The following is a 57,671-nucleotide window of genomic DNA, read 5'->3' as shown; positions in this document are numbered from 1 at the left end:
TTGCCGATTTGTGCTTCAAAGGCGTTGCATGTCGCATTCAGGGCGCAAGCTTTTTCGATTTGCAGCAAGACCAGGAACAGTTGGCAGTAACAGCGTGGAAGCCGCGCAAGCCGATCACGCCGGGCGGTTTGGTTAAATACATTCACGGGCAGGAGTACCATGCCTTTAACCCGGACGTAGTCACCAAGCTGCAGGAGGCGGTGACCAGTGGCAGCTACGGGCATTACAAAGAATATGCGGCGTTGGTTAATGAGCGCCCGGTCGCGTCGATCAGGGATTTGTTCGGTTTTCGCGAAGGGATCGACGCCATCGAACTTTCCGACGTTGAGCCCGTAGAGAGCATATTTACCCGGTTCGACTCGGCAGCCATGTCACTTGGCGCCTTGTCGCCAGAGGCTCATGAGGCCTTGGCCGTGGCTATGAATACACTTGGTGGCCGCTCCAATTCCGGTGAGGGTGGTGAAGATCCTGCTCGTCACGGCACCATGAAGCGTTCCAAAATCAAACAGGTGGCGTCTGGTCGCTTTGGTGTGACCGCAGAATATCTGCGCAGTGCCGATGTTATGCAGATCAAGGTTGCTCAGGGAGCCAAGCCAGGTGAGGGTGGGCAGCTACCCGGTGGCAAGGTTAATCAGTTGATTGCACGGCTGCGCTATTCTGTGCCCGGCGTTACCTTGATATCGCCACCGCCCCATCACGACATTTACTCTATCGAAGATCTGGCGCAGCTGATTTTCGATCTCAAACAGGTCAACCCACAAGCTCTGGTCTCTGTAAAACTCGTCTCTGAGCCCGGTGTTGGCACCATCGCGGCCGGCGTGGCGAAGGCGTATGCCGACCTGATTACCGTTTCCGGATACGACGGTGGCACGGCGGCAAGTCCTTTGGCATCCATACGTTATGCAGGCTCGCCCTGGGAACTCGGGTTGACCGAAACCCAGCAAGCGCTGCGCGCCAATGATTTGCGTGGAAAGATTCGGCTACAAACAGATGGCGGCATCAAAACAGGCCTGGATGTGGTGAAGGCTGCCATTCTTGGCGCCGAGAGTTTTGGTTTTGGCACCACCCCCATGGTGGCGCTGGGCTGTAAGTATCTGCGTATCTGCCACCTGAACAACTGTGCAACCGGCGTTGCTACCCAGAATGAAAATCTACGGGAAGAGCACTTCAAAGGCACAGTGGAAATGGCCATGAATTTCTTCCGCTTTGTCGCGGAAGAAACCCGTGAGTGGATGGCCAAATTGGGTGTGCGCACGTTGGAAGAGCTTGTTGGCCGAACGGATCTTCTTGTTCGCTTGCCAGGCGATACCGAGCGACAGAAGCAGCTTGACCTCACACGGTTGCTGTCCAATGACCATATTTCGGCTGACAAGCCTCAGACCTGTCAGGTCGAGCGCAACTTGCCGTTCGACCAAGGCTTGCTGGCCGAAAAGATGCTAAAAGCCATTGCGCCAGCCATTGAAGACAAAACCGGTGGTGCCTGGAATTACCGCGTAACCAACTGCGACCGTTCGATCGGTGCGCGACTTTCCGGTGAAATTGCCGCAAAGCACGGTAATCAGGGAATGGCCGATGCTCCGATTACCCTGGGTCTTGTGGGTACTGCGGGCCAGAGTTTTGGTGTCTGGAACGTTGGCGGGCTTAATTTGATTCTTGAGGGCGATGCCAACGACTATGTCGGCAAAGGCATGACTGGCGGCAAGCTGGTGGTCAAGCCACCCCGCGGCAGTGTTTTCGAATCCCAGAATACCGCGATCATCGGTAACACCTGTCTCTACGGAGCCACCGGCGGCAAGCTGTTTGCGGCTGGAACGGCTGGTGAGCGGTTTGCTGTGCGCAACTCCGGCGCCCACGCAGTTGTTGAAGGCGCGGGTGATCATTGCTGTGAGTATATGACCGGCGGGCTGGTCACTGTGCTGGGTTCTACAGGCCCCAACTTTGGTGCCGGTATGACGGGCGGGTTCGCGTATGTGTTGGATATGGACAATACGTTTGTAGACAAATACAACCACGAATTGGTGGAAATCCAGCGCATCTCCCGTGAAGAAATGGAAGCCTACCGCAACCATCTGCGCAGCGTGATTCGTGAGCACATATCGGAAACCGGCAGTGTTTGGGCCGAGCATATTCTTGAAGATTTCGACGACTACATCGGCCGCTTCTGGCTGGTGAAACCCAAGGCTGCAAGTTTGCGCAGCCTGCTTGCAAGCACCCGTGCGCGGCCTGAATAAGCGCTTCGTTTTGAGAATGGATACTTGCGAGGGTTCGGGGTTGCCAATTGGGGTAGCCCTTGTCGAAATCGAGTTGATGAGAACGCCAATATGAAAGAAAGACTAAACAACGATTTTCAGTTTGTGGAAGTAGGTCGCGCAGATCCGAAAAAGGTCCCTGCGAAGAAACGCAAAAAAGAATTTGGTGAAATCTACCACCCGTTCACTGCAGATAGTGCGGCGTCTCAGTCTCACCGGTGTCTGGAATGTGGCAATCCCTATTGTGAATGGAAATGCCCGGTTCACAACTACATTCCCAATTGGCTGAAGCTGGTTGCGGAAGGCAATATCATGAAGGCGGTTGAGTTGTGTCATCAAACCAACTCGCTGCCCGAAGTCTGTGGTCGTGTTTGCCCACAAGACCGCCTGTGCGAAGGCGCTTGCACGTTGAATGACGGGTTCGGTGCCGTGACCATTGGATCGGTTGAAAAATACATCACCGATACGGCGTTTGCTTTGGGCTGGAAGCCGGATATGTCTGCTGTCAAATGGACTGATAAAAAGGTGGCCGTAATTGGCGCTGGCCCGGCAGGCCTTGGCTGTGCCGATGTGCTGGTTCGCCATGGTGTGAAACCGGTCGTGTTCGATATCTATCCGGAAATCGGCGGCCTGCTCACATTTGGGATCCCCGAATTCAAGCTGGAAAAGTCCGTTATGGCTCGCCGGCGCCAGGTGTTTGAGGAGATGGGTGTTGAGTTCCGTTTGTCCACTGAAGTGGGTAAGGATATTCAGATGCAAGACATCCTTGATGAATACGATGCCGTGTTCATGGGGATGGGTACCTACAACTACATGAAGGGCGGATTCCCGGGCGAAGACCTACCGGGCGTTTATGATGCCTTGCCCTTCCTCGTGTCCAACGTGAATCGTCGCCTCGGGTTTGAAAAAGACGCTTCAGAGTTCATTGATATGAAAGGCAAGCGTGTGGTGGTTCTGGGTGGCGGTGATACCGCAATGGATTGTAACCGGACGTCCATTCGTCAACAGGCAGAAGGCGTGAGCTGTGCCTATCGTCGCGATCAGGCCAACATGCCAGGCTCGCGTCGTGAAGTGTCCAACGCCAAGGAAGAGGGTGTGAAATTCCTGTTTAATCGCCAGCCCATTGCGATTGTTGGTGAGGGACAGGTTGAGGGCGTAAAGGTAGTGTCGACGCAGCTCGGCGAGCCGGACGAAAATGGCCGTCGTCGGCCGGAAGTGGTTCCCGGCAGCGAAGAAGTGATACCGGCAGATGCGGTATTGGTCGCCTTCGGCTTCCGGCCGAGCCCGGCGGATTGGTTTGGAGAGCACGCAATCAATATCGACGATTCTGGCCGAGTAACCGCCCCCGAAAAGGCAGAGTTCGGCTTCCAGACCAGCAATCCCAAAGTATTCGCCGGTGGCGATATGGTTCGGGGTTCAGATCTGGTGGTGACAGCAATTTGGGAGGGCCGCCAGGCAGCCGAAGGCATAATGGATTATCTCGATATTTGATTAGGGTTGTACCAAGACTCGACAGGCCGGCTGACTAAGGGTAAGCCGGCCTTTTTTATTATGGCAAACGGGGTATCATTGCTTTCGTTCTACAAAGACCATCTGAAAGAGACAACGTTGGGATCCCTATGACCGAGTTGAAGAATGACCGCTTTCTGCGCGCGCTGATGCGCCAGCCTGTTGATCGTACCCCGGTATGGATGATGCGCCAGGCCGGCCGTTATTTGCCCGAGTATCGCGCTACCCGGGAGAAGGCTGGCGATTTTCTCAGCTTGTGCAAGAACACGCCTCTGGCCTGCGAAGTAACGCTTCAGCCACTTGAGCGTTTTCCGCTGGATGCCGCGATTCTGTTTTCAGATATCCTCACTATTCCGGATGCTCTCGGCCTGGGGCTGTATTTTGAAACGGGTGAAGGCCCCAAGTTCAAACACCCCATTCGCTCGAAAGCAGACCTGGATGCCCTGCCGGCAATTAAGGCAGAAACCGACCTCGATTATGTGATGAACGCAGTGTCCACTATCCGTGGCGCGCTCAATGGCCGAGTGCCGTTGATTGGCTTCTCCGGAAGTCCTTGGACACTGGCAACCTACATGGTTGAAGGCGGCTCCTCGAAGGATTTCCGCGAAGCTAAAAAGCTGATGTACAGCGAGCCTGAGGTTATGCACCGCCTGCTGGACATGCTTGCCGATATCGTAATTGATTACCTTAATGGCCAGATTAAGGCAGGCGCCCAGGCTGTTCAGATATTTGACACTTGGGGCGGGCTCTTGAGCACTTGGGCCTACAAAGAGTTCTCGCTGAATTACATGCAGAAGATCGTGGATAACCTGATCCGTGAACACGATGGTCGCCGCGTTCCAGTGATTCTGTTCACCAAAAATGGTGGTCAGTGGCTGGAGTCTATTGCAGATACCGGAGCCGATGCTGTTGGGCTGGATTGGACCACAGATATCGGTGATGCCCGTGCTCGTATCGGCGACCGCGTAGCTCTGCAGGGCAACATGGACCCGACTATGCTGTATGCATCACCGGCACGAATCCGCGAAGAGGTGGGTGACATCCTGCGCCGTTATGGCTCTGGCCCAGGCCACATCTTCAACCTCGGTCACGGTATCACTCCCGAAGTGAAACCCGAGAACGCCAAAGCCTTCATTGAAGCCGTTGTTGAATTGAGCCCGGAATACCACAGCTAAAATGAGCTGAGCCAATGGGTGACTACCGGATAATGGTTCGAAGCGTAAGCGAGATTCTTGTCTCGGTACGTCCCCTGTTGGGTGGTACGGCCGCTCTGATTGCCGGCAATAGCCTGCTCGGCGTTGTTCTGCCACTTCGAATGGAAGCGGCGGGCTATCCGATAGCGCTGATCGGGGCGATCATGGCGGCCTACTACTTTGGCCTCGGGCTTGGGGGGTTGCGCGGAAAGCGGGTAATCCTTCGTATCGGGCACATCCGCGCATTCGCCGTTTTTGCAGCGTTAACCGCTGCAGTCACCCTGGCTTACACAGCCTTCACCCATCCCACAGCATGGGTTGTCCTCCGCATCATTAACGGCTTCTGTATTGCCGGCTTAACGGCCACAATCGAAAGCTGGCTGAATACCAAAAGCAGCAACGAAACCCGAGGGCGAGTTCTCGGCTTTTACATGCTCGCCTATTACCTGGCCATCGCTGCCGGCCAAACAATGGTTAACCTTGCTGATCCAGAGGCTCCCGACCTCTTCATGCTGGCGGCAGCTCTGATCGTGTTGTCTCTAATACCCGTTGCCATGACCAGCCTGGGAGAGCCAAATCTCAGCGAAAGCCGCGCACTCAATCTGAAAACTCTTTATGCAGCATCACCGGTTGGCATGGTCGGGGCAGTGGTGTCGGGGGTAATGATTGGCTCTTTCTATGCTTTGGGCGTGGTCTTCGCCCGTAGAATCGGCCTGAGCGTGGCTGAATCCGCCATGTTCATGAGCGTGGTAGTTCTGGGCGGCTTGGTTTTCCAGCTACCCATTGGCGCGTTGGCAGACAGGCTTGACCGGCGACTGGTTATGTCGGTTGCGCTTATATTGGTTGGCGGCTCCTGGGCCGTATTGCTGAGCCTGCTCGCTTCAGGCGTACCCTTTGCCACGCTACTGATACTGGCTCTGTTCTTTGGCGGCGTAATGAGCAGCATCTACCCGCTCTGCGTGGCAGAAAGCTTCGATCGGCTCGAGCGCAGATACTACGTTGCCGCCTCCGGTCGCCTGCTGATGATCCACTCCATAGGCGCCACCCTCGGGCCACTACTCGCAGCAGGACTCATGGCAGTTTCTGGCCCCTTCAGCTTCTTCGTGTTTGAGTCGGCAGTGGCATTGATCTACGCCATGTATGTGCTCATGCGCGTATACAAGAGACCGGCCGCACCCGAAGAACAAAAGGAAAAATTCGTCCCCCTGCCAGATGCCGCTCCCATGGCAACAGACCTCGACCCACGATGCCAAGAGGAAAACGGGGAGGATTGTTAATCCATCCTCCCGCTTGGATTCGGACTGCTGCGGCCTAAAGCCAGTATGGATGCGTGCCTCCGTTCCGGCTATAGTCGTATCAGATGTCCCGACAATAAAAATGGAGCAGCCCCTTGCCCACCACAACATCCGAAAAAAGGAAGTTCCACCGCATAAGCTTTGATGCCCCGTGTGAGCTCCATGCCCTTGATAGCCTGTGGACAACCGAGGTGCTGGATATCTCCCTGAAAGGCGTGCTGGTCAAGCGCCCGCAAAGCTGGGATGTGCCCTTGAACCAACCTTGCGAGGTGGTTATTCATCTTGACGGAGAGAAGGTGGGAATTGTTATGGCGGTGGAGCTAAAACACATCGAATCCCATAGGCTTGGCTTCAAATGCCAGTACATAGACCTGGAGAGCGCAACGCACCTGAGGCGACTTGTTGAGTTAAACCTAGGGGGTCAGGTTCTTCTCGAGAGGGAGTTGGCGCACCTGATTGATTAGTCACCCATGGCTTTTCGGACGACAAATTGCAGAGTTAGCAGGCGGGATTGGGGAAGGGTTTCCAAAAATGTCGAAGGCCAAGGACGGCCGAAGACAAGCGCACATGGATGTGCTCGTAGCGGTTTTTGGAAACCCTTCCCCAATCCCGCCAAACCATGAAAGTCAGCGGTTTGAGGGCGCAAGTATCAAAGCTCCTCCAAGGCGGTAATCGCCTCACTAAGCTTGGTCACCGGAATCACCTTCATCCCTGGAATAGCCTTACGCGGCGCATTGGCTTTGGGCACTAGAGCACGAGTAAACCCATGCTTTGCGGCCTCATTAATCCGCTCCTGACCACTGGGCACCGGCCGAATCTCCCCAGACAACCCAACTTCCCCAAAAATCACCAAATCCTGCGGCAAAGCCCGATCCCGAAACGAAGAAACAACAGCAGCCAGCAACGCCAAATCCGCACTGGTCTCATTAACCTTCACGCCGCCTACCACGTTCACAAACACATCTTGATCCGACACATGCAAACCGCCATGCCGGTGCAAAACAGCAAGAAGCATCGCAAGGCGATTTTGATCCAGACCAACCGCCACTCGCCTCGGGTATCCACCCTGAGCCATATCCACCAGTGCCTGAATCTCCACCAGCATCGGCCGGGTGCCTTCCCAAACCACCATAACCACGCTTCCGGGTGCGGCCCCTTCGCCACGGTTCAGGAAAATCGCACTGGGGTTTTTAACTTCCTTCAAACCCTGTTCCAGCATTGCAAAGACACCCAACTCGTTCACCGCGCCAAAGCGATTCTTGATGCCTCGCAGAGTGCGGTAACGGCTGTCGCTTGAGCCTTCCAGCAGAATGGAGCAGTCGATCATATGCTCCAACACCTTGGGCCCGGCAAGGCTGCCATCTTTGGTGACATGGCCAACCAGAAACAAAATTGTGCCTGTTTGTTTGGCAAAGCGGGTCAGGTACGCTGCACTCTCACGCACTTGCGAAACCGAACCGGGTGCGGATTCTGTGTCCGCCACATGCATAACCTGAATACTGTCTATCACCAGAATTCGTGGTTTTTCCGCCTCTGCTACCTGAATGATTCGCTCAACGCTGGTCTCAGAGAGCATTTTCAGATCGCTGGTGGGCAAACCGAGGCGCCTTGCCCGCATGGCAACCTGCTGCAGAGACTCCTCACCGGTGACATAAATCGCTGGAACGCTGGCCGCCAAATGGCAAACGGCTTGAAGCAGTAGCGTGCTTTTGCCTGCTCCGGGATGACCGCCCATTAATACGGCAGAGCCTTCCACAAGCCCGCCACCAAGAACCCGGTCGAACTCCTGCATTCCGGTGCTGATGCGCTCCTGCTCGGATAGGCTTACGTCGTTCAGGCTTTGGACTGCCGACAAACTGCCGGCGAAACCTTCAAAGCGAACGCCGCGGGCACCTTTGGTATTGCTACTGATGCCACGAACTTCGCTGACGGTGTTCCAGGTGTGGCAGGCCGTGCACTGGCCTTGCCACTTGGAATAGTCTGCACCGCACTCGGTGCAGACATAGGCGGTTTTGGCTTTTGCCATCAGGCCAGCTTCTTGTACTTCATGCGCTGGGGCACCATCGCGGAATCCCCTTTGCGTTTCTTGTGGTCTTCATCGTATTCCGCGAAGTTACCCTCGAAGTACACCACCTCGCCATCATCCTCAAACGCCAGAATGTGTGTCGCGACGCGGTCGAGGAACCAGCGGTCGTGCGAGATAACCATGGCTGCACCAGGGAAGTTCAGCAGAGCTTCTTCCAGAGCGCGCAGAGTTTCCACGTCCAGGTCGTTGGTTGGTTCGTCCAGCAGCAACACGTTGCCGCCTTCTTTTAGCAGTTTGGCCAGGTGCAGGCGGTTACGCTCACCACCAGACAAGTCACCAACGCGCTTTTGCTGATCGGAGCCTTTGAAGTTGAACCGGCCGGCGTACGCTCTCGATGGGGTCTCGTAGTTCCCGACCTTAATGATGTCCTGGCCTTCGCTAAGGAGCTCCCACACGGTTTTCGAACCATCGAGGTCACGGCTTTGGTCTACATATGCCAGCTTAACCGTTTCGCCCACAGCAATGCTGCCCGAAGTAGGTTCATCCTGGCCTGCGATCATGCGGAACAGGGTGGACTTACCCGCACCGTTACCGCCGATAATGCCGACGATTGCGCCGGGTGGCACCGTGAAGGACACATCTTCGTAGAGCAGTCGGTCACCAAAGGCTTTGCTGATACCTTCCACCTCGATGACCTTGTCGCCCAAGCGGGGTCCGGGTGGAATATAAATTTCGTTGGTCTCGTTGCGCTTCTGGAACTCCTGGGAGCTCATCTCTTCAAAGCGGGCAAGGCGGGCCTTGCTCTTGGACTGGCGGCCTTTGGCGTTACTGCGTACCCACTCCAGTTCCTGCTTCATGGCCTTCTGGTGTGAGGCTTCCTGTTTGGCTTCGGTGCTCAAGCGCTGCTGCTTGTTCTCCAGCCACTGGCTGTAGTTGCCTTCAAACGGGATACCTTGGCCACGGTCGAGTTCCAGAATCCACCCAGCTACGTTATCAAGGAAGTAGCGGTCGTGAGTGATGGCAACCACAGTGCCTTCATAATCGTGCAGGAAGCGTTCCAGCCAGGCCACGGACTCTGCGTCCAGGTGGTTGGTGGGCTCGTCGAGCAGCAGCATGTCCGGGCCGGAGAGGAGCAGGCGGCATAGAGCTACACGGCGGCGCTCACCACCCGAGAGGTTCTTTACCGGCTGGTCCCAGGCGGGTAGACGCAGGGCGTCTGCTGCAACTTCCATTTTGCGTTCGATGTCATGGCCATCGGTGGCCTGAATCAGTGCTTCCAGTTGGCCCTGCTTTTTGGCCAGTGCATCGAAATCCGCATCCGGTTCAGCGTAGGCTGCATAAACCTGGTCGAGCTCAGCCAGTGCGTCATGCACTTCAGAAACTGCCTCGTCGACAATCTCCTTGACGGTTTTGGTATCGTCCAGTTCCGGCTCCTGGGGCAGGTATCCCACTTTGATGCCGGGCTGGGGGCGGGCTTCACCGATGTAATCCTGGTCCACACCCGCCATAATGCGTAGAAGGGTGGATTTACCAGAACCGTTCAGGCCGAGTACGCCAATCTTGGCACCCGGGAAGAAGCTCAGGGAAATATCCTTGAGGATTTCGCGCTTGGGTGGAACCACCTTATCTACGCGATTCATGCTGTATACGTACTGAGCCATAAAGGCATTACCCTCTTTTTAGACAGGATGTGGCAGGTTTCGGAGGCGCTTTTCGCTGTTTTTCGCTACGGCCTCGTGGAACCTTGCAAACAGGAATAAATAGTTGGGTTTGTAAGGTATCGAAACAAGGGGGCTATAGCAATTTCAGGAAAACCGCCGATATCCGCATGACGGTATCTGCGCACAGCATAAAGGATGATTTCCAACCCGGTAATGGGCTAGAATAGCGGCCCGAATTTTAAGGGATTCCGGAGGCATTCCCAAGACCCTCCGGGCCAGTCAAGCACACAGGGGCAGCGCACCGATGTTTAATCGTGATATGAAGATCGCCGGTTTCGACGACGAACTCTGGAACGCCATGCAGGCGGAAAGCAAGCGTCAGGAGGCTCATATTGAGCTGATTGCATCAGAGAACTACACCAGCCCCAGGGTAATGGAAGCCCAGGGCAGTGACCTGACCAACAAGTATGCCGAGGGTTATCCCGGCAAGCGCTACTATGGTGGCTGCGAGTTTGTTGATATTGCTGAACAGTTGGCGATCGATCGCGCCAAAGAACTGTTCGGCGCCGCTTATGCCAACGTGCAGCCGCACTCCGGCTCTCAGGCTAACTCGGCCGTTTTCATGGCGCTGGTTAATCCGGGGGATACGGTTCTGGGTATGAGTCTCGCTCATGGTGGCCATCTTACCCACGGCGCCAGCGTTAACTTTTCCGGCAAGATCTACAATGCCGTGCAGTATGGTATCAATACAGACACTGGCTTGATCGATTACGATGAGCTGGAGGCTATGGCCGTTGAGCACAAGCCGAAGATGATCATTGCTGGTTTCTCAGCTTATTCACAGGAACTGGACTTTGCCCGTTTCCGCGCCATTGCCGACAAGGTTGGTGCTTACCTGTTTGTGGATATGGCGCACGTAGCCGGCTTGGTGGCAGCGGGCGTGTATCCAGACCCCATGCCTCACGCACACGTGGTAACCACCACAACTCACAAAACCCTGCGCGGGCCCCGTGGTGGCCTGATTCTGGCCTGCGACGACGAAGCTCTGCATAAGAAACTGAACTCAGCCGTGTTCCCGGGCGGCCAGGGCGGTCCTCTTATGCACGTGATTGCAGCCAAGGCGATCTGCTTCAAAGAAGCCATGAGCGAAGAGTTCAAAACCTACCAGAAACAAGTGGTCAAGAACGCGTCTGCCATGGCGCAGGTGTTTGTTGATCGTGGCTACGATGTGGTTTCCGGTGGCACCATGAACCACTTGTTCCTGGTGAGCCTGATCAAGCAGGATATCACTGGTAAAGATGCTGATGCGGCTCTGGGCCGTGCACACATTACCGTGAACAAGAACGCGGTTCCCAACGATCCACGTTCGCCTTTTGTGACCTCCGGCCTGCGCATGGGCACGCCTGCGATCACTACCCGTGGTTTTGGTGTGGTCGAATGCCGGGAACTGGCAGGATGGATCTGCGATATCCTTGATAATCTGGAAGACGAAGCCGTAAACAGTCGTGTTCGCGGACAGGTTGAAGCCCTGTGTGCGCGCTTCCCGGTGTACAGCTAAGCGTCTGGTAAGACCTGCCGGGTAGGGTGCGTACTCCTACGCACCTTCCGGCTCCCTCTCCGGAGTACCGTTATGCATTGTCCTTTCTGTGGTGAAGCAGATACCAAAGTTATTGACTCGCGTCTTGTGACCGAGGGCGATCAGGTGCGCCGCCGCAGAGAGTGTCTTTCCTGCCATGAGCGCTTCACCACGTTTGAGTCCGCCGAGTTGGTCATGCCACGGGTGGTTAAGCAGGACGGCATCCGGCAGCCTTTCGATGAAGAGAAGCTGCGCTCCGGAATAATGAAAGCATTGGAAAAACGCCCGGTGAGCATCGAGCAAATTGATGCTGCGCTGAACCGCATCCGTTATCGCCTGAGGGCGACCGGCGAGCGTGAAGTGAAATCCATGCAGCTGGGCGAAGAGGTGATGACAGAGTTGCGCCAGCTCGACAAGGTGGCCTACGTAAGGTTTGCCTCTGTCTATCGCAGCTTCCAGGACATTAACGAATTCAAGGAAGAAATCGAGCGGCTTTCAGCATCCAATGGCGAAACAGCGGTTGATGTTGCAAAAGTATTGGCGGACAAACAGACCCCGGGCTCAAAGAAATGACTGAGCTTCGGGACCGGTCCATGATGGCTCGAGCGGTGCAACTTGCGTGGCGGGGCCGCTACTCCACACACCCCAACCCCCGGGTTGGATGTGTAATAGCCCGTGGCGACAAGATTCTGGGCGAGAGCTGGCATGAGCGAGCCGGAGAAGCCCATGCAGAAACCAGGGCGTTGAGCCAGGCTGGCACCGCTGCCCGAGGTGCTACTGCGTATGTCACGCTGGAGCCATGCAGCCACTTTGGGCGCACACCACCTTGTGCCCGTGCTTTAATTGATGCAGGTATATCCCGTGTGTTTGCCGCCACTCAAGACCCGAATCCGTCAGTCTCCGGAAGGGGGCTCGACATGCTCCGTGAAGCAGGTATAAGGGTTCATGTTGGGCTGCTTGCAGACGAAGCGGCGCGTTTGAATCGTGGCTTCATGAAACGCATGAATACCGGCCGCCCCTGGGTCCGGCTCAAAATGGCGTCCAGTCTCGATGGCCGTACTGCTATGGCATCCGGAGAGAGCCAGTGGATTACCGGCAGCGAATCCCGTCGTGATGTGCAGCGGCTTCGTGCCGAGAGCGACGCAATACTTACCGGTGTGGGTACCGTGCTTGCGGACAATCCTTCTTTAACGGTTCGTCGTAACGAACTAGGGGATATTGGCGCTGCTACCGAACCCTCGCGGCAGCCATTACGCGTGATTGCAGACAGGGATGCCAGAACACCGCCGTCTGCAACCATTTTGCGGGGTGGTAAGGTTCAGGTATTTTGCGCATCGTCCACGCTGGCAACTGCACCGGCGCAGGACCTTGCGGCATTGGGCATTCGCCTCAAAGGCGTGTCATGGAAAGACAATGGCATTGATGTATCCGAGCTTTTGGATTCGCTGGGAGAAATGGGCATCAATGAATTGCTGGTTGAAGCCGGGCCAACCTTGGCAGGCACATTTATCAGTGAGCAGTTGGTGGACGAGCTTTGGCTATATCAGGCTCCGGTTTTTTTAGGAAGTAACGGTCGGCCGACAGCGCATCTTCCGCTGGAGACCATGGCAGACAAGATTGAATGGACCGTACAAGACCGGCGACAGATTGGAGAAGACCAGCGTCTGATCCTGGTTCGCCGCTAAGCGATTAAATTCACAGTGCGCACCATAGCTGCTTCAGATAGGCGGTAATGGGTGCATTGAAAGGGTGCAAAACAGTATGGCACTGAACAGCGTTGAAGAAATCATAGAAGACATCCGCCAGGGCAAGATGGTTATCCTGATGGATGATGAAGACCGGGAAAACGAAGGTGATCTGGTGATGGCGGCCGAGCACTGTACCGCCGAAGACATCAACTTCATGGCACGCTTTGGTCGTGGCCTTATCTGCATGCCCATGACACGAGACCGCTGCGAGCAGTTGGGCTTGCCGCTGATGGTGCAACAGAACGCGTCGGGTTTCGGTACCAAGTTCACTCTCTCCATTGAGGCGGCTACCGGCGTAACCACCGGTATCTCAGCAGCAGATCGTGCGCGTACCGTGCAAGCAGCAGTGGCTCGCAACGCCAAGGCTTCGGACCTGGTTCAGCCCGGGCATATCTTTCCGTTGATGTCTGATCCTGGCGGTGTGCTCAGCCGTGCGGGACATACGGAAGCCTCCTGCGATCTGGCCGCCCTTGCGGGTAGTGAGCCGGCGGGTGTTATTTGTGAAATAATGAATGATGATGGCTCCATGGCGCGCAGGGAAGACCTGGAGCTATTTGCCGATGAGCACAATCTGAAGATTGGCACCATTGCCGACCTGATTCACTATCGCACTACCCACGAACGCACCGTTGAGTGTGTTGAAGAGAATCAGCTCGATACGGAATACGGTGTGTTCAAACTGTGCACTTACCGCGATATTATTCAGGGCTCTACGCATTTGGCTATGGTTTACGGTGAGATTCCGGCGGATGAGCCTGTGCACGTGCGCGTTCATATTACCGATACCCTGCGGGACTTGCTGGGCGCTCGCCGCAAGGATTCCCGCAGCTGGCCGCTGCACCATGCGCTAGAAAAAGTGGCCGCTGAAGGTTGTGGCGTTGTGGTTCTGCTAAACAGTGCAGAAGATAGTTACAACCTGGAGGACCGCATTCAGGAGTTCTTTGATCAGGGGCATGGCCCCGCTGGCAAAGGCAGCTCCGGTGTGTATTTTACCGTGGGCACCGGCTCCCAGATTCTGCGGGATCTTGGCGTAAGCAAGATGCGTTTGCTTAGCCCGCCCGTAAAATACTCGGCCATTTCCGGATTTGATCTGGAAGTAGTTGAGTACATACCCTACACCCCAGACTGATTAACCTGGCTGCAGCACTTTGCTGGAGCCCGTGAAGGAGCCACCGATGGCGGATATCAAAGTAATTGAAGGTGATTTTACCCAGTGCACCGGGCGCTATGCGCTGGTGGTTGGCCGTTTTAACAGTTTCGTTGTGGAAAGCCTGGTAGAGGGTGCTATCGACACCTTGCGCCGCCACGGTATTCCCGATAGCGATATAACCATTGTGCGCGTGCCCGGAGCCTACGAAATGCCTCTGGCCGTAAAGCGTGTTGCAGAAACCGGTGGCTATAGCGCCATTATTGCCTTGGGCGCTGTTATTCGTGGCGGCACCCCGCACTTTGAGTATGTTGCTGGCGAAGCGTCCAGTGGTATCGGTGCAGTAAGTCTGGAAACCGACGTGCCAGTAACCTTTGGTGTACTGACCGTTGATTCAATCGAGCAGGCCATTGAGCGCTCCGGCACCAAGGCCGGCAACAAAGGCGCCGAGGCTGCAATTACAGCGTTGGAAATGGTTAGCCTGTTTAACAAGCTGGGTGAGTAATGAGTGACACTGAAGGTACAACACCCGGTCCGGCGCCGGCAGGCCAGCCAAAAGCTGGCGATCGCCGCCGTGCCCGGATTCTGGCAATGCAGGGGCTTTACCAGCGCCACTTTACCAAGAGTCCGATTTCGGATATCGAAGCTGAGTTCATGGTCGACAACGACATGACCAAAGTGGATTCCCTGTACTTCCGGGATGTTCTTCGCGGTGTTCACCGTGAACAAGCAGAGCTGGATAAGCTGATTGAGCCCTTTCTTGATCGCCCGCTGCTTGAGGTAGACCCGGTAGAGTTGGCCATCGTGCGCGTAGGTGCATACGAACTGCGCCACCGGGTTGATGTGCCGTATAAAGTTGTTATCAATGAGGGTATCGAACTGGCAAAGCGATTCGGGGGTACAGAAGGGCACAAGTTTGTTAACAGTGTGCTTGATAAGTTAGGCCGTCGTTTACGTCTTGCCGAGACCCGCTCACGCTAACCGATGGGTGAATTTGAGCTGATCCGGCAGTATTTCATGCCGTTAGCGCGTCTGCACGGTTCCCGCTCTGTTGTGCTGGGACCGGGCGACGACTGTGCAATTCAAAGCATTCCCCCCGGTTCTGATCTGGTTTTTTCTATCGACACCCTGGTTGAGGGTGTGCACTTTCCCGCTGGGTATCGCCCAGACTACCTTGGCTGGAGAGCTCTTGCAGTGGCTGCGAGTGATCTGGCGGCCATGGGTGCTGAGCCTGATTGCTTTACCCTTGCGTTGACACTCCCTGAAGCCGATGAGGCCTGGTTGCGTGATTTCGCCCGTGGGCTGGGTCGTGCGGCGGAATCCTTTGGCCTGGTGCTTGCTGGAGGTGATACAACTCGCGGCCCTCTTACATTAAGCCTGCAGCTGCATGGATTGGTGGAGCAGGGGCGAGCCATCAGACGCTCCGGAGCATGTGCTGGCGATCTGATTGTAGTGTCTGGCACCTTGGGTGATGCAGGGGCCGCCTTGGATTATCTTGATGCCTGCAGTCCCTCAGAAGACGAGCAGTCGGTATTGAAGCGCTATCACTGTCCGCAGCCGAGGCTGAAATTGGGCATGGCTTTGAGGAGCCTCGCGACGGCGGCGATTGATGTATCCGACGGATTGCTGGCAGATCTCAACCATATTCTTGAAGCGTCCAATGTGGGCGCGAATATTGACCGAGCCCATGTGCCGGTATCGCAGGCACTAGCCCGCTTGAAAGGCGACGCAGCCATGGATTATGCGCTGAACTCCGGCGATGATTACGAACTGTGCGCAACCATTCCGGAAGCACGTTGGGCAAGTGTACCCAAATCGTTAAAGCAACAGCTCACCGTTATCGGCGTGATTGAGCCAGCTTCTGGTTTGCGCCTTGATGGTACTGCTGTAGTGTCGGGCTCAGAAGCGACAGGTTTTGACCATTTCAGGAGAAAAATATGACTCAGGAAGACCAGTGGCCAGAGCCGGATTTGCCACAGGCCATTTTGCCGCCGGGGTTTCTGAAAGATCCCGTGCACCTGTTAGCCTTCGGCTTTGGCAGCGGCGCAGCGCCAAGGGCCCCCGGAACCTGGGGGAGTCTGGCAGCTATTCCACTCTGGTACTGCTTTGCCTGGTTGCCGCCTGCTGCCTACTGGCTGGTTGTTGCATTGGCCTTCCTGGTGGGCATTTGGCTATGCGGAAAAACCGCTGCGGATTTAAAAGTGCACGACCACGGCGGTATCGTGTGGGACGAGTTTGTGGGGATGTGGATTGCCCTTGGCTTGTTTCCTGAGAATATTTACGGCGTATTGTTGGCGTTTCTGGTATTCAGGCTGTTCGATGTGCTGAAGCCTTGGCCTATCAGTTGGTTGGATGAACGATTGCCAGGAGGGCTGGGCATCATGGTGGATGATGTCGTGGCCGCCGCCATGGCACTGCTTTGCCTACTCGCGATTGACGCTTGGCTGATGCCGTTCATCCTTTAAGTCTCCCGGAAACCCATTTGCGGTATGCATGGGTGCGCCGGCGTGTGCCTGCCCTTAGTGCACCTGCATCTCTTCGGGGAGCAACCTCACGACATGAAGGAATCGCTTTAGCCCGATTTCAGCGCGCTCCCTTGATGCGAAGGGGCCGCTGTCAAAGCCCTCCCTGGTCGTGAAATACCATTTGTTCCCGACGCAAAAATACCGACTGCTACGAAAGGGAATGTGTCTGTCTTCTCCTGATCTGACCTGGGTGTTCATGGCCGGCTCCGATGCCTGACTTCTGATTTTGTATGTCGGGCGCAGTGTGATTGATAAGGTTCTGTTTAAAATTAAACCAATTTCCGGCAAATTCAACAATTATTAACAATTAAGCAGACGTCGCCACGGCGGGTCGGACTTTCGCGCATCTTTGCGCATTCGGTTGCCCTCAGTGGTTTCGGTGTTCAAAATGCGCAATAGCTGGTCGCATTCTCGCGCCGGGCTTCCTCTTACCCTCAAGGAGATAACATGAGTATGGTGTACATTTTACGTGTTGCAAGGTTGGAGATGAGCCATTTAAGCCGTTGGTGGCAGGCGTGCCGGTTGGCGCTTGCGGCGGTGTTGCTGACAACTCTGGCAGGCTGCTCAACGGCAATAACCAAGCTCGAGACGTGGGAGGGTGACCCGGCAGGTGCCGAAAACGCGGCAGTCTTGAAAGCACCAGGTGCTATTCATGTGAGCCAGGTTAACGGACGCACAATGAAGAACTATTTGATGGATGACCTGGCGTTGGATTATGCGCTTCTACCCGGTGAGAATGAGGTGGTGTTCACCTACAAAACCATTTGGGCCAAATCCGGGGTTGTGGACAACGGTGAGTCAAAAGTCCACATTATTGAGAGTAAGCCGCAAGTCGTGCGCTTTGAGGCGAATCCCAAGGCTACCTACCGCTTCGAGTTCTCAAAGCCTGAATCCCGCAAACAGGCCGAAAAAGAGGTTCCTGAATTTTCCGCAGCAGTTGTGGGAGGTGATGGCCTGGCGCTTGCGCACTCTACAAATTGGTCGCCGGCCGACACTGCAAGGTCAGAGCGGACACCTTTATCCGCTGATAGTGCCACCGCAACTAGTGATGGCGTGGATGCGTTGAGTCGTCTCAAATCCGTTTGGGAAACTGCGAGCGACGAAGACAAAAAGGCGTTTCTGCGCTGGGCATTCGAGTAGCCGCCTGGCGTTCATAAGGCTCGTTACCGCTTGAAGCGCGCCGTCAGTTTCTGTAGAGCGGCTTCAAGCAGGTTCATGGCATCGTCTGCCAGGGTCTGGCTCCGGGTTTCTTCAAGCGGGGTGTGCATTTCCTCGGGCGGGAGCTCGATGGCCGCATCTTCGATGGCGACAAGGCTGTCGCAGACATGGCGTTGGAGTGAATCTCCATGAGCGACGACATCCGGGCAGATGGTGAAGTTAAGGGTGAGGCTACCCTGATAGCTTACCGCCACAATACCCAGGCCCAGACTGTCGAACAGTGGCGCGGCATTGTACTGTTGCACCAACCTGGCGCCCTGCAAGTAAAGAGGTACCTGTGGGCCGGGTACGTTGGTAATAGGTAGGTTGAATACCGGTTGGTAACGCTGCGCAATCTGCAGCTCCGAATACAGCCGTGCCGACAGCGCAAGCATCGTTGAGGGCAGCAATTCAGTAAGCCGATCTGCGGCTATGGCCTCACGGTATGGTTCGGAGGCGACAGCGTTCCAGTGAATCCGACGAATACGCTTGGCCGGATTACGCTCATTGGTTGCCAGATCCAGAAGCATGGCAGACATCTGGCTGCCGGTGGCTTTGTTCAACATGCGTGAGCGCACGGAGATGGGCGTCATGGCAATCAACGATTCGTTAGTGCTCGCACCCTGATCATTCAAATATCGCCGCAGTGTTTCTGCACAAAGCCCCAGCACCACATCGTTAAGCGTGACATCCACCAGAGATGCTTTGATTGCTTTCAGACGAGACAAATCGACCTTTGCAGAGATTAATTGACGATTGGCTGTAATCTGGCGGTTGAATGGGCTGTGCGGAGCTGAAAATATCGGGAATGGCAGAGGTATTTTTCGCAGTTGCTTCTGAACCAGCCCGCGCACCGTTGCCTCTGCCGCGCCAACGGCCAGAGAAGTCACGCGCCAGGGTGTTCGCAGCATGTTTACCCCCGCCTGTATAACGACGCGCTCTTCTGACGGTTTCGGGCGCGGTTGCCAGGGACGTGGCGCGCGGATGGATTGCGGCTCAGGCGTGTATTCCAGTAGCTTGCCCATGATTTCAGCACCACTGAACGCATCGATAGCTGCATGATGCAGTTTTACAATGAGAGCGATGCCCGCCTTACCTTCTTTCTCGTCACCCAGCCGGAAGCCGTCCACGAAGGTAATGTGCCAGAGTGGGCGATCACGCTTCAGAGGGTCTTCCAGGATTTTGGATGCAAGGGTCATCAGGTGTGATTCACGGCTGTTTTCGCCGAGGCTGACATAGGCCAGGTGTCGCTCAATACTGAAATCCGGATCATCAATCCAATAGGGTCGGCCCATGCGCAGAGGAATTTCTTTCAGCAGCTGGCGGAACACCGGGACCACGTGAAGGCGGCTTCGCAGATAGGCGATAAAAGTACTGAACGCCAGAGGTGTTTCCCGTTCGCTGGCGTCAAACACGTAAATGCTGCCGATGTGCATCGGTGCATTGGCTGATTCCAGGTACAGGAAGGAGGCATCCAGTTCCGATAGCTGCCGCATCAATGAGCTCCGTTCGTTAGTGAGGATCGCTGCAGTATAAATGAACCGGCTGTTGATGCCGTTGACTCATTTGCCTGCCATGGTTCTGCTGCGAAGTCATTATGCCCCGCGCCTTGCCGGGTAGTTCAGGTCTTGAGCCAGCGTGTGATGGCCGGGTCATCAATCAGTCTGTCCCAAAACCACATAAGCGCTTTACCCTTGTCGTCAGCGTGCCTGGCGGCCTGGAGTGACACGGACTGCCTCGCTTCCTTCACTTGCTTTTCGATGAGTTGGCCATTGGCAACCAGGGTGCTCACTCGGGATCTCGGCAGCCAGCCCACGGCGAGACCTGCCTTCTGCAAGGCGATTTTGTGATCCATGTTGGTGCCGGTCAAGGTGCGCTGCCGATGGAAGATGCCGGCGTGGCCAGCGGGAAGGGATCGGGACGAGTCGGCGGCAACGGCTGCGGGAAAGCGGAAAATGTCGTCTTCGCTCAGGGGTTCTTCTGCACTCGCCAGAGGATGATCGGGTGAGACGACAAAAATGAAGTCCATTACGCCAAGGTTCTGGCAGGTAAAGTTTCCAGCGGGTTTGCTGATATCGTCGGCTCCGACAACAAGGTCCACCCTGCGGCTTTGAAGCGCGTCCCAGGTACCGGCAAACACTTCTTCGACAATTTGAACATCGACCGGCACGCCCAGGGCGCTGAAGTCTTTGATAGCGGGAAACAGGCAATCCGCTGGCAGCAATGAGTTGAATCCGATGCGCAGCCTGGTTTCCCAGCCTTGCGCGACCTGCCGGGTTGAGTGAGCAAGGTTCTCGGCGGCATCAAGCAGAATGCGGCCTTCTTCGAGCAGGTAAATACCCGCGGGCGTGAGTACGGCGCGGTGGCCACTTCTGTCGAACAGGGCTACGTTCAGGTCTTCCTCGAGTTTTTGCACGGTGTAGCTGATCGCCGATGGCACTCGGAAAAGCTCGCAGGCAGCACCGGCGAAGCTGCCTTTGCGGTTGATGGCATCGAGGACTCTCAGGGCGTCTATAGTAATGGCAGTGTGCATGTTCGAATTATCTGAGGTTGTTGGCCAGAATTGGTTGCTTGAGAGTGTAGCAGTATGGCCGCTATCCTTCTTTACATATGGAGTTCGCGTCTGTCGGGCAAGCCTCTCACAAACACGCCGTGAACCCGTCCGTGGGGGCTCGGCATTGCCATCCCTGGCAATGCACGGTTTGTGAGAGGCTTGCCCGACAGGCGCCCGGTCTCTGGTGCTGGCCCTCATTGAGGTTGGCACGTTAATTCAGAACTTTTGAGGAGTGTTCACTATGGGTCTTCTTGTTGACGGAAAATGGCAGGACAAGTGGTACGACACCAGTAAAACCGGTGGAAAATTCGAGCGCGAAGCAGCGCGGTTCAGGAACTGGGTAACGGCAGATGGTTCCGCCGGGCCTGCGGGTGAGGGTGGTTTCAAGGCGGAGTCCGGGCGCTATCATTTGTATGTGTCTCTGGCTTGCCCATGGGCTCACCGCACGCTGATTTTCCGGAAGCTGAAAGGTCTTGAGAAGCACATATCCGTGTCGGTAGTGCATCCGGATATGGTCGAGAACGGCTGGGAATTCCGGCCGGATGACAGCGCCCATAAAGATGATTTGCATGATTTCCGCTTTATGCATCAGGTATATACCAAGGCAGCGCCAGACTATTCTGGGCGTGTGACGGTTCCTACGTTGTGGGACAAGCACCAGAACACCATCGCCAGCAACGAGTCGGCGGAGATTATCCGCATGTTCAACTCGGCGTTTGATGGCCTTGAGGGTGTAAACGCGGATCTGGATTTGTACCCGGAAGCGCTGCAGGCAGATATTGATGCAGTGAATGAGCGTGTTTACAACACGGTTAACAACGGTGTTTACAAGGCAGGGTTTGCCACGGCTCAAGATGAATATGAAAAGGCCTATGCCGAGTTGTTCGAGTCGTTGGACTGGCTGGAAGCCAAGCTGTCGAAGCAGCGGTATCTGACGGGGAGCACCATCACTGAAGCAGATTGGCGGTTGTTCACAACGCTGGTTCGGTTTGATGCGGTTTATTACAGCCACTTCAAGTGCAATCGCCAGCGTATCAGCGATTTCCCGGCACTTTCAGGTTATCTGAGGGAGCTGTATCAGGTGCCGGGTGTGGCCGATACTGTGGATATTCGCCAGATCAAGCAGCACTACTATGTTAGCCAGCGCACCATCAACCCAACACAGGTTGTGCCAGTGGGACCGCAGCTGGACTTCACCGCTCCCCACAGGCGTGATGGTCTATAAAGCGGGCTTTAGCTGACTCGCGCCACGGCGACTTGGGTCAGCAGTTCCAGAGCTTCTTTATGGGGCGAGTCAGGGAGCGCGTTCAGGGTGTCCGAGGCTTTTGCCGCTTCGGCCCTGGCTCTCTCCATGGTGTATTCCAGCGCCCCGGAAGCTTCAACCAGTTCGAGTACCTTCGGTAAATCATCGAGCCCGCCTTTGCGGATTGCCTGGCGTATGAGTTGGCGGCCTTCTTCGTTGCTGTTTGCCATGGCGTGAATAAGTGGCAGAGTAGTTTTGCCTTCCGCCAGATCGTCGCCCACATTTTTGCCCATGGTTTCAGCGTCACCGCGATAATCCAGAACATCGTCTACCAACTGGAAGGCTAGCCCCAGGTGTTTGCCGTAGCTTTTCAGCGCCTGTTCCTGGGCCTCGCTCGCTTTGGCGAGTATGGCGCCGGAGTGTGAGGCTGCTTCGAACAGCATGGCGGTTTTGTTATGGATCACGGTCATGTACTGATCTTCTGTGAGATCCGGATTTTTCACGTTCATCAGCTGCATCACTTCGCCCTGAGCAATCACGGCTGTGGCGTGAGACAGGATCTCCATTATAGAAAGGCTCTTCAGCTCAACCATCATCTCGAATGCGCGGGCGTAGAGGAAATCACCTACGAGTACGCTGGGGGCATTTCCCCAGTTCGCATTTGCAGTGCTTCGGCCCCGGCGCATATCCGATGTATCTACAACATCGTCGTGGAGCAGGGTGGCGGTGTGCAGAAACTCGATCACCACGGCCAGCTTGAGGTGCTCGTCATTGTTATACCCTGCAGCCCGGCTGGAAAGTAAAACCAGTAAGGGCCTCAAGCGCTTACCGCCGCTTTCAATAATGTGTTGGGCTATTTTTTCTACCAGGGGGACATCGGAGGAAAGCCGCTGGATGATCAGGTCATTAACGCGGCTGAAGTCGTCTGCCACGGTGTCGTAAATGCGCTGGGCTGTCATGCGGCTTTTGGATCCCTTGCTGATGTCGTGATTAGATAGCTGTCTAGTGTACTGTTAATACAGGCAGGTTGCGGCAATGCTAGGTATTGCAGCGGTTAGTGTCAACTTGGCTTGTATTGCTGGCCGCCTTTTCGTACAATCACGCGCCCAACTCATCCCAACCTGCGCTCCCTGTTATAGGGTTGCCGAAGCGCTTCCCTTAGAACCAGGTGGATAAGAGCAGGGATGGGTCAATCGCGGAGTAAAGTTAATGTACGCAGTTATTGTTAGCGGTGGTAAGCAGCACCGTGTTAAAGAAGGCGAAACGCTGAAGCTGGAAAAGCTGGAAGTGGAAACAGGCGGCAACATCGAGTTTGACCGCGTTCTGCTGATCGCTGATGGCGACAACTTCAAAGTTGGCGCGCCGGTAGTTGATGGTGCCAAAGTGACTGCCGAAGTGGTTAGCCACGGTCGTCACGACAAGATCAACATCATCAAATTCCGTCGTCGTAAGCACTCAATGAAGCGTCAGGGCCACCGTCAGTGGTTTACTGAAGTCAAGATCACGGGTATCCAGGGCTAAGGTCTGGAAAATACCCCTTAATCAGGAGACTTGTCATGGCTCACAAAAAAGCAGCAGGTAGTACCCGTAACGGTCGCGATTCCGAGTCGAAACGACTTGGTGTCAAGCGCTACGGCGGCGAAGCAGTATCTGCAGGCAGCATTATCGTGCGTCAGCGCGGAACCCGTTTCCACGCCGGCACCAATGTTGGCCTGGGCAAAGACCACACCCTGTTTGCGAAAGCAGACGGTCAGGTTGTGTTCGAAGTGAAAGGTCCACAGAACCGTAAGTTCGTAAGCATCGTTCCCGCTGCTGCCTAAGCAGCGGCGAGCCGGTTCTGTCGAACCTTGGGTAGCCCTGATATTCTACTGTTATAGTTAGAGTCAGAGCCATCCGGAGCCCCGCAAAGCTTCCTTGAGGCTGCGGGGCTTTTTAGTTTATGCGCTACGCGCAAAGGGTAGATTCATGAAATTCGTAGACGAAGCCACAATCATCGTTGAAGCTGGTAACGGCGGAAACGGCTGCCTTAGTTTCCGGCGTGAAAAGTACGTTCCAAAGGGCGGCCCTGACGGGGGCGATGGCGGGGATGGTGGCTCCGTGTATCTCGAGGCAAGTGATTCGCTCAATACGTTGGTTGATTATCAGTTTCAGCGCAAACACAAAGCGCCAGGTGGCGAGCAGGGGTCGGGGCGGAACTGCACTGGAACCAAAGGTGAGGATCTTGTGCTGCCGGTGCCAGTTGGCACCACGGTGGTTGATGTGGATACCCACGAGGTGCTCGGTGACTTGACCCGCATCGGCCAGCGCCTGAAGGTGGCTCAGGGTGGTTTTCATGGCCTCGGCAACACCAGGTTCAAGTCATCTATAAATCGTGCGCCTCGCCAAACTTCAAAAGGTTCTGAGGGTGAGCTCAGAAACCTGCGGCTGGAGCTGAAGGTTCTAGCGGATGTGGGTCTTCTCGGGTTGCCAAATGCGGGTAAGTCGACGTTTATACGGTCGGTGTCTGCCGCCACGCCCAAGGTTGCAGACTATCCGTTTACAACGCTGGTTCCGAACTTGGGTGTGGTGAGCGTGCAGGCGCACCAAAGTTTTGTTATTGCAGATATTCCCGGCCTGATTGAGGGTGCAGCGGAAGGCGCGGGTCTTGGTGTTCGCTTTCTAAGGCATTTGGTACGCACTCGCTTGTTGTTGCACTTGGTCGACGTGGCACCTTACGACGGTTCATCACCAGCACATGCTGTAAACGTGATTGCTCACGAGCTTGAGAAGTTCAGTGAAACCCTGGCAAATCGGGATCGTTGGTTGGTGTTGAATAAAGTCGACATGGTGCCGGAGCAAGACCGGGACGCCCACTGTCAGGCGATCATTGATGAGCTTGACTGGCAGGGGCCGGTGTTCAGGATTTCAGCGTTAAGTGGTGAGGGTACCAAGCCGCTGACTCAGGCAGTTATGCGTTGGATTGAGGAGCGCGCTGAAGAAGAGGCTGAGAATCCTGAGGTCGCTGAGCGTGAAGCTGCAAGGCGTCGCCAGATGGACGAAGAGGCGCGTGCTGGAGTAGAAGAAGAGCGACGTGCTCGTCGCGCGGCCCGTGAGGCTGCAGGCGATGATGCTGATGATGACTTTGACGACGATGATTACGACGTTGAAGTGGTGTATGTGAAGGATTAGATTCCGGCCTTTTGGTATCTGAATTATCCCGTTCGATCGAGAGAGACAAGCCCGTATCATGACGCAACGCGCCCAGCTGCCGCAGGCTCGCCGCCTGGTGGTGAAAATCGGAAGTGCCCTCCTGACCAATGATGGTCAGGGCCTGGACGTTGAGGCGTTAGGTCTTTGGGTCGATCAGATGGCGGCCTTGGTCCGTGAGGGCGTTGAGTTGGTTGTGGTTTCTTCCGGGTCAGTGGCGGAGGGCATGAGCCGGCTGGGCTGGAAAAAGCGCCCGGAACAGCTGCATGAATTGCAGGCCGCCGCCGCTGTTGGTCAGATGGGGTTGGTGCAGACCTGGGAGGCGCAGTTCAAGCGCCATGGTATTCATACTGCTCAGATTTTACTGACCCACGATGACCTCTCCGATCGTAAGCGTTATTTGAATGGCCGCAGCACGCTCAGAGCTTTGCTGGATTTTGGTGTTGTGCCTATCGTAAACGAGAACGATACGGTGGTTACCGACGAAATCCGGTTTGGCGATAACGACACTTTGGGTGCGCTGGTCACTAACGTAGTTGAGGCCGATGGCTTGATCATTCTTACCGATCAGTTGGGCCTGTTTGATAAAGATCCGCGCAAGAACCCGGATGCCATTATGGTAACCGAGCGGTTTGCGGGTGATCGCACCCTGGATGCCATGGCAGGTGGCGGTGCCGGTGAGCTTGGCCGCGGGGGCATGTTGACCAAGTTGCGCGCTGCACGTTTGGCGGCGCGGTCAGGGGCTTTCACGGTGATTGTTGGTGGTCGCATTGAGTCCGTGCTTACCCGCCTTCGACAAGGTGACGTATGCGGCACCTTGTTGCTCCCGGAGCAGGGCCGTATCGCGGCGCGCAAGCAGTGGCTGGCAAGTCATCTTCAAACCCGTGGAAAGCTTACGTTGGATGATGGGGCGGTAAGGGTGCTTCGGCAGGGAGGTCGTAGCCTGCTACCAGTTGGGGTGAAAGGTGTTGTTGGGCGGTTCCGGCGTGGCGAAATGGTGTCCTGTGTCGCGGAAGATGGTGTAGAGGTTGCGCGTGGCTTGGTAAATTACGATGCGGATGAGGCTGCGGCGATTGCGGGCCGTTCCAGTAATAGCATCTCCGATATTCTGGGGTATATCTCAGAGGAGGAGATGATTCACCGGGATAACATGATCATTATCTGATGTGAAAGTTCTTATTGCGAATCAAAAAAACCGGCTCATGGGCCGGTTTTTTTGATTCGCAATAAGAGCTTTCAAGCGTTGGACGCTATCAGGCGCTCTTCAGGGCCTTGATCTTGGAGACCATGCGGCTCTTTTGGCGAGCAACTTTGTTCTTTGTAAAGATGCCTTTGTTGATCATGCTGTCCATGATCGGCTGAGCTGCCTGGAAAGCGGCCTGAGCTTCTTCATAGTTGCCAGCTTCGATCTTGGCGTGAACTTTTTTCATGTAAGTGCGGGTCATGGAACGTAGGCTAGCGTTGTGCTTGCGGTTCTTCTCGTTCTGACGTGCGCGCTTTTTGGCTTGCGGGGAATTTGCCACCGTAAAACTCCTGAAAGTACTTAAATTCGTTACTGAATGATTCGTACGGGAACTCTGGGCATAATACCAACCAGAGGGACCCTGAAATCGCGGGCGCGCCCATAACCAGCGCGTCGAAATAAATGACGCGGAACTATGCCGCTCAATCCCGGAAATGTCAATACCAAACCCCGCCAAGGTGACAGATAGTCCCCCGGTATAAAAGGCCTGTGTTAAACTCGCGGCTCGCCGGATACGGGTGTGGCAGGGAAGCAGGTAATTCCCGAGATACCCGGCCGAAAACAGTGCACAACCCGGATACGAACCCGCATGTCGTCGCAACCCGCAATCCCGCCTGAAAGCAAGCCGCCAGTTAAAGTGCCCGGACTGCTGCGCTCGTCTGGCCTGGTGGGCATTATGACCATGCTCTCCAGGGTGTTGGGGCTGGTGCGAGACATGGTGATTGCACGCTATTTTGGAGCTGGCGCCGGGGCAGATGCGTTTTTTGTAGCTTTCAAGATACCTAACTTCCTGCGCAGGCTTTTCGCTGAGGGCGCATTTTCTCAGGCGTTTGTGCCAGTACTCTCATCCTACCGTGAAAATAAGAGCTCCTCAGATGTAAAGCGTTTAGTCGATGCGGTTGCTGGATCACTGGGGTTGGTGCTTTTAGGCATTACTCTGGTGGCCATGCTGGGTGCTCCGCTGCTTACCGCAGTGTTTGCCCCGGGGTTTCTGGGCGACGACATAAAGTTCGCGCTGACCAGCGACATGCTGCGCATTACCTTTCCTTATTTGTTGCTGATTTCACTGACAGCGTTTGCCGGTGGCATTCTCAACAGTTACGACCGCTTTGCCGTGCCTGCATTTACGCCAGTGCTGCTCAATCTGGCGATGATTGGTGCCGCTGTTTATCTTACTCCCTTGATGAGCGAACCGGTTATGGCTCTGGCTTGGGGGGTGTTCATTGCGGGCGCCTTGCAGCTGTTTTTTCAGCTGCCGTTTCTGATGCGCCTCGGGCTTCTGCCCCGCCCGCGGGTTGACTACAAGCATGAAGGTGTCAGTCGCATTCTCAAGCTGATGGTGCCGGCGCTGTTTGGCGTATCGGTCAGCCAGATCAACCTGCTGCTCGACACGGTGCTGGCGTCTTTCCTGCAAACCGGGAGTGTGTCCTGGCTGTATTATTCAGACCGGCTTTCCGAGTTGCCTTTGGGTGTGTTTGGTATTGCTATCGCAACGGTTATTTTACCGAGCTTGTCCCGCAAGCACGCTGCGGCGTCAACTGATCAGTTTTCGGCTACTTTGGACTGGGCTGTTCGCGCGGTGCTGATTATCGGGGTGCCTGCCGCGCTTGCGCTTGCGCTTCTGGCAGAACCGCTTATTGCAACTTTGTTTCACTATGGTGAGGTGACCGACAGGGATGTGATTATGTCGGCCCAGAGTTTGAGGGCTTATTCCGCAGGGTTGCTTGCCTTTATGGTAATAAAGGTACTCGCGCCCGGCTTTTTCGCTCGCATGGATACTCGTACACCGGTGAAGATTGGCATCATCGCCATGGTTGCCAATATGGTCTTCAATCTGGCGCTTATTGTGCCTTTGGCCCATGCTGGCTTGGCGCTTGCTACCTCGCTTTCTGCCTGGCTCAATGCGATTTTGCTTTGGCGGGGCCTCAAGCGCCAGGGGGCGTGGAAAAGCCAGCCGGGTTGGGGCAAATATCTCCTGCAGATATCCTTGGCAAATGCTGCCATGGTCGCCGTTATTCTCTGGCTGAACTACCCCGTTATGCGCTGGCTGTCGGCAGATGGTATCGAGCGTTCGCTCTATATGGGTGTAATAGTAGTTGCGAGCGCCAGTGTCTACTTTGCTGTTCTGGCGCTAAGCGGAGTGCGGGTAAGACATTTTCGCCAGAGGTAAGGTATAATCGCGCGTTTTCTCACCAGCGCTTTGCGCATTGATTGAGCGCAGAAAGCCACTTGGCAAATGAAGGTTCGCATTGCATGCGTCTGATCCGGGGCCTGACCAACCTGAAAATGCTTTCAAGGCAAGCGGATTCTCCGCTGGCACAAGGCTGTGTTGCCACTATTGGCAACTTTGATGGCGTTCATCTGGGCCATCAAACCATTATCGATCAGGTAAAAAACAAGGCGAAGGCGTTGAGCCTGCCTTCGGTCGTGATGGTATTTGAGCCTCAGCCAAGGGAGTTCTTTCAGGGAATGGAGGCGCCCCCCCGGTTAATGGGGTTTCGGCAAAAGTTTGAAGCCCTGCGTGCGGCTGGTATAGATATTGTGCTTTGCCTGAAGTTTGATGGAACTTTTCGCAGCTACTCCGGCATGGGTTTCATCGACGACGTGCTTATTGCTGGCCTTGCGGTGCGCCACCTTGTTGTCGGCGATGACTTCCGCTTCGGTTGTGACAGGGCGGGGGATTTCGCACTGCTGGAGAAGGTGGGTAAAACGGCCGGATTTTCAGTGGAGAACACCCGTACTGTAACCGTTGCCGGCGAACGCATAAGCAGCACCCGAATCCGTAACCTGCTACTGGCGAACCAGCTGGAAAAAGCCGAGGCTTTGCTGGGGCGCCGTTACCATATTCAGGGCAGGGTGGTTTACGGCCGTCAGCTGGGCCGGCAAATCGGATCGCCCACGGCAAATATCCTGCTCCACCAGATGCCTGCGTTGCGCGGTGTGTATGTGGTTGGCGTTACGCTTGGCAACGGAGCGAGGCAGGACGGCGTTGCCAACATCGGCCTGCGCCCAACAGTGGATGGCAAGCAACCGGCACTGGAAGTGCACCTGTTTGACTTTACTGGCACACTTTACGGCCAACGAATTGATGTTGTTTTCCGCCATGGACTGCGGGATGAAGAAAAATTTGATTCGATAGATGCGCTCAAAGCGCAGATTGCCAGAGATTTCGACGCTGCCAGAGCGTGGCTGGCCAAACCAACTGACCTGAAGAGTACGCACACAAACCATGAGCGACTATAAGCACACTCTGAATCTGCCGGAAACTGCGTTCCCCATGCGCGGTAACCTGGCCAATCGCGAGCCTGAAATGCTCAAGCGTTGGCAGGATCTGAACGTATACGCCAACTTGCGCGAACAGCGCGACGGGCGTGAGAAGTTCATCCTTCACGATGGCCCTCCCTATGCCAACGGCAGCATTCACATTGGTCACGCGGTCAATAAAATTCTGAAAGATATGATCGTTAAATCCCGCGGCTTCATGGGCTTTGATGCGCCCTACGTGCCGGGCTGGGATTGTCATGGTCTGCCGATTGAGCACAAGGTTGAGCAGGAAATCGGCAAGGCCGGCGTGAAGGTCGACTACAAAACCTTCCGCCAAGCCTGCCGTGATTACGCCACCAAGCAGATTGCCGGCCAGAAAGCCGACTTTGTTCGCCTCGGTATCATGGGTGAGTGGGACAAGCCATACCTCACCATGGATCCGAAAGTAGAAGCTGGCATTGTGCGTGCGCTGGGCAAGATTGTTGCCAAGGGGCATGTTGTTCGCGGTTTTAAGCCGGTTTACTGGAGTGTGGTGGGTCAGTCCGCGCTGGCAGAAGCTGAAGTGGAATACCAGGACAAAACCTCAACCCAGATTGATGTGCGCTTTACCGCCGTCGACCAGGCCAAAGCTTTGTCGCTATTTGGAGCGGACAAAGGCGAAGGTGATGTGTCCGTGGTGATCTGGACCACCACACCCTGGACCATCCCGGCTAACCAGGCAGTGTCCCTGAACGCTGATCTGGACTACGCACTGGTGCAGGTTGACGCAGGCAATGGTCCTGAGCGGATGATTCTGGCTGCCGCCATGGTCGAAGGTATCATGGCACGCTGGGAAGTCGAAAAATACGAAGTGTTGGGGCATTGCCTCGGTGCGAGCCTTGAGCACTTGGCTCTGCATCACCCGATCTACGACAAGCAGGTGCCTGCCATTCTGGGTGACCATGTCTCGATCGAGGCAGGTACCGGGGCCGTTCACACGGCACCTGATCATGGTATGGAAGACTTCGTGGTGGGCAAAGCCTACGGCATAGGCACACTGAACATGGTTCAGGCCGACGGTACCTACACCAGTGCTACCGGCGAGTTTGCAGGGATTCATGTCTATAAGGCCGACGAGCCCGTGTGCGACGCTCTTGCGCGTGAGGGCAAGTTGGTGCGGAAGGAAAAATTCCGTCACAGCTTTCCCCACTGCTGGCGCACCAAAACGCCACTGATCTACCGCGCTACCCCCCAGTGGTTTATCAGCATGGAGAAAGAAAACCTCCGCGCAGATGCACTGGAAGCCATCAAAGGCGTACGCTGGGTGCCGGCCTGGGGCCAAAACCGGATTGAGGGTATGTTCCAGCAATCTCCTGACTGGTGTATCTCGCGTCAACGCACCTGGGGCGTGCCAATCACCCTGTTTATCCATAAGGAAACACAGGAACTGCATCCGGATACTCAAAACCTGATCGAAAAAGTGGCTCAAGCCATCGAAACCGACGGCATTGATGCCTGGTATGACATCGATGCCCGTGAATTGCTGGGTGATGAGGCGGATAACTACGAGAAAGTGACGGACACGCTGGATGTGTGGTTCGATTCCGGTGTGACTCACGATTCCGTTCTGCGCGTACGCCCGGAGCTGGGCCAGTTCCCGGCGGATATGTATCTGGAAGGCTCGGATCAGCATCGCGGCTGGTTCCAGTCCTCACTGAAGACCTCCATCGCTATGAATGGTGTAGCGCCTTATAAACAGGTGCTAACTCACGGTTTCACCGTGGATGGCAAGGGCCTGAAAATGTCCAAGTCTTTGGGCAATGTAATCGCACCTCAGGAAGTAATGAACGAGCTGGGTGCCGACATTCTGCGTTTGTGGGTTTCAGCAACCGACTACAGCGGCGAGATGACGGTATCCAAAGATATCCTGCGGCAAACAGCCGACGGCTACCGTCGTATCCGCAACACTTCTCGTTTCCTGTTGAGCAACCTCACCGGCTTCGACCCGAAGCAGCATATGGTTGCACCGGAAGACATGATTGCTCTGGATCGCTGGATGGTGGATCGCGCCCTGCAGTTGCAGAACGAACTCCATGAGGACTATCAGAACTACGCCTTCCTGCGGATTTATCAGAAGGTGTACAGCTTCTGTGAAGCCACACTGGGTGGGTTTTACCTGGATATCATTAAAGATCGCCAGTACACCACTCAGGCAGATAGCCTGGCCCGGCGCTCCTGCCAGACCGCGCTGTACCACGTTGCCGAAGCACTGGTGCGTTGGATTGCGCCTATCCTGAGCTTCACCGCCGATGAAATCTGGCAGCACCTGCCAGGTGAGCGCGGCGATACCGTGTTCTACGAAACCTGGTATGAAGGCCTTACAGCATTACCTGAAGATGCCGAGTTGGGCCGTGACTACTGGCGCCGGATATTCGGTATCAAGGAAGCCGTCAACAAGTGCATGGAAGAAGCCCGCGCCCGCGGTGAAATCAAAGGTTCTCTGAGCGCTGAAGTCACGCTGTATTGTGAGGGCGATCTGGCAGCCGATCTTGAGTTCCTGGCAGAAGAACTGCGCTTTGTGTTGATCACCTCTGAAGCCACCGTAAGGCCGGTGTCGGAAGCCGAGGGTTCTGAGATGACCAGTTACGAAGGCTTGCGTGTAAAGGTAACACCCGCTTCCCACGACAAATGCGAGCGCTGCTGGCATCACCGGGAAGATGTAGGAGCTCATGCCGAGCATAAAGATCTGTGCGGCCGTTGCATCACTAACGTGGAAGGAACGGGCGAAACCCGCTCGTTTGCTTGATGGATGTTGCAATGAGCGAGCAGGTAAGCGGAACAAAGCTCAAGTGGCTCTGGCTTACGGTGTTGGTGATCGCTCTCGATCTCGGCACCAAGGCCATGGCCACGGCCATGCTGACTTATGGCAACCCGGTACCGGTTGTCCCCATGTTCAACCTGACGTTGCTGCACAACACCGGAGCGGCGTTCAGCTTTCTCGCAGGTGCCGCTGGCTGGCAGCGCTGGTTCTTTGTGACTCTCGCGCTGGTTGTCAGTGTGGTGTTGGTGGGTTGGTTGAGAAACCTGCAACGCCATGAAACCTGGATGGCCGTTGCTATAGTGCTGATTCTTGGGGGGGCTCTTGGTAACGTATACGACCGGGTTGTGCACGGTTACGTTGTCGATTTCCTGCATTTTTACTGGCAGGACTGGCACTTTCCCGCATTTAATCTGGCCGACATTGCCATTACTCTAGGTGCGGCCATGATGATTCTTGATATGTTTCGCAAACCTGCTGAATCTGGCGAAGCTGCGAACGGGAGTAAATAAAGCCCATGAAAGATTTGCCCATAGACAAGGGAACACGAGTTACCCTGCATTTCGCCCTCAAGTTCGAGAGCGGCGAGGTGATTGATACCACCTTCGATAAAGACGCGGCAACGCTGGAAATCGGCGACGAAAATCTGCCTGAAAACTTTGAAGTCTATTTGCTCGGTATGAAGGCTGGTGACAAGGCCAGCTACCAGGTGCCGCCAGAAAAGGCATTTGGTCAGCGCAATCCGAACAATGTTCAAACCTTCAAGCGACACGAATTCAGCGCAGATATGGTGCTGGAGTCGGGCGTGATGATCTCCTTTGCCGATGCACGCCAGCAAGAACTACCTGGTGTTGTCAGCCGTGTGGAAGGCGACGAAGTGGAGGTTGATTTCAATCACCCGCTGTCAGGGCGTACACTGACCTTCGATGTAGAAGTAATTGACGTAGAACCGGCAGGAAAGACGCACTGACTATGCAGATAAGATTGGCAAACCCCCGTGGCTTTTGTGCAGGCGTAGATCGCGCCATCGAGATCGTGAATCGCGCTCTGGATGTTTTTGGAGCACCTATTTACGTGCGTCACGAGGTAGTTCACAACAAGTTTGTGGTCGACAATCTGCGTAATCGTGGTGCCATTTTCGTAGACGAACTGCACGAGGTGCCAGACGACAAGCTCGTTATTTTCAGCGCCCACGGCGTTTCCCAGGCTGTGCAGAACGAAGCCGCCCGCCGTGGACTTAAAGTATTCGATGCCACCTGCCCACTGGTCACTAAAGTGCATATGGAAGTGATGCGCTACAGTCGGGATGGCCGCGAGTGCATACTTATCGGCCACCACGGTCACCCGGAAGTGGAAGGCACCATGGGCCAGTACGATCACAGTACCGGCGGTGACATTTATCTGGTCGAGAACGAAGAGGACGTATCAACGCTGGCAGTAAAAGATCCGGCTCACGTCTCATACGTTACCCAAACCACGCTTTCGATGGACGATACGGCGCGGGTGATCGACGCCCTGCGTGAAAGATTCCCGCTGATCGAAGGCCCGCGCAAAGACGACATCTGCTATGCCACCCAGAACCGACAGGACGCGGTAAAGCAACTGGCCGGCGACTGCGACTTGATGCTGGTTGTGGGTTCCCCCAACAGCTCCAACTCCAACCGCCTGCGCGAGCTGGCGGAACGCATGGGTACACCTGCCTACCTGATCGACGAAGCCTCTCAGATTGACCCGCAGTGGCTGGAGGGCAAGAAGTCCATCGGCGTAACTGCTGGCGCCTCTGCCCCGGAAGTGTTGGTAAATGACGTGATTGCCCGCCTGCGGGATCTTGGTGGAGATGTGCCTGAGGAAATAGCGGGGCGGGAGGAGAATATTGTTTTCTCTATGCCTAAGGAATTGCGGATTGATGTGGTGAACGTGTGATGAGCTTCACGTAATGAAACACTGATAACCGCTTGTCTTGTCTAAGCCGCCACTTGTCGAGAACATCTGGCGGTTTTTTTGTACTTTCGTATTCTATAAACATGAAAAAATATTCAGGGAGTTGGTTCATGCGCAGGTCAATGACGCAGCGTGGGTTTACGATGATAGAACTACTGATAGTTGTGGTGTTGTTAAGTATCACTGCTGCTATAGCGTTGCCCAATTTCAGTAGAATGATCGATAGCAACCAACGCGCATCGGCAGCAAATGATATTTCTGGACTGCTCAATTTCGCTAGAGCCGAAGCGGTGCGCCGGTCGAACGGTGTTACGGTTTATGCTCGTAATGCCAGCGACGCGTCCCGGGGGTATGCGGTTTGTATTCAAGCTTCGTTGGCGGCCTGTAAGGCAGGAACAGCCAATGGAGAGCAGCTTTTGAGAACTACGAATGATTTGCCGGGTTCAGTTACCCTAAGCCAGACCACACCAAGCACAGCAGCTGACCTGGTTTTTAATGGCCGTGGTATGGCGAGTCAGCAATTTGTATATCAATTATGCGGTCGTTCTGGAACACCGGTGATTAATATAGAAGTGAATCGGGGCGGGCAGATCCGCATTAATGACAACACCAATGCAATCTGTCCGTAAGGGGGGTTTGTCGTGACACTGTTTAACTCACCAATTCGAAGTGCCCAGCGAGGCTTCACTTTAATCGAGGTTCTCATAGCGGTTCTAATTCTGGGCATCGGTTTGCTTGGTGCTGCCGCCCTTCAATTGCTGTCCTTGCAGAACATAAGCAACGCCGAGCTGCGAACTCAAGCAACGCTGTTCGCTCAGGAGTTAAGCGAACTGGCTCGCACAGCAAGTAATCCTAGTACTTTTGTTCAAGCTAGTGGCAGCACGGCATCCTGCTCAGCGCTGTCTGGCGAGTTTGAGTTGTGGTGCGATGAAATGTCGCACACTTTGCCTGGTTCAACTTTTGTTTCTACTTGGAGCGGCGCAAATCTTGAGTTTACAACCACAATTACCTGGCCCGAGCGGGTGATGTATTTCGAAACTGCCAACAGCCCAGCAGGTGAAGGTACGTCTAGCTACACACTGATTACGAGGTTCACACCATGATAGGAATGAGCAAACAGTCGGGCCTCACTCTGATTGAGCTTCTGATAGCGTCTACCCTGGGTTTGCTTTTGACGTTAGGCGTTGCGCAGTTGTTTGTGAGTAGCAGCGACTCATTCCGGATGGCTGAAGCTATAGGGAGAATGCAAGAGTCCGGAAGATTGGCTCAGGATATTCTGGGTAGAAGTGTCCGAAATGCTGATTACTGGGGCTGCATTAATTTTGCAGACGTGGATAGCGTGTTGGATGAGACTCATGCTAATTACGATCCGGACTTGCATGATTTCTCAAGCCCGGAAGCAATTCAGTTTTTTATTGGTGATGGAACAACGGCCGCTACAGGAACTGTTGCTGTTGCACTGAAGGGAGCTCGCAGCCCGGGTATTAGTATGACCGGAATAAACGCATCATCAGCAGTTATTGATGTGTCGTCATTGCCATCGGGTTTGCTGGCAGCCGGTGGGGTTGTTCTTCTAACCGACTGCAGCAATGGGGTGGTGTTCCAGTTAACGAGCGTGAACGAGACATCCCTCAAGATTGGGCACAACACGGGAGGTTCTGTTGTGCCGGGCAACATGAAAAGCGGCGGTGGCTGCCCCAACGGAAGCAGTTCAGCCAACTGTTTCCCTGATACATACGCATCGGGCGACATTTTTGTTCCTTTTTCTGAACGCTATTACATCCAGGAAAACGCAGGGCGAAGGTCGCTAGTTTTTGAAGGGATCGGTGGGACAGGTGCAGTAGCAGCTCAGGAAATCGTATCCGACGTGATCGATATGCAGTTGCAAGTGGGAACGGGACCCCAGGGCGATAACATTATTAACAACTGGCAGACGGTTACGGCTGCAAATCTCGCAACTATAAATAACACAGCTGTTACCTATGTGAAAGCTGTCAAGATCAGCATCCTAGTTCGGAGCCCGGAGGACGGTATTGCCGGTAGTCGCCAAAGTGCTTGCTACCCCGCATGGTCAGATTGTAGTGCGGGTAACAACTGGACGCCGACATCTGCGGCTGATCGGCATTATTACCGCGTTTACACTTCAACTTACAGCGTTCGAAACCGACTGCTGAATGCTGGCCCTTAAGGAGGAGAAAGTTAATGAAACAACCATCTCATATGTTAGCCAGCTCCCCTGTCCACCAGTCTGGTGCAGCGTTATTGATAAGTTTGGTGATTTTGCTGGTGCTGACAACGCTAGCGCTATCCAGCATGCAGGGGACTTCTACTCAGGAAAAAATGGTTTCTTCCCAGCGGGATGCTCAAGTCGCGCTTGATGGAGCTGAGGCGGCCCTTCTTGCTGCGGAAGCGGAGTTGAGAGGAGGGACACTCCCTACGTTCGACACCTCAGAGGGGCTTTATGATGAGACTGATACTCAACCGGCAGCGGTTTTAGCACCAGGAACTTGGGCTGCACCTACTGGCGGTGGCCACGGTAACGGCACTCGTCAAGCCCCAATGCCTGAAGATAGTTCAGGTGACGATTTGTTGGCAGAGGCTCCCAGATATTTCATCAAGGCAACACCGGCAACAGGCAGCGCCTCATCATCTGGGTTTGGTTTAGGGGCGGGGCGTGTTGGGGATGGTGTTGCGTCTTCCAGTTCCAGCGGGAAAGTATATCGGGTGGTTGCATTCAGTAGCGGTGCTTCGGGCCAGGCAGCTCGAGCAGTAGAAGCATACGTTATTCGGGCACAGTAAATATTGCGTGACGATTCACGTGGAGAATGATTATGAAAATGAACTCTTTTTTACGCCAAGGACTTAAAAGCAGTCTGGTCGCAATGTTTCTTGCCTGGCCGGCCGTGGGTTGGTCGGCGTCGGTCACAGACCGGCCGCTGTTTATTGATGCTTCGGTCGACCACAACTTGATGTTTGTGGTGGATGATTCGGGAAGTATGGACTACGAGATAATAGCTCCGAAAGTAGGGGAGATGAGTGGGAATATAACTTCCTATTATTTGTTTAATCCTGGATCTAAAAGCACGTATGAAGACGGTCGGAGGCTGTATAGCAATTGGTATGATTTTAAGAAAGGTAACTATTTTCTTAGATCAAGTGTTTATAATTATCAGTACTATGAACCGACAGATGTTTACGAGCCATGGCCATCGGGAACAACGACTACGTTTGCACCGGCAAATATTGAAGATGCAATGCTGGACCCCGGGTTTGGTAGTGCATCAAAAAAATACGACCTGACTAAAATTGGAGATTTAGATTTAGGTAACTACGATGCTATTCCTGCAACCTTTTTTATTGTTAATGATGATGCAACGGTTTACCAAATAACAAAAGTTAACTTCGAATCATGTAGTGGGATTGGAGCCGAACAATCATCCAGCTATGGCAATATGTGCTATAAATATGCCGAAGATGGCGATCATTACTATATAGATAGACCAATTAACGTGACGGGAAAGAAAAAGCTTTTTGAGTGTGGCCAGCAAAAAGCTTCGCAGAATCAATACAAAGACTGGTCTGATGAAGATGAAGATGACGTAAAGTATTATTACTTTGAAGATAGCTCCGGCCAAGAGATTCCTAGACGAAGTATGGGGTTCGCTCCAGACGGTAGCTGTATACAGCGTTTAGAGTTGGTGGAGGATCAAGCTGGCTTGAATAAATCTGCAGTATATAAAGCGCTGGGTGGAAGTGGCGATGTTGATTCGTTTTTTACGGCGCAGCAGCAGAATTTCGCGAATTGGTTTTCATACTATCGCCGTCGCCACCAGGTTATACGCGGGGCAATCGGAGAGTCAGTTAAGGACTTGGAGAGTATGAGGCTGGGGATTTTTTGGATTAATGATAGCTCACCTTCAGTGTCAATGTATGATTCGGACACCAGTGGTGCAGACTTTTTGGATGCCAACTATGGGCGGTTCGTAGATGGCACTTACAAAGCGCTTGGAACACCGAATCGGGAAGCCCTTGATGCCGCGGGGCAGTTGTATGCAGATAAAAGTGTGAGAGGGACCCTAGAGTGTAGAAAGAGCTTTACCCTACTGTTCACCGACGGTTATTCATCGAAGCCGAAAAACAATTGGAGTCTTGGCAATAAGGATAAAAATGCTGATGCTCCGTTCGGAAATAGCAACTACTCAAGTACATTGGGGGATATTGCTTATTATTATAACCAGGGGCTACGCACTTCTGGAGGTGGGATTCTCCCTGGTGGAGCAATGAGGGTGCCATCCGAGTGTGGCACTGGAGCAGAGAAAGCTTGGATGGACTGCAATACCGACTTTCATATGAATACCTACACGGTAGCGCTGGGAATGACCGGTAATAAATTTGCAGGTTTGGGTTATTCCAAAGTGATGGATGCTCATAAAAATCCTCCTAACTGGGGACTTTCGAATATGAATAACTACTCGAGCACTCCTCAAATTGATGATCTGTATCACGCAGCAGTCAACGGGAAAGGTGAATACTACGATGCCAAATCCACAACTGAGCTAGTTTCAGCTTTGAAAAACGCCATAAAAGACGTCCAGCAACAGCTAGGCAGCGGCTCTAATGTTAGCTTTAACACCACGTCACTTAAGAGTGGGGGGTATATCTTCAGTGCTCAGTTTGTCTCTCAGGTTTGGACAGGAACACTTCGTGCGGAGGCGATCGATAAGAACGGCACTGTAAGCAGTCAGAAGTGGGATGCGGGGGTTCAGTTAAATGCTCGTGACCTTTCCGTGAAGCCTCGTCTGATTCTGACCCACAATGGCACTGCTGGTACGGAGTTTAAGTGGACAAGTCTGACGCAAAATCAAAAAAATGACTTAAAAGCTGGAGGCAATGATACGCTCGGAAAAGCAAGGCTTTCTTATATCCAAGGCAACAAGGTAACCAGTGCTGAGGGTGTCGTGTTTAGGGAGCGCACAAGCCGGCTTGGTGCCATTGTTAACTCTGCACCGGTGTATGTAGGGGAGCCGAATTACATCTGGCCAGACCAAACGAGATTTGGAGCGAATCCATACAGCGCCTTTAAAACCAGCAAGAAAAACCGCACAGCGGCGGTATATGTTGGTGCTAACGATGGCATGCTCCATGGTTTCGATGCAGATACGGGCGAGGAGCTGATTGCTTACATTCCGGAATTCCTATACTCGACGATTGCACAGAAGGGGCTTAGTGCACTGACCGATCCTGCACTGGATTATCAGAGCTATGTGGATTTGCCACTAAATACCTCTGATGTTTATACGGATGGTGCCTGGAGAACAGTTGTTATTGGTGGTTCCCGTGGTGCCACGCCGGGTCTTTTTGCACTTGATGTTACGGACCCAGCTCAGTTTTCCAGTGCGAACGCTTCATCGACAGTGATGTGGGAATTCTCCGGAAACAATGATCTCGGCCACATGACGGACGCGGCTCAGATTGCCTTGTTAAAGTGGGCAGCCAATGACTACCGGTGGAGCGCAGTATTTAGCAACGGGTACGGCGCGCCGAGCGGTAAAAATGGTTTGTTCGTGATTGATATAGAAGATCCTTCTGAGTACAAGTTTATTGAGCTCGCTAGCGGTGGCGGCTTGTCTCCGGCAAGGCTTGTGGACAATGTAGATGACAATGGTGATCCCAACAGCGATGGTGTTACTGATCGCGTCTATGCAGGCGATCTGGAAGGACGACTATGGGCCATAGATCTCACTGGTGGAAAGTCAGCGTGGGCTGTGGATACTAATGGTGCTCCGTTGTTTGTCGCCAAAGATAATCTTGGCAATATTCAGCCCATTACGTCTCAGCCGGATATTGCCCGAAACACCTACAAAACAGATCTGAATGATCCGAATCTGTTGGTGTTTTTCGGAACAGGCAAGTATCTGGAGGCGGGTGACATCCCGGCAGCGGGAGTAACTCCGGGTATCCAAACGTTTTATGGTCTCAGTGATCGTGGTACATCCAAGGACGCCAATGGCAATGGCCTAAGCAGGGATGACCTGTCTCAGCGTGCAGTTACTACAGGCTCTGTGACTGTAGCCGGTGTGGCTGCGCCTGTACGAAAAACTGATGGTGCGGCTCTGGATTGGGCAAAAGACTTCGGCTGGTACATGGATTTGCCAAGCTCCGGTGAACGAGTTGTAGAGGCTCCAATCGTTCGTGGTAGTTATGTGGTGTTTGCCTCCACTATTCCGGTAGGTGGAGACCCTTGCGGCGGCGGTGGTAGCTCCTTCTTGACAGCACTTCAGTTGGATGGCTCAACCGATTCCAGCAAGTCAATCATTGACGTAAATAATGATGGTAAGCTGGACAGCACCGATCAGGGGTGGGCTGGGGTCTACTACGGCGAAGGAATCATCACTGGTTTGTCGTTCATTGATAATATCTTGATGGCTCCGGATAGTAGTGGTGGTAAAACACCTTTCCTGACCAACTTCGGAGCGGGGCTAAGCGGCACAAGGCGCGTGGGCTGGCATGAGATCACTGACTGAGCGATGGATGTAAAACATGGTTAATAACGTTAAGGCAGGCCTGGATTCCAGGCCTGGAAGATCTCCAGGCTTTACCCTGATTGAATTGATGATTGTGGTGGCTATCATCGGAATTCTGGCAGCTATTGCATATCCTTCATATCAGTCCCACGTCGAAAAGGCTCGGAGGGCGGATGCGCAGTCAGCGTTGACAGCATTCAGTGCGCGAATGGAGAGGTATTATACGGATAGTGGTAATTCATACTTGGGTGCGGCAGCGGGCGGTGCCGATACTGGTGCACCTCCGTCCACACTATTTCCGTCTGAAGCGCCATTGGAAGGTGGAGTGAAGTATTATGACCTGACCATTAACGCAGCGACTCGAAACAGCTATACGTTGTTGGCGAACCCTAAAGGGGTCCAGGCAGGTGACGGGCCGCTTCGCCTGTTATCTAATGGCGTTCGTGAGTGGCAGCAGGATGGCACCAACTGGGTGGACTGGAATAACTAAGCCTGGAGTCTATGTGAAGCAGGGCCTATGGGCAGATAAGATCCCGCCCATAGGCATCCTCTGCAATACCACTTCCGTCAGTATCTCGCGCTAGTATTGGTCGCCCGCCCATATTTATTCGGATTTGAAAAGCATCGCTTGCGTTGCCGGTGTTTGGGCACCATAACAAGTGACCAATACTTTCTCGTGCCATCCCTGTCGACCGGAACCCAAAGTGTTTTCTAATGCCTGTGCGGCCATAGAGGATACCGTGGATTGGAGCTTCTATAACTCTGAGAATGGCTGCCGGATCGGTTAGCGTCCGTTTTCTCTCAGGATCAGCAAAGATAGTAATAGGCAGCCCGCTCCAGTCACGTGAGCACTGCTTTGTTGCGTCCAGAGGGCAAAGGGTTACATTTGTACCGCGGGTGATAGCTTGGGTTCGGGCAAAGCTAATGCCAGTGAGTAGATCGTTCCGGGTTGTTTTTCGTTCGCCGTTTTCAATCAGCTTGCTGAATGAAGGAGCGCCGATGCCAAGTGCAATTGAGAGGATAGTAATAACGAGCAAAAGCTCTATCAGGGTAAGGCCCCGATGCATTTGAGAGATCATATCTACGTCCTTGTAATAAACTCTTTAACTTTCGTCCTGAAAGCTGAAAATGATTATCTACTCCATCCCTAATTTCTTCAACCTATACCGCAACGCCCGAAAACTGATCCCCAGCTTCTTCGCCGCTGCCGTCTTATTCCAGCGAGTCGCCTCCAGCGCCTTCTCAATAGCTTGGCGTTCAATAGACTCCAGATAACCTTCCAAATCGATATCGCCTTCCGGCACTAGCGAAGGGCTTGCATCAGAGATCGCAGTGCTCGCTGATCCGCCTGCTGCCCCGCCGCCGCCCAGATGCAGATCAGAAGCACTGATCCGATCTGCATCGCACAAGGTAAAAGCGCGCTCCAGTATGTTTTCCAGTTCCCGCACGTTGCCTGGGAAATCATGTTCCTTCAGCCGATTTATGGCGTCTGGGGTAAGGGTTGCTGCATCACATTCGTATTCCCGCGCAATGCGGTCGAGAATGTGGTTCGCCAGCAGCTCAATATCATCCAGGCGGTCCCGCAAGGGCGGCACTGCCAGCTCAATCACGTTAATCCGGTAAAAAAGATCCTGCCGAAAGACGCCTTCCTGAACAAGATCGGCCAGGTTTTGATGAGTCGCGCTAAGCAAGCGTATGTCGACGGGCAGTTCTTTCGTGTCACCAACCGGTCGCACGGCTTTTTCCTGGATGGCGCGCAGCAGTTTTACCTGCATGGCCAGCGGCAAGTCAGCTACTTCGTCCAAAAAAAGAGTGCCGCCGTTTGCAGAGCGGAAGAGCCCATCCTTGTTGTCAACGGCGCCTGTAAAACTGCCTTTTTTATGCCCGAAAAATTCACTTTCCATCAGCTCGGAGGGAATGGCGCCACAGTTAACGGCAATAAAGGGGCCGTCTCGGCGTGGGCCTTGCAGGTGAATCATTCGAGCTACCAGTTCTTTACCACTGCCGGATTCGCCATTGATAAATACTGGGGCCTGGCTTCTGGCAAGTTTGCGGGTCTGGTTGCGCAGCTTCTTTATCTGCGTGGAATTGCCAAGCAAAAGCCCTGGCTCATCCGTGGTGTCGTCAACGCTTGAGTCGGTTTTGGTCAGTTTAAGCGCGCTGTTAACTAACTCTCTAAGTCTGGACAGCTCAACCGGCTTGGAAACGAAATCGAATGCACCTGCTTTCAGCGACTCGATGGCAGTGTCCATGCTGCCATACGCGGTGATAACCGCCACGGGCGTGCTTGGCCGATGCTTCTGGATCCATTGCACCAGTTCTATACCGTTGCCATCCGGCAGGTTCATGTCGGTCAGGCAAAGCTGGGGGCTATGGGTTTCCAGCAATTTTAGTGCGCTGGTAATATCGGGAGCAGTCAGTGTTTCTATACCCATGCGGGTAAGGGTAATCTCAAGAAGATCCCGGATATCCGGTTCGTCATCAACAATCAGCGCGGTATAAGTGGTCATCTTGTCGTGCTCATTCCTTGTCAGATCATTCGTCCAGGGTGGGCAAAGGTGATGCGAAAACAGCAGCCTGGCTGCTCGTCTTCGATCAAGGACAAGTGGGCCTGGTTAGCCTCACACAGTTCTCTGGCCAGATAAAGCCCGAGGCCAGTGCCACCTTTGTCCGTTGTGTAAAATGGTTCGAAAACCGAATGGCGGAATTCCGGCGCAATGCCAGGGCCAAAGTCCCTCACATCCACATAGGTACGCTCCCCATCTGCTGTGGCACCCGCACGCAGTTCGATTTTCCGTTCGCCTGAATGTTGCTGGCTGTATCGCAGGCCGTTGTCACACAAGTTTACCAGTACCTGCTCAATCTGGCTTTTATCAAATCGTGCGTCGGGGATGTGCGGCTCGACGCTCAATATTACATCAGCAGGAGGGTCGGTTTCTTTTTGAGTTTGCAGGAAGTCAGCTCTGTATTCTGCCAGCCAGATTGCTACATCAACCAGATCTGCATTTGCAGGTCTGCGGCGGGAAAGGCTGAGCACGTTTTCTATAATGCCATTTACCCGGCGCGAGTGCCGCCGAATGATGTCCAGCATTTGCAAGTCACTGGCATCAAGATGAGGCGACTCTTCCATCAGTTGGGCTGCGTGGCTTATGGCCCCGAGGGGGTTGCGAATTTCGTGGGCGATACCGGCAGTGAGGCGTCCCAGAGAGGCCAGTTTCATTTGCTGCGCCTGCTGGGTCACCTTGCTCATATCTTCAATAAATACAAGAATCTGTTCACCAGGTTCCGGGTCGAGCTGGGTGAAGCTTACCTGTAAAAGTGGCGAGGTAGGCGCGGGTTGGAACGGTTTTGTCCGCATTTCGGGGTGCTTCAGCCAAGTGTCCAGCCCGGATTTCAGGGCCTGGGGCAGTGTGCGGGAGCGCGCGGGCTGTTGGGCGAGATCCGTCGGAATCCCGAAGAGCAACTCCTCGGCTGCAGCATTCGCCAGCCTTATCTGCCCATATCGGTCGAGCACAAGAATGCCGGTGCGCATACGCTGGATAATCTGTTGGTTGATTTGTTCCAGCTCCACAATGCTCCTGGCTCGGCTGGTGGCAAGCGCTTCGCTTCGCATCATTCTTCGCGATATATTTTGCAGAACGAATGCCGCTGCAAAGTAAAGAATACCGAAGGATCCAGCGCGTACGATGTCATCGCCGTTACCATCAACTGTCAAAATCGCCCAGCCTGAAATGCCCAGTGAGCAAATTGCGGCAAGGGCTGCGTAGAAGGTGCCCATTCGGCTGGGGGTAAGAATATTGCCCGCTGCTACTGAGATGATCACAAGGTTGGCCAGGCCACTGGTTATGCCGGTGCTAGCAAATAGCAGCCCGTGCATTACAAGAATGTCCAGGAGTATGGAGAGGGTAATGTGCCGTTGAGTTGGCTGAAACCCTGCGAGCATAACCATCGCAACAAAGCTGTTTAAAGCAAAGTAACCCACCACGCCAAACTGATAGTACTCAAGGTATCGAAATTGGGTATCAAGGCTCACCGGTTCAGCGAATAGCAGAGCCACCAGCATAAGGCTGATCACAAGCCGGTAATGGTTGTAGATGCGAAACAGTCTAGTCTGTTGCATGCCGGCGGGGCGTTTGCCGGTTTTGACTGCCGATACCGTGTCTGTCGCCATGGTTTTCAGAAATCCATTGTTGAGCGGAAGAAATCAGGGTCTATGGGAGGGTATAATAGCCTTTTCGTGGCAATGAGTTACAGGAGTCAAAGTATGTCTGTTTCCGGGAGCACGCCGTATTCCCCTGCGTCAACCCGCAGCCTGCGGGTTGTGATGGCACAGTTGGATTTTCTTGTGGGGGACATTCCCGGTAACACCGGCCGGATTATTGATGCGGCTAAGCGCGCGCGCGCTGATGAAAGCGCCGACATTGTTGTGTTTCCTGAGCTCAGTATTACCGGGTACCCACCGGAAGACCTCTTGCTGCGGCCTAGCATGGAGTTGCGCGTAGGTGAGGCGCTGGAGCGCTTGCAAGCGGCGGAACTTGGCGCGGCAATTGTTTTCGGAGCACCGATACGAAGTGGTGGTTTGCTCTTCAATGCGGCGGTGGTGATCGAAGGCGGTGAAATTACGGGGCGTTATTTCAAGCGATTCCCGCCGAATTATCAGGTGTTTGATGAAAAGCGCTATTTTTCCGAGGGCGCGGGTGCAGTAGTGGTCAATATCTGTGGCGTACCGGTTGGCCTGACGGTTTGTGAAGACATTTGGGCAGATGGCCCTGTTGAAGATGCTGCAGCTGCAGGTGCGCGATTGATCATTAACCTGAACGCATCCCCCTATGATATCGACAAGCAGGCCCGCAGAAAGGCTTTACTTGAGCGCAAGTCCCGGGAGAATCAGGTGAGCATCGTTTACACCAATCTGGTGGGAGCTCAAGATGAGCTGGTATTTGATGGTGGCTCTATGGTTTACGACCATTCTGGATCCCTCGCAGTAGAAGCTCCTCAATTCACCGAGGGCCTGTTTCCGGTAGATTTTCTATATGAGCGTCACTGCCAGCCTGTCTCCCAGCCCCTTCCAGCAGAACCGGCGCTGGAAGAGAATGTATACAGCGCATTGGTGACAGGCGTTCGCGATTACGTCAACAAGAACGGATTCAAGTCGGTGGTTCTTGGTCTCTCCGGTGGTATAGATTCTGCTGTAGCTCTGGCGGTGGCGGTGGATGCACTGGGGCCGGAGCGTGTGCGCGCTGTCATGATGCCGTTCCGGTACACCTCGGATATCAGTCTGGAGGATGCACAAGCTCAGGCTTTGGCCATGTGCGTTCAGTACGATGTTTACTCAATAGAGCCGATGTACGAATCTTTTATGGCGGCGCTGGCAGAGCCATTTGAGGGAACAACAATCGACACCACCGAGCAAAATCTGCAGGCGCGTATTCGTGGGGTTATGCTTATGTCGCTTTCCAACAAGTTTGGATCGCTAGTGCTGACCACCGGAAACAAGAGCGAATTGGCGGTAGGCTACTCGACCCTTTATGGCGATATGGCTGGCGGCTTTGATGTGCTCAAGGATGTTCCCAAGACGCTGGTTTTTCGTCTTGCCTGGTATCGGAATTCTGTTTCTCAGGTGATTCCTGAACGCGTGATAACGCGACCACCCTCTGCGGAGCTGGCTCCAGACCAGAAGGATGAAGACAATCTTCCTGGTTACGATGTGCTGGATCAGATTCTGAATCTGTATGTCGAGAGGGATTTCAGCGCCGATGCGATTGTTGCAGAAGGTTTTGATCCGGCGGATGTTACCCGTGTGATCCGCTTGGTGGATCTCAACGAATACAAGCGCCGGCAGGCACCTATTGGGATTCGTATTACTGAGCGCGGGTTTGGCAAGGATCGCCGCTATCCCATCACCAGTGGGTGGAAAAGCGGCAATTGAAAGAGCGAGTTTTTATTCGTCGCCCAGGATCCCGAAGGTAACCACGCTGGAGAGTGAGCGGTTTTCTCGCTTCAGCAGGTTGGCTTCAAACTCGCCATCGCTGTTGAAGGCGTCGCTTTCGGGGAAGTTCTGGCGAAGCAGTGCTACAGCATCTTGAGAGCCTTTTTTGAACTTAAGGAAGTCAAAGGTTTCTGCCAGGACTATCAAAGCATCTTCAACTGCAGGTGATGTAGGGTAGTTCTCTACGATGTAGCGTGCCCTATTGTTAGCTGCCACATAAGCTTCCCGCTTGATGTAATAGCGTGCTGCGTGCAGCTCCAGCTCCGCCATGCGGTTGCGTACGGCGATCATGCGTTGCCTTGCATCTGCCGCGTATTCGCTTTCAGGGTAACGGTTCAACAGCTCACTAAAATCACGAAAGGACTGTAGTTGCTCCCCAGCATCCCGAGCTGCAACATCAATCGAGAAATACCGTGCTGCCAGGCCGATATCGAGGTTATAGGAAGCGAGCCCGCGCATGTACAGAGCATAATCTGCGTGGTCACTTTGAGGGTTCAGGCGTAGGAAGCGGTCTGCTGCGGCGCGGGAACCTTCAAGATCAAGGTTTTGGTAGCGGGCATAGATAAGGTCAAGCTGGGCCTGTTCGGCGTATCGGCCGAAAGGGTAGTAGGTCTCCAGGGAGTCAAGATTTTGCTCGGCTTCGTTGAAGTTGCCAGAGTTCATTGCCTGGCGGGCATTGTCGTAATAGGTTTTTTCCGGAAGCACTTCCTCTGGCCCCTTGGAGGCGCAGGCACTGATCAAGACAACCAGTGTAGAAAGTAGCAGTAAACGAACACCTGATCTCATGCCGGAATCCCGTATAATGTCGATAAATTCAAGGGCGCCATTGTAGCGGGGATCTCGCCTTATGTGCAGCCTCATGTGAATACATGTAGAGCGCGCGCGCCGACTATTTCCAATATACTGATCAAAACATAACACTCACAGGCCCTGGGGGCTGAATGTCATCTGAAAATCGAATTGTTGCCAGTTTTGCTGTGCCGTCCGCGCTGAGTGATCGGCGCCTGGACCAGGCCGTGGCAGAGCTTATGCCTGAACACTCACGCTCGCGCCTGCAATCGTGGATTCGCAGCGGTGCGTTAACAGTAAATGGAGAAGTTCGAAGGCCGAAAGACAAAGTGATGCTCAGCGACCGGATAGAGCTGGACGCAGAGCCTGAAGCCCAGGTTACCTGGCAGGCGGAAGCCATCAGCCTGGATATTGTCTATGAAGACGAGCACTTGCTTGTGATTAATAAGCCTGCTGGTCTGGTGGTGCACCCTGCAGCAGGGCACGCCGATGGCACCTTGGTAAATGCGCTTCTGAACTATGCCCCAGAGGTGGAAAATCTTCCCAGAGCCGGCATCGTCCATCGTCTTGATAAGGACACATCAGGAGTTATGGTTGTTGCCCGCAGCCTGATCGCCCATACATCGCTGGTTGATCAGCTGCAAACCCGCAGCATGGGGCGGGAGTACGAGGCGGTAGTTGTTGGTACCCTCACCGGTGGCGCCACAGTGGATGCGCCCATTGGTCGTCACCCCCATGAGCGAAAGAAAATGGGGGTCGTCAAAAGCGGTAAGGCAGCGGTAACCCATTATCGTCTGATTGAGCGTTTTGCGGCTCACACTCATGTGCGCTGCAAGCTTGAAAGCGGTCGCACGCATCAGATTCGAGTGCACATGGCTCATGTGAAGCACCCGCTGGTGGGTGATCCTCTTTATGGCGGCCGCTTGCGACTGCCAAAGGGCACAACCGAAGAACTGCGCCAAGTGCTCTCCGCATTTCATCGGCAGGCACTGCATGCGCGACAGCTCACGCTGGAGCATCCGGAAACCGGAGAGATCCTGAGCTGGGAAGTGCCCTTGCCAGAAGATTTCTTAGGCTTGTTAGCCGCGTTGCGCAAGCATGTAAAGGATCTGGAGAGCGATGAGTTCTAGTAGAGTTTCAGAGATGACGCTAATCCGTCCGGATTGGCCTGCTCCTTCTAATATCCGTGCAGTGTGCACTACCCGGTTGGGCGGGGTCAGCATGCCGCCTTGGGCCAGCATGAACCTTGCGGCGCATGTAGGCGATGTGCCTGCACACGTGGCGGAAAATCGTTTGGGGCTGGCTCGTGCCTGCAAGCTTCCGACGGAAGCTTTCGGGTGGTTGAACCAGGTTCATGGTACTGACGTTGTCTGCCTGCCTTCCGCAGCGACTGCCAATATTCCGGATGCGGATGCAAGCTGGACTCAAGCGCCTAATATTGCCTGCACTATTCTTACGGCAGATTGTTTGCCCGTCATTCTCTGCGACCATGATGGCGCCACTGTGGCAGCGGCCCACGCGGGCTGGCGAAGTCTGAGTAGCGGTATTCTGGAAAAACTGGTGTCTGAAATGGGCGCACCCAGCAATACCTTGATGGCTTGGCTGGGGCCAGCTATAGGCCCAGAGGCATTTGAGGTAGGCCCAGAAGTGAAAGCGGCGTTTATGGCTCATGATCCAGAAGCCGAAATTGCGTTCAGTTCCGTGGGTGCTCGAGAGGGCCATTACATGGCAGATATATATCTGCTTGCCCGGCAGCGCCTACAAAAGATGGGTGTTGCAAAGCTATATGGCGGTGGCTTTTGCACGGTCACCGATAAGCAGCGTTTTTATTCCTATCGCCGCGATGGCAAGACTGGCCGTATGGCCACCGCTATTTGGAAAATCTGAGCTCCGTCAATTTTCTGACGATTTGGATTGTAATGGCCTTGAACTTCCCCCAATAGTCCCTACATTAGTTTCCAATGCTAACCGAATGTGCAATTACTGATCGCATTCGCTGAACAAGTCGGGGAAACGAATTCATGAGAATCGACAAACTCACCAGTCTTTTACAAACCGCACTGGCTGACGCGCAGTCACTGGCTGTTGGCAAAGATCATAACTTTATTGAACCTTTGCATCTGATGCAGGCCATGCTGGATCAGCAAGGCAGTTCCATTAAGCCGCTTCTGAAGCAGGCAGGCGCTGAACCTGGTCGTGTGCGTATGGTTGTCGCGCAGGAAATAGAGAACCTGCCTGAAGTGAGCGGCAGTGCAGGCGATGTCGCTATGTCTAACGATATGGGGCGCCTGTTCAATATTGCCGATAAATTGGCGCAGCAGCGGAAAGACCAGTTTATCTCCAGTGAATTGATGCTTTTGGCCGCGCTGGACGACCGTGGCACGCTTGGTCGTGTTTTGCGTGAGCAGGGCGTCGATAAGGCCGCGCTGGAAAAAGCTATTAATGCCGTTCGAGGTGGTGAAACTGTGGATGATGCGGGTGCAGAGGAAAGTCGTCAGGCTCTCTCCAAATATACAATTGACCTGACCGAGCGGGCTGAAGCCGGCAAGCTTGATCCGGTGATTGGTCGTGACGACGAAATACGCCGCACCATTCAGGTGCTGCAGCGTCGCCGTAAAAACAACCCGGTACTTATCGGTGAGCCGGGCGTTGGTAAAACTGCCATTGCCGAAGGTTTGGCCCAACGGATCGTAAACGGCGAAGTACCCGAAGGTTTGAAAAACAAGCGGGTGCTGTCTCTGGATATGGGATCGCTCATAGCTGGCGCAAAGTTCCGGGGCGAGTTTGAGGAGCGATTGAAGGCGGTACTGAATGAACTTGCCAAACAGGAAGGTCAGATCATTCTGTTCATCGATGAAATCCATACGGTGGTGGGTGCAGGTAAAGCGGAAGGCTCTATGGACGCGGGCAACATGCTTAAGCCGGCGCTAGCCAGAGGCGAACTGCATTGCGTGGGCGCCACTACGCTGAATGAATACCGTGAGAACATTGAAAAAGACGCGGCCCTTGAGCGCCGCTTTCAGAAAGTGTTGGTGAATGAGCCGAATGAGGAAGACACCGTCGCGATTCTCCGTGGGCTTAAGGAGCGCTACGAAGTACACCACGGCGTCGAAGTGACGGATGGAGCGATTATTGCTGCCGCCAAGCTGTCTCAGCGCTACATCACCGATCGCCAGTTGCCGGATAAAGCCATTGATCTGATCGATGAGGCAGCTAGCCAGATTCGTATGGAAATGGACTCCAAACCAGAACCCCTGGACCGCCTTGAGCGCCGCTTGATCCAGCTTAAGATTGAGCGGGAGGCGCTAAAAAACGAGACCGATGCGGCTTCAAAAAAACGCCTGGAAGAGCTTTCCAGTGTTATTGGAGGCGTGGAGCGCGAGTACGCGGATCTTGAGGAAATCTGGAACACTGAAAAGGCTGCATTGCATGGCTCCCAGAAAATAAAGAGTCAGCTCGAGCAGGCTCGTATTGATCTGGAAACCGCTCGACGAGCCGGTGATCTGGGCAAAATGTCTGAGCTTCAGTATGGACGCATTCCAGAGTTGGAGCGTCAGCTCGATATGGCAAGCCAAGCAGAAATGATGGAGATGAAACTACTGCGGAACCGCGTTACCGACGAGGAGATTGCGGAGGTGGTCTCCAAGTGGACAGGTATTCCGGTCTCCAGAATGCTGGAGGGCGAGCGTGATAAGTTGATGCGAATGGAAGAGGCCCTGCACAAGCGGGTGATTGGTCAAAGTGAAGCTGTAGAGGCGGTATCGAATGCAGTGCGCCGCTCTCGGGCTGGTTTGGCGGATCCGCAGCGGCCTAATGGCTCCTTCCTGTTCCTTGGGCCGACTGGGGTTGGCAAAACCGAGCTCTGTAAGGCGCTCGCTTCATTTCTCTTCGATACTGACGACGCTATGGTGCGAATCGATATGTCGGAGTTTATGGAGAAGCATTCCGTTGCCCGTCTGATTGGCGCGCCCCCGGGATATGTGGGTTATGAGGAGGGTGGCTACCTTACCGAAGCCGTTCGTCGTCGCCCCTATTCCGTACTTCTATTGGATGAGGTTGAGAAAGCGCATCCGGATGTTTTCAACATACTGCTCCAGGTGCTCGATGATGGCCGACTTACTGACGGCCAAGGTAGAACGGTGGATTTCAGCAATACGGTTATTGTGATGACGTCTAATCTGGGCTCGGACATTATTCAGCAAAAAGCGGGAGCTGAGAATTACGAGGCCATGAAGACGGCAGTTATGGAGGAAGTGGGAACCCACTTCCGGCCGGAGTTTATTAACCGTGTGGATGAAGTGGTTGTATTCCATCCTCTTGCTGGAGACCAGATTCATGGAATCGCCAAAATTCAGGTTGAGATACTCAACAGGCGCCTGCAGGAACAGGGCGTGAAGTTGGAGCTGGATGACGCTGCGATGAATCTTCTGGGCGAAGTCGGCTACGACCCGGTATACGGAGCTCGGCCGCTGAAGAGAGCTGTTCAGCGGATGATTGAAAACCCGTTGGCGCAAAGATTGTTGCGCGGAGATTTTGTTTCTGGTGACACTATTCGTACCACGGCGGATGGCAGTGTGCTGGTATTCGAAAAGGCTTGATTAAAGGCTAGAGAAAAAGTGGGTGAGGCTTGGGCTTCGCCCACTTTTTGCTTTCTTGGGATTGCGTTCGTGTTTGAGGCTTATTGTTGCGTCTCAGGGCCGCAGTTCTCGGCGACAACTTCTTCAAACTTCACTTTTTGTTCAGCGATTTCTTCAGGTGCGAGGTAGCGCTGCTCGCCATCTTCTTCGACCCGAATACGCGCGTTGCTCTCAATGACGTTGAGATTTGCGCGGGCAGTTTCGCAATTTGCCTCACGCTGTTTACGGCGAGCCGTTTCAACCGCGGTCTCATCTTCCCGGTCGGTCTTCTTCTGCTGTTGCTCTTGCAGTTCGTCCAGGCGCTGCTGCGGGCTGCTCCGGCCGCTGTCGGATCCAGAGGAGGTGCCAGAACGAACATTGACCGTCTCAGAATTGGCTCCTACCGGCTGACGATCGCCATAATGGGTAACGCCATTGTCGTCCGTCCATTTATACACAGAGGCACTCATTGACATGCTGGGTGCTACGGCGATTAATAATGTCAGCATCAGGGTTTTTCGGTTCATGGCTCTACTCGTTGTGTTTTACGTGCGCCTATCATGCCACCTGTGGGAGGAATTTTCTTCCGCCTGGTTCAAAACTCCGCACCTGAGTTCTGAATATTTAATGCAGAGCATCCAACACAATGGGTACAGAATGCAACTGTGGCTATTGACAGGGAGTTTAGCGCTGTCAGAATTACAGATTGCCTGAAGACTGGGGTTAACGGCAGGCAATCCCGTGCAAGTATCCCCTGTTATTTACCACACTGAGCGTGCCGCGCATCTGCCGCGGAATGGTTGTTGCTTACGTGCAACCCGTTGATTGGCCGTTCTCCGCAACCCTCAGGAGGGCGGCTGGCCAGGAGACAACCTCTTAACAAGGTGTGGAGCAGCCGGTTCCGCTTTCAAAAGAAGCAGGGTAACCGTGAAACCAGGCAATCGGGCGTGTGCCCGGCTTATTCACTCGTAGAAGAGGGTAGAAAATCGTGGAGTTATTGTCTGGTGCCGATATGCTGATCCGCTCTTTGCAGGATCAGGGAATCGAGTACATCTATGGCTATCCGGGTGGTGCAGCCCTTCATATTTATGATGCACTGTTCAGGCAGGACGAAGTCAAGCATATACTGGTGAGGCATGAACAGGCCGCAGTGCACATGGCTGATGGCTATGCGCGTGCAACGGGTCTGCCAGGGACAGTGCTTGTGACTTCAGGTCCTGGAGCTACCAACACCATTACCGGTATTGCAACTGCATTCATGGATTCCATCCCTATGGTGGTTCTATGTGGGCAGGTTGCATCCACCCTGATTGGCGAAGATGCCTTCCAGGAAACCGACATGATGGGGGTTTCCCGGCCGGTCGTTAAGCACAACCTCAGTGTGCGTCATCCATCCGAGATCCCGGAGATTATCCGCAAAGCGTATTACATTGCCTCGACCGGTCGTCCTGGCCCGGTTGTTGTGGATATCCCGAAAGATATGACAGCGCCCAATGAGCGCTTCGAATATGCCTATCCGAAAAAGGTTAAGCTGCGCTCCTACAACCCGGCCATACGAGGCCATGCAGGTCAGATCAAGAAAGCGGTTGATATGATGTTGGCGGCGCGCCGACCGATAATATATGCCGGTGGTGGTGTTATTCTGGGTAAGGCCTCTGGGCAGCTGACAGAGTTGGTCCGCAAATTGGGGTACCCGATTACCAATACCCTGATGGGAATTGGTTGTTATCCGGCCAGTGATAAGCAGCATCTCGGCTGGCTGGGTATGCACGGAACCTACGAAGCCAATATGGCGATGCACCACTCAGACCTTATTCTGGCGGTCGGTGCGCGGTTTGATGACCGCGTAACCAACGCAACGGAAAAGTTCTGCCCCGGTGCGCGCATTATTCATATTGATATTGACCCTGCGTCCATTTCCAAAACCATAGACGCCGACGTGCCAATTGTTGGCCCGGTGGATGCGGTTCTTAAAGAAATGCTTGCTCTAGTTAAAGAGAGCAAAGAAAAGCCGGATGCAGAGGCTCTCGCCTCCTGGTGGCGGCAGATCGATGAATGGCGCGCGTTTCATGGCATGCGCTATGAAACCAGTCCGGATGTAATCAAGCCGCAAGAAGTGGTCGAAATGCTTCATCGTCTCACCAACGGAGATGCATTTGTAACCTCCGATGTGGGGCAGCATCAGATGTTTGCGGCGCAGTACTACAAGTTTGACAAGCCTAATCGTTGGATTAACTCGGGCGGCCTCGGCACCATGGGTTTTGGCTTGCCAGCGGCAATGGGTATCAAGCTCACGCACCCGGATGAAGAAGTTCTCTGTATTACCGGGGAGGGCAGCATTCAGATGAATATTCAGGAGCTGTCTACCTGTAACCAGTACAAGCTGCCGGTAAAGATCATCAACTTGAACAATCAATCGCTGGGTATGGTGAGGCAGTGGCAGGACATGAATTACGAGTCCCGTCACTCCCATTCGTACATGGAGTCGCTGCCAGATTTTATTAAGTTGGCAGAGGCTTATGGCCATGTGGGCATCCGGATTGATAAGAAAGAAGATCTGGAGCCGAAGTTGAAAGAAGCTTTGGCCATGAAGGACAGGCTGGTTTTTGTGGATATCCAGGTTGACCGCTTTGAGCATGTATATCCGATGCAAGTGGCCCGTGGCTGCATGAAAGATATGTGGCTCAGCAAGACGGAGAGGGTGTGATCATGCGTCGAATCATTTCTGTGTTGCTTGAAAACGAGCCAGGGGCCCTGTCCCGAGTGGTCGGGCTGTTTTCACAGCGGAATTACAATATTGAGACCCTAACCGTGGCGCCCACCGAGGATGAGACCCTGTCTCGCCTGACAGTGACAACGACGGGCCCGGATCGTGTTATTGAGCAGATCACCAAGCAGCTCAATAAGCTGGTTGAAGTGGTCAAGTTGGTGGACTTGACTGAGGGCCCCCACATCGAGCGGGAGCTGATGTTGATTAAACTGAAGGCGACCGGCTCTCAGCGTGCTGAAATAAAACGCACGGTGGATATTTTTCGGGGACAGATAGTTGATGTCACCAGCTCTGTCTACACCGTTCAGCTTGCGGGCGCCAGCGACAAGTTGGATGGTTTTGTCCAGGCAATTGGAACGTCGGGTGTGCTTGAAGTGGTGCGTTCGGGGGTTTCCGGGATCGCCAGAGGCGAAAAGGTTTTGAGTCTTTAAGCTGTTTTGTGTATCACGAACGATTTGGTCTTCTGAAAGGCCATCACAAATCATAGAGGTTAGTCATGCAGGTTTATTACGATAAGGATTGTGATCTTTCCATCATCCAGGGCAAGAAAGTTGCCATCATCGGTTTTGGTTCACAGGGCCACGCTCATGCGTGCAACCTGAAAGAGTCCGGTGTTGATGTGACAGTTGGGCTGCGTCCAGGATCCTCATCCATTGCCAAGGCAGAAGCCTACGGCCTGAAAACCAGCGACGTACCGTCTGCAGTTGCTGCGGCTGACGTTGTAATGATTCTGACGCCGGATGAATTTCAGTCTCAGCTGTACGCTGCCGAAGTCGAGCCTAACCTGAAGCAAGGCGCTACTCTTGCCTTTGCCCATGGCTTTGCTGTTCATTACAACCAGATCGTTCCGCGCAAAGATCTGGATGTGATCATGGTTGCTCCAAAGGCGCCAGGCCACACAGTTCGCACCGAATTCGCTAACGGTGGTGGTATCCCGGACCTGATTGCTATATTCCAGGATGCTTCTGGCAACGCCAAGAACCTTGCTCTCTCTTATGCAAGCGGCATTGGTGGCGGTCGTACCGGTATTATCGAGACCACTTTCAAGGACGAGACTGAAACTGACTTGTTCGGTGAGCAGGCGGTACTTTGTGGTGGTGCGGTTGAGTTGGTTAAGGCAGGCTTCGAGACTCTGACTGAAGCAGGTTATGCCCCGGAAATGGCGTACTTTGAGTGTCTGCATGAGCTGAAGCTGATTGTAGACCTGATGTACGAAGGCGGTATTGCTAACATGAACTACTCCATCTCTAACAACGCAGAGTACGGTGAGTATGTGACTGGCCCGGAGATTATCAACGAGCAGTCCCGTGAAGCCATGCGCAACGCGCTGAAGCGGATCCAGAGTGGTGAGTACGCGAAGATGTTCATCTCTGAAGGCGCGCTCAACTATCCTTCAATGACGGCGCGTCGTCGTCAGAATGCCGAACACCAGATTGAAGTGACAGGTGAGAAGCTGCGCGGAATGATGCCGTGGATCTCTGCCAACAAGATCGTAGATAAAGACAAAAACTAAGCGAATTTCTGCTTGGTTTTATAAAGCGCGGCCCGGGTGGCCGCGTTTTTCGTATATACTTCGCCCAAATGCTTTCCGGAGTAGTGGGAATGACTGACGAAAGAAAAGATACAGAAGTGGGCTCTCCGGCCACCGAGCCAGAGATTTCTACCAGTTCAGCGGGCGAGTGCGACATCGAGCCTGGCGAGGTAGTGGAAGAAGAGTTGGTTGAGGGGGCGCCGGTGCGAAAAAAGGGGATATACCTGCTTCCTAACGCGCTCACGACCGCTTCATTGTTCTCTGGCTTTTACGCCATTGTGTCTGCTGCAGGTGGTGTTTTTGATAATGCGGCCATTGCGATATTCATCTCGATGATTCTCGATGGCCTTGATGGTCGTGTAGCGCGGATGACCAATACGCAAAGCAAATTTGGTGAGGAGTATGACAGTCTCGCTGATATGGTTGCTTTTGGTGTTGCTCCCGGGTTTGTTGCTTTTTTCTGGTCTTTGAATGGGCTGGATAAAATTGGCTGGGCTATTACCTTTATCTATGTAGCTGGAACGGCCTTACGCCTTGCGCGTTTTAATACTCAGATTGGTTCTGTGGACAAAAAGTATTTTGTCGGGTTGCCCAGTCCTGCGGCTGCTGCGTGTGTTGCTGGTCTCGTTTGGTGTTTTCATGCGTTCGAGCCTGCTGCATGGCTCACCTTCTTGACCATAGTTGTCGTGGGTGGCTCAGGCGTGCTGATGGTCAGTAATGTGCTGTATCACAGCTTCAAGGACCTCGATCTTCGTGGTCGTGTGCCTTTTGCTGCCATACTTCTTGTGGTTCTGATTCTCGTGGTGATAGCACTGGATCCGGCTACGGTATTGTTTAGCGGGTTTCTGGTCTATGCATTGTCTGGGCCTGTTCGTGCTTTGTTTCGGGGAAAGTCGCGTCGATCGGCCAAGGTTGGCAAGTGAAGTTCTGACACGCCTCTGGGTTTGTGTGATTTTTGATCGGTTTTCGCCTTTTTTTGGCCTGTTTATAGGTGGAAACCGAAGCTCTCTGAAATTAAATGAAAATGGCCGTTGACAGATCTGCGTGTGTCTGTAGAATGCGCATCTCCTTCGAGGGACACACCGCTGAGACGGGGTG

51 protein-coding genes (1 of these 51 running past the window's edge) are annotated in these 57,671 nt (G+C 53.9%); 39 read left to right on the top strand and 12 right to left on the bottom strand.

Annotation, left to right across the window (positions count from 1 at the left end; translation table 11 throughout):
* The 5 genes from gltB to Q0824_RS17045 form a co-directional block, all read left to right on the top strand.
* On the top strand, positions 1–2,231 hold the 3' portion of the coding sequence (gene gltB, locus Q0824_RS17065) for a glutamate synthase large subunit (RefSeq protein WP_298453634.1). Its footprint begins 2,218 nt before the window's first position; only the last 2,231 of its 4,449 coding nucleotides appear in the window; its start codon lies beyond the left edge, outside the window; the stop codon is at positions 2,229–2,231.
* A 90-nt stretch (positions 2,232–2,321) separates the two neighbouring features.
* Entirely contained in the window at positions 2,322–3,740 is a 1,419-nt protein-coding gene (locus tag Q0824_RS17060) for an FAD-dependent oxidoreductase (protein ID WP_298453631.1), read from the top strand.
* A gap of 128 nt (positions 3,741–3,868) precedes the next feature.
* Positions 3,869–4,933 carry a uroporphyrinogen decarboxylase gene (hemE, locus tag Q0824_RS17055; protein WP_298453627.1) on the top strand — a complete coding sequence of 355 codons (1,065 nt, stop codon included), beginning with the start codon at positions 3,869–3,871 and terminating at the stop codon, positions 4,931–4,933.
* Between the two features lie 14 nt (positions 4,934–4,947).
* Positions 4,948–6,228 (top strand): MFS transporter, encoded by a 1,281-nt coding sequence (locus Q0824_RS17050; RefSeq protein ID WP_298453624.1) that lies wholly within the window; start codon positions 4,948–4,950, stop codon positions 6,226–6,228.
* Positions 6,229–6,341: 113 nt separating this feature from the next.
* A complete protein-coding gene (locus Q0824_RS17045; RefSeq protein ID WP_298453620.1) occupies positions 6,342–6,710 on the top strand; it encodes a PilZ domain-containing protein in 369 nt (122 codons plus the stop codon).
* A 185-nt stretch (positions 6,711–6,895) separates the two neighbouring features.
* Here the strand turns inward: Q0824_RS17045 and radA are convergent, their stop codons facing one another.
* Both radA and ettA read right to left on the bottom strand, forming a co-directional pair.
* Positions 6,896–8,272 carry a DNA repair protein RadA gene (radA, locus tag Q0824_RS17040; protein ID WP_298453618.1) on the bottom strand — a complete coding sequence of 459 codons (1,377 nt, stop codon included), beginning with the start codon at positions 8,270–8,272 and terminating at the stop codon, positions 6,896–6,898.
* A complete protein-coding gene (gene ettA / locus Q0824_RS17035) occupies positions 8,272–9,933 on the bottom strand; it encodes an energy-dependent translational throttle protein EttA (RefSeq protein WP_298453615.1) in 1,662 nt (553 codons plus the stop codon). The genes radA and ettA overlap by 1 nt, the downstream gene beginning before the upstream one ends.
* A gap of 304 nt (positions 9,934–10,237) precedes the next feature.
* Between ettA and glyA the strand changes: the two genes are divergently transcribed.
* The 8 genes from glyA to Q0824_RS16995 all read left to right on the top strand — a co-directional run bounded on the left by glyA (position 10,238) and on the right by Q0824_RS16995 (position 16,869).
* Entirely contained in the window at positions 10,238–11,491 is a 1,254-nt protein-coding gene (gene glyA, locus Q0824_RS17030) for a serine hydroxymethyltransferase (RefSeq protein ID WP_298453612.1), read from the top strand.
* Between the two features lie 72 nt (positions 11,492–11,563).
* Positions 11,564–12,082, top strand: a complete 519-nt coding sequence (gene nrdR / locus Q0824_RS17025; RefSeq protein WP_298453609.1) for a transcriptional regulator NrdR — start codon at positions 11,564–11,566, stop codon at positions 12,080–12,082.
* A complete protein-coding gene (gene ribD, locus Q0824_RS17020; protein WP_298453606.1) occupies positions 12,079–13,194 on the top strand; it encodes a bifunctional diaminohydroxyphosphoribosylaminopyrimidine deaminase/5-amino-6-(5-phosphoribosylamino)uracil reductase RibD in 1,116 nt (371 codons plus the stop codon). The genes nrdR and ribD overlap by 4 nt, the downstream gene beginning before the upstream one ends.
* A 76-nt stretch (positions 13,195–13,270) precedes the next feature.
* Positions 13,271–14,386, top strand: a complete 1,116-nt coding sequence (gene ribBA, locus Q0824_RS17015; protein WP_298453603.1) for a bifunctional 3,4-dihydroxy-2-butanone-4-phosphate synthase/GTP cyclohydrolase II — start codon at positions 13,271–13,273, stop codon at positions 14,384–14,386.
* A gap of 46 nt (positions 14,387–14,432) precedes the next feature.
* Complete coding sequence (gene ribE, locus Q0824_RS17010; RefSeq protein ID WP_200204828.1) at positions 14,433–14,909, top strand: 6,7-dimethyl-8-ribityllumazine synthase; 477 nt, start codon at positions 14,433–14,435, stop codon at positions 14,907–14,909.
* Positions 14,909–15,385 carry a transcription antitermination factor NusB gene (nusB, locus tag Q0824_RS17005; RefSeq protein WP_298453598.1) on the top strand — a complete coding sequence of 159 codons (477 nt, stop codon included), beginning with the start codon at positions 14,909–14,911 and terminating at the stop codon, positions 15,383–15,385. The genes ribE and nusB overlap by 1 nt, the downstream gene beginning before the upstream one ends.
* A 3-nt stretch (positions 15,386–15,388) precedes the next feature.
* Complete coding sequence (gene thiL, locus Q0824_RS17000; RefSeq protein WP_298453595.1) at positions 15,389–16,345, top strand: thiamine-phosphate kinase; 957 nt, start codon at positions 15,389–15,391, stop codon at positions 16,343–16,345.
* Positions 16,342–16,869: a phosphatidylglycerophosphatase A gene (locus tag Q0824_RS16995; RefSeq protein ID WP_298453593.1), complete on the top strand. Its 528-nt coding sequence runs from the start codon at positions 16,342–16,344 to the stop codon at positions 16,867–16,869. The genes thiL and Q0824_RS16995 overlap by 4 nt, the downstream gene beginning before the upstream one ends.
* Before the next feature lie 54 nt (positions 16,870–16,923).
* Here the strand turns inward: Q0824_RS16995 and Q0824_RS16990 are convergent, their stop codons facing one another.
* On the bottom strand, positions 16,924–17,127 hold the full coding sequence (locus Q0824_RS16990) for a DUF6316 family protein (protein WP_298453591.1): 204 nt from the start codon (positions 17,125–17,127) through the stop codon (positions 16,924–16,926).
* Between the two features lie 249 nt (positions 17,128–17,376).
* On the opposite strand from Q0824_RS16990, the gene Q0824_RS16985 reads away from it, so the two are divergent.
* Positions 17,377–18,069 carry a DUF2057 family protein gene (locus Q0824_RS16985; RefSeq protein WP_298453588.1) on the top strand — a complete coding sequence of 231 codons (693 nt, stop codon included), beginning with the start codon at positions 17,377–17,379 and terminating at the stop codon, positions 18,067–18,069.
* Between the two features lie 23 nt (positions 18,070–18,092).
* Here Q0824_RS16985 and Q0824_RS16980 read toward each other — a convergent pair whose 3' ends face one another.
* Together Q0824_RS16980 and Q0824_RS16975 are read right to left on the bottom strand one after the other, a co-directional pair.
* Complete coding sequence (locus Q0824_RS16980) at positions 18,093–19,622, bottom strand: wax ester/triacylglycerol synthase family O-acyltransferase (protein ID WP_298453585.1); 1,530 nt, start codon at positions 19,620–19,622, stop codon at positions 18,093–18,095.
* A gap of 125 nt (positions 19,623–19,747) precedes the next feature.
* Positions 19,748–20,659, bottom strand: coding sequence for a LysR substrate-binding domain-containing protein (locus Q0824_RS16975; protein WP_298453582.1), 912 nt, complete (start codon positions 20,657–20,659; stop codon positions 19,748–19,750).
* 262 nt (positions 20,660–20,921) lie between these two features.
* Here Q0824_RS16975 and Q0824_RS16970 point away from each other — a divergent pair, with 262 nt between their 5' ends.
* A complete protein-coding gene (locus Q0824_RS16970; RefSeq protein WP_298453580.1) occupies positions 20,922–21,905 on the top strand; it encodes a glutathione S-transferase family protein in 984 nt (327 codons plus the stop codon).
* 8 nt (positions 21,906–21,913) lie between these two features.
* On the opposite strand, the gene ispB is transcribed toward Q0824_RS16970, so the two are convergent.
* Positions 21,914–22,882: an octaprenyl diphosphate synthase gene (ispB, locus tag Q0824_RS16965; RefSeq protein WP_298453577.1), complete on the bottom strand. Its 969-nt coding sequence runs from the start codon at positions 22,880–22,882 to the stop codon at positions 21,914–21,916.
* Between the two features lie 250 nt (positions 22,883–23,132).
* Here ispB and rplU point away from each other — a divergent pair, with 250 nt between their 5' ends.
* The 4 genes from rplU (at position 23,133) to proB (ending at position 26,274) form a co-directional block, all read left to right on the top strand.
* Positions 23,133–23,444, top strand: a complete 312-nt coding sequence (gene rplU / locus Q0824_RS16960) for a 50S ribosomal protein L21 (protein ID WP_071265462.1) — start codon at positions 23,133–23,135, stop codon at positions 23,442–23,444.
* 35 nt (positions 23,445–23,479) lie between these two features.
* The gene (rpmA, locus tag Q0824_RS16955; protein ID WP_216007976.1) at positions 23,480–23,743 is read left to right on the top strand and encodes a 50S ribosomal protein L27; all 264 of its coding nucleotides are present in this window, start codon (positions 23,480–23,482) and stop codon (positions 23,741–23,743) included.
* 145 nt (positions 23,744–23,888) lie between these two features.
* Positions 23,889–25,091, top strand: coding sequence for an Obg family GTPase CgtA (gene cgtA, locus Q0824_RS16950; protein ID WP_298453570.1), 1,203 nt, complete (start codon positions 23,889–23,891; stop codon positions 25,089–25,091).
* Between the two features lie 58 nt (positions 25,092–25,149).
* Positions 25,150–26,274 carry a glutamate 5-kinase gene (gene proB / locus Q0824_RS16945; RefSeq protein WP_298453567.1) on the top strand — a complete coding sequence of 375 codons (1,125 nt, stop codon included), beginning with the start codon at positions 25,150–25,152 and terminating at the stop codon, positions 26,272–26,274.
* Positions 26,275–26,362: 88 nt separating this feature from the next.
* On the opposite strand, the gene rpsT is transcribed toward proB, so the two are convergent.
* On the bottom strand, positions 26,363–26,632 hold the full coding sequence (rpsT, locus tag Q0824_RS16940) for a 30S ribosomal protein S20 (protein ID WP_298453565.1): 270 nt from the start codon (positions 26,630–26,632) through the stop codon (positions 26,363–26,365).
* Positions 26,633–26,941: 309 nt separating this feature from the next.
* Here rpsT and murJ point away from each other — a divergent pair, with 309 nt between their 5' ends.
* From murJ to Q0824_RS16880, 12 genes are all read left to right on the top strand, one after another.
* Complete coding sequence (gene murJ / locus Q0824_RS16935) at positions 26,942–28,522, top strand: murein biosynthesis integral membrane protein MurJ (protein WP_298453563.1); 1,581 nt, start codon at positions 26,942–26,944, stop codon at positions 28,520–28,522.
* Positions 28,523–28,605: 83 nt separating this feature from the next.
* Complete coding sequence (gene ribF, locus Q0824_RS16930; RefSeq protein WP_298453561.1) at positions 28,606–29,595, top strand: bifunctional riboflavin kinase/FAD synthetase; 990 nt, start codon at positions 28,606–28,608, stop codon at positions 29,593–29,595.
* A complete protein-coding gene (gene ileS / locus Q0824_RS16925; protein WP_298453557.1) occupies positions 29,582–32,401 on the top strand; it encodes an isoleucine--tRNA ligase in 2,820 nt (939 codons plus the stop codon). The genes ribF and ileS overlap by 14 nt, the downstream gene beginning before the upstream one ends.
* Entirely contained in the window at positions 32,401–32,925 is a 525-nt protein-coding gene (gene lspA / locus Q0824_RS16920; protein ID WP_298453552.1) for a signal peptidase II, read from the top strand. Before ileS ends, lspA begins: the two co-directional genes overlap by 1 nt.
* Positions 32,926–32,930: 5 nt before the next feature.
* Entirely contained in the window at positions 32,931–33,383 is a 453-nt protein-coding gene (gene fkpB, locus Q0824_RS16915) for an FKBP-type peptidyl-prolyl cis-trans isomerase (RefSeq protein ID WP_298453550.1), read from the top strand.
* Positions 33,384–33,385: 2 nt separating this feature from the next.
* Complete coding sequence (gene ispH / locus Q0824_RS16910; protein ID WP_298453547.1) at positions 33,386–34,336, top strand: 4-hydroxy-3-methylbut-2-enyl diphosphate reductase; 951 nt, start codon at positions 33,386–33,388, stop codon at positions 34,334–34,336.
* A 140-nt stretch (positions 34,337–34,476) separates the two neighbouring features.
* Positions 34,477–34,983 (top strand): GspH/FimT family pseudopilin, encoded by a 507-nt coding sequence (locus Q0824_RS16905; RefSeq protein ID WP_298453543.1) that lies wholly within the window; start codon positions 34,477–34,479, stop codon positions 34,981–34,983.
* A 12-nt stretch (positions 34,984–34,995) separates the two neighbouring features.
* Positions 34,996–35,457, top strand: coding sequence for a type IV pilus modification protein PilV (pilV, locus tag Q0824_RS16900; protein ID WP_298453540.1), 462 nt, complete (start codon positions 34,996–34,998; stop codon positions 35,455–35,457).
* 5 nt (positions 35,458–35,462) lie between these two features.
* Complete coding sequence (locus tag Q0824_RS16895) at positions 35,463–36,542, top strand: PilW family protein (protein ID WP_298453537.1); 1,080 nt, start codon at positions 35,463–35,465, stop codon at positions 36,540–36,542.
* 14 nt (positions 36,543–36,556) lie between these two features.
* Positions 36,557–37,153 carry a PilX N-terminal domain-containing pilus assembly protein gene (locus tag Q0824_RS16890; protein ID WP_298453534.1) on the top strand — a complete coding sequence of 199 codons (597 nt, stop codon included), beginning with the start codon at positions 36,557–36,559 and terminating at the stop codon, positions 37,151–37,153.
* Positions 37,154–37,185: 32 nt separating this feature from the next.
* Positions 37,186–40,878, top strand: coding sequence for a PilC/PilY family type IV pilus protein (locus Q0824_RS16885; protein WP_298453531.1), 3,693 nt, complete (start codon positions 37,186–37,188; stop codon positions 40,876–40,878).
* A 16-nt stretch (positions 40,879–40,894) separates the two neighbouring features.
* Entirely contained in the window at positions 40,895–41,368 is a 474-nt protein-coding gene (locus Q0824_RS16880; RefSeq protein WP_298453528.1) for a type IV pilin protein, read from the top strand.
* Between the two features lie 25 nt (positions 41,369–41,393).
* On the opposite strand, the gene Q0824_RS17380 is transcribed toward Q0824_RS16880, so the two are convergent.
* From Q0824_RS17380 to Q0824_RS16870, 3 genes are all read right to left on the bottom strand, one after another.
* Entirely contained in the window at positions 41,394–41,945 is a 552-nt protein-coding gene (locus Q0824_RS17380; protein WP_366521687.1) for a GspH/FimT family pseudopilin, read from the bottom strand.
* 69 nt (positions 41,946–42,014) lie between these two features.
* Positions 42,015–43,388 carry a sigma-54 dependent transcriptional regulator gene (locus Q0824_RS16875; protein ID WP_298453525.1) on the bottom strand — a complete coding sequence of 458 codons (1,374 nt, stop codon included), beginning with the start codon at positions 43,386–43,388 and terminating at the stop codon, positions 42,015–42,017.
* A gap of 20 nt (positions 43,389–43,408) precedes the next feature.
* Positions 43,409–45,049, bottom strand: coding sequence for an ATP-binding protein (locus tag Q0824_RS16870; protein ID WP_298453522.1), 1,641 nt, complete (start codon positions 45,047–45,049; stop codon positions 43,409–43,411).
* Positions 45,050–45,142: 93 nt separating this feature from the next.
* Here Q0824_RS16870 and Q0824_RS16865 point away from each other — a divergent pair, with 93 nt between their 5' ends.
* A complete protein-coding gene (locus tag Q0824_RS16865; protein WP_298453520.1) occupies positions 45,143–46,807 on the top strand; it encodes an NAD+ synthase in 1,665 nt (554 codons plus the stop codon).
* Between the two features lie 12 nt (positions 46,808–46,819).
* On the opposite strand, the gene Q0824_RS16860 is transcribed toward Q0824_RS16865, so the two are convergent.
* Positions 46,820–47,653, bottom strand: a complete 834-nt coding sequence (locus tag Q0824_RS16860) for an outer membrane protein assembly factor BamD (RefSeq protein WP_298453517.1) — start codon at positions 47,651–47,653, stop codon at positions 46,820–46,822.
* Between the two features lie 155 nt (positions 47,654–47,808).
* On the opposite strand from Q0824_RS16860, the gene rluD reads away from it, so the two are divergent.
* From rluD to clpB, 3 genes are all read left to right on the top strand, one after another.
* Positions 47,809–48,786 (top strand): 23S rRNA pseudouridine(1911/1915/1917) synthase RluD, encoded by a 978-nt coding sequence (rluD, locus tag Q0824_RS16855; protein WP_298453514.1) that lies wholly within the window; start codon positions 47,809–47,811, stop codon positions 48,784–48,786.
* Positions 48,776–49,543, top strand: coding sequence for a peptidoglycan editing factor PgeF (gene pgeF / locus Q0824_RS16850; RefSeq protein WP_298453511.1), 768 nt, complete (start codon positions 48,776–48,778; stop codon positions 49,541–49,543). Before rluD ends, pgeF begins: the two co-directional genes overlap by 11 nt.
* A gap of 134 nt (positions 49,544–49,677) precedes the next feature.
* Entirely contained in the window at positions 49,678–52,254 is a 2,577-nt protein-coding gene (gene clpB, locus Q0824_RS16845) for an ATP-dependent chaperone ClpB (protein WP_298453508.1), read from the top strand.
* A gap of 80 nt (positions 52,255–52,334) precedes the next feature.
* On the opposite strand, the gene Q0824_RS16840 is transcribed toward clpB, so the two are convergent.
* Positions 52,335–52,799, bottom strand: coding sequence for a DUF4124 domain-containing protein (locus Q0824_RS16840; protein WP_298453498.1), 465 nt, complete (start codon positions 52,797–52,799; stop codon positions 52,335–52,337).
* Between the two features lie 461 nt (positions 52,800–53,260).
* On the opposite strand from Q0824_RS16840, the gene Q0824_RS16835 reads away from it, so the two are divergent.
* The 4 genes from Q0824_RS16835 (at position 53,261) to pssA (ending at position 57,496) form a co-directional block, all read left to right on the top strand.
* Positions 53,261–54,979 carry an acetolactate synthase 3 large subunit gene (locus tag Q0824_RS16835; RefSeq protein WP_298453495.1) on the top strand — a complete coding sequence of 573 codons (1,719 nt, stop codon included), beginning with the start codon at positions 53,261–53,263 and terminating at the stop codon, positions 54,977–54,979.
* Between the two features lie 2 nt (positions 54,980–54,981).
* Positions 54,982–55,473 (top strand): acetolactate synthase small subunit, encoded by a 492-nt coding sequence (ilvN, locus tag Q0824_RS16830; protein ID WP_298453492.1) that lies wholly within the window; start codon positions 54,982–54,984, stop codon positions 55,471–55,473.
* Positions 55,474–55,538: 65 nt separating this feature from the next.
* A complete protein-coding gene (gene ilvC, locus Q0824_RS16825; protein WP_298453489.1) occupies positions 55,539–56,555 on the top strand; it encodes a ketol-acid reductoisomerase in 1,017 nt (338 codons plus the stop codon).
* An 89-nt stretch (positions 56,556–56,644) separates the two neighbouring features.
* Positions 56,645–57,496, top strand: coding sequence for a CDP-diacylglycerol--serine O-phosphatidyltransferase (gene pssA / locus Q0824_RS16820; RefSeq protein ID WP_298453486.1), 852 nt, complete (start codon positions 56,645–56,647; stop codon positions 57,494–57,496).
* Positions 57,497–57,671: the final 175 nt, after the last annotated feature.

It is taken from the genome of uncultured Marinobacter sp. (assembly GCF_947488835.1).
Lineage (GTDB): Bacteria > Pseudomonadota > Gammaproteobacteria > Pseudomonadales > Oleiphilaceae > Marinobacter.
The sequence above is the reverse complement of the archived record's forward strand: the minus strand, read 5'-3'. Positions and strand labels throughout refer to the sequence as shown.

Bases quoted from the DNA above. Each gene is read 5' to 3' on its own strand.
- radA (WP_298453618.1), bottom strand. From the start codon at position 8,272: ATGGCAAAAGCCAAAACCGCCTATGTCTGCACCGAGTGCGGTGCAGAC.
- Q0824_RS16880 (WP_298453528.1), top strand. From the start codon at position 40,895: ATGGTTAATAACGTTAAGGCAGGCCTGGATTCCAGGCCTGGAAGATCT.
- murJ (WP_298453563.1), top strand. From the start codon at position 26,942: ATGTCGTCGCAACCCGCAATCCCGCCTGAAAGCAAGCCGCCAGTTAAA.
- Q0824_RS17060 (WP_298453631.1), top strand. From the start codon at position 2,322: ATGAAAGAAAGACTAAACAACGATTTTCAGTTTGTGGAAGTAGGTCGC.
- ispB (WP_298453577.1), bottom strand. From the start codon at position 22,882: ATGACAGCCCAGCGCATTTACGACACCGTGGCAGACGACTTCAGCCGC.
- fkpB (WP_298453550.1), top strand. From the start codon at position 32,931: ATGAAAGATTTGCCCATAGACAAGGGAACACGAGTTACCCTGCATTTC.
- Q0824_RS16890 (WP_298453534.1), top strand. From the start codon at position 36,557: ATGAAACAACCATCTCATATGTTAGCCAGCTCCCCTGTCCACCAGTCT.
- Q0824_RS16970 (WP_298453580.1), top strand. From the start codon at position 20,922: ATGGGTCTTCTTGTTGACGGAAAATGGCAGGACAAGTGGTACGACACC.
- ilvC (WP_298453489.1), top strand. From the start codon at position 55,539: ATGCAGGTTTATTACGATAAGGATTGTGATCTTTCCATCATCCAGGGC.
- Q0824_RS16885 (WP_298453531.1), top strand. From the start codon at position 37,186: ATGAAAATGAACTCTTTTTTACGCCAAGGACTTAAAAGCAGTCTGGTC.
- glyA (WP_298453612.1), top strand. From the start codon at position 10,238: ATGTTTAATCGTGATATGAAGATCGCCGGTTTCGACGACGAACTCTGG.
- proB (WP_298453567.1), top strand. From the start codon at position 25,150: ATGACGCAACGCGCCCAGCTGCCGCAGGCTCGCCGCCTGGTGGTGAAA.
- Q0824_RS17050 (WP_298453624.1), top strand. From the start codon at position 4,948: ATGGGTGACTACCGGATAATGGTTCGAAGCGTAAGCGAGATTCTTGTC.
- Q0824_RS16995 (WP_298453593.1), top strand. From the start codon at position 16,342: ATGACTCAGGAAGACCAGTGGCCAGAGCCGGATTTGCCACAGGCCATT.
- Q0824_RS16905 (WP_298453543.1), top strand. From the start codon at position 34,477: ATGACGCAGCGTGGGTTTACGATGATAGAACTACTGATAGTTGTGGTG.
- ettA (WP_298453615.1), bottom strand. From the start codon at position 9,933: ATGGCTCAGTACGTATACAGCATGAATCGCGTAGATAAGGTGGTTCCA.
- ribD (WP_298453606.1), top strand. From the start codon at position 12,079: ATGACTGAGCTTCGGGACCGGTCCATGATGGCTCGAGCGGTGCAACTT.
- clpB (WP_298453508.1), top strand. From the start codon at position 49,678: ATGAGAATCGACAAACTCACCAGTCTTTTACAAACCGCACTGGCTGAC.
- pgeF (WP_298453511.1), top strand. From the start codon at position 48,776: ATGAGTTCTAGTAGAGTTTCAGAGATGACGCTAATCCGTCCGGATTGG.
- ileS (WP_298453557.1), top strand. From the start codon at position 29,582: ATGAGCGACTATAAGCACACTCTGAATCTGCCGGAAACTGCGTTCCCC.
- Q0824_RS16975 (WP_298453582.1), bottom strand. From the start codon at position 20,659: ATGCACACTGCCATTACTATAGACGCCCTGAGAGTCCTCGATGCCATC.
- nusB (WP_298453598.1), top strand. From the start codon at position 14,909: ATGAGTGACACTGAAGGTACAACACCCGGTCCGGCGCCGGCAGGCCAG.
- Q0824_RS16840 (WP_298453498.1), bottom strand. From the start codon at position 52,799: ATGAACCGAAAAACCCTGATGCTGACATTATTAATCGCCGTAGCACCC.
- Q0824_RS16860 (WP_298453517.1), bottom strand. From the start codon at position 47,653: ATGAGATCAGGTGTTCGTTTACTGCTACTTTCTACACTGGTTGTCTTG.
- Q0824_RS16985 (WP_298453588.1), top strand. From the start codon at position 17,377: ATGAGTATGGTGTACATTTTACGTGTTGCAAGGTTGGAGATGAGCCAT.
- ribF (WP_298453561.1), top strand. From the start codon at position 28,606: ATGCGTCTGATCCGGGGCCTGACCAACCTGAAAATGCTTTCAAGGCAA.
- pssA (WP_298453486.1), top strand. From the start codon at position 56,645: ATGACTGACGAAAGAAAAGATACAGAAGTGGGCTCTCCGGCCACCGAG.
- Q0824_RS16865 (WP_298453520.1), top strand. From the start codon at position 45,143: ATGTCTGTTTCCGGGAGCACGCCGTATTCCCCTGCGTCAACCCGCAGC.
- rplU (WP_071265462.1), top strand. From the start codon at position 23,133: ATGTACGCAGTTATTGTTAGCGGTGGTAAGCAGCACCGTGTTAAAGAA.
- Q0824_RS16895 (WP_298453537.1), top strand. From the start codon at position 35,463: ATGAGCAAACAGTCGGGCCTCACTCTGATTGAGCTTCTGATAGCGTCT.
- rluD (WP_298453514.1), top strand. From the start codon at position 47,809: ATGTCATCTGAAAATCGAATTGTTGCCAGTTTTGCTGTGCCGTCCGCG.
- ribE (WP_200204828.1), top strand. From the start codon at position 14,433: ATGGCGGATATCAAAGTAATTGAAGGTGATTTTACCCAGTGCACCGGG.
- ilvN (WP_298453492.1), top strand. From the start codon at position 54,982: ATGCGTCGAATCATTTCTGTGTTGCTTGAAAACGAGCCAGGGGCCCTG.
- ribBA (WP_298453603.1), top strand. From the start codon at position 13,271: ATGGCACTGAACAGCGTTGAAGAAATCATAGAAGACATCCGCCAGGGC.
- Q0824_RS16980 (WP_298453585.1), bottom strand. From the start codon at position 19,622: ATGCGGCAGCTATCGGAACTGGATGCCTCCTTCCTGTACCTGGAATCA.
- rpmA (WP_216007976.1), top strand. From the start codon at position 23,480: ATGGCTCACAAAAAAGCAGCAGGTAGTACCCGTAACGGTCGCGATTCC.
- thiL (WP_298453595.1), top strand. From the start codon at position 15,389: ATGGGTGAATTTGAGCTGATCCGGCAGTATTTCATGCCGTTAGCGCGT.
- ispH (WP_298453547.1), top strand. From the start codon at position 33,386: ATGCAGATAAGATTGGCAAACCCCCGTGGCTTTTGTGCAGGCGTAGAT.
- cgtA (WP_298453570.1), top strand. From the start codon at position 23,889: ATGAAATTCGTAGACGAAGCCACAATCATCGTTGAAGCTGGTAACGGC.
- hemE (WP_298453627.1), top strand. From the start codon at position 3,869: ATGACCGAGTTGAAGAATGACCGCTTTCTGCGCGCGCTGATGCGCCAG.
- nrdR (WP_298453609.1), top strand. From the start codon at position 11,564: ATGCATTGTCCTTTCTGTGGTGAAGCAGATACCAAAGTTATTGACTCG.
- lspA (WP_298453552.1), top strand. From the start codon at position 32,401: ATGGATGTTGCAATGAGCGAGCAGGTAAGCGGAACAAAGCTCAAGTGG.
- Q0824_RS16870 (WP_298453522.1), bottom strand. From the start codon at position 45,049: ATGGCGACAGACACGGTATCGGCAGTCAAAACCGGCAAACGCCCCGCC.
- Q0824_RS16875 (WP_298453525.1), bottom strand. From the start codon at position 43,388: ATGACCACTTATACCGCGCTGATTGTTGATGACGAACCGGATATCCGG.
- Q0824_RS16990 (WP_298453591.1), bottom strand. From the start codon at position 17,127: ATGAACACCCAGGTCAGATCAGGAGAAGACAGACACATTCCCTTTCGT.
- Q0824_RS17380 (WP_366521687.1), bottom strand. From the start codon at position 41,945: ATGCATCGGGGCCTTACCCTGATAGAGCTTTTGCTCGTTATTACTATC.